The following is a 57671-nucleotide window of genomic DNA, read 5'->3' as shown; positions in this document are numbered from 1 at the left end:
CTTATGTCCATCGGCAATGAAAATAAAAAGGCTCTGACGATAGAAGATCTGCCCGATTTTACCGAACAATACCGAGAGTTGTTTATCAAGCTCGCAAAACAAACAGGCATGCATATTATTGGCGGCACACATGTTGTGCGCAAAGGTGATAAATTATACAATGTTGCCCATTTATTTTACCCAGATGGCAGAGTGGCGGAGCAAGCAAAGCTGCATATCACACCAACTGAAGTAAACGAATGGAATATGGCACCTGGAGATGGCCTCCAGGTATTTGAAACAGATAAAGGAACAATCGCAATGCTAACGTGCTACGACATCGAATTCCCGGAAATCGTACGGATGGCAAAAGCAAAAGGTGCTGATGTTATTTTCTGCCCTTCCTGCACAGATGACCGTCACGGCTTCCACCGCGTTCGTTACACAAGCCATGCGAGAACAATCGAAAATCAAGTATATGTCGTGACAACAGGTACGGTCGGTTCCCTTCCAACCGTAGACTTTATGAGAGCAAACTTCGGTCAGGCAGCCGTACTTACGCCAAATGACATCCCGTTCCCGCCGCGCGGCATTTTAGTTGAAGGGGAGCTCAACCACGATATGATTGTCACAGCAGACCTAGACTTGGAGCTTCTTTATCAGGTGAGGGAAAGCGGCTCTGTCACAACATGGCGCGACCGCCGTACCGACCTCTATACAGATTGGAAATAGTGAAGAAAACTTGCCTATGAGCAAAGACAGAGACGTAGCTGTACTTATACTTTACTCCTAACATTCTCTACTACGTCGAATTCATTGCTCGCTAAAAATTTCTTTCTTAAAATATAAAAAAAAGGAGCGTCACATATGGAGTATAAAAGAATTACAAGCATACAAGACCCGTTATTTAAACAAATGCACGAACTCATGCAAAACGTATTTCCTCCTGAGGAAGTATTAGAGTTTGACTTATGGAAGGAACCTTTAGAGGATCCGGGCATTCGCGTATTTGTAGCGGTTCATGAAGATAAAGTTGTTGGCGCGACAGAATACCGCTATTATGAGGATTTCAACGTAGCAATGACAGACTTTACCATCATTGGTCAAGCAGGGCTTGGTATTGGCCCATTTTTAGCTGAAAACCGCCGTGAAGATTTACTTGCATTAGCTGCAGGGAATGGTAAAAAGCTCTACGGCATGTTCGCTGAAATTTATGATCCATATCGGGTGGAGCATCATGAATTTGGCGGCGTGAAGCCAATGGACCCGTATGTTCGCCGTGAGGTGTTATCTCACCTGGGCTACAAACGTCTGGATTTCTCTTATATTCATCCGTCTTGGAATAATGATGGCGAGGCAGTTGAAGGATTAGACCTTTGCTTCCTGCCGATGCAAAAAGAAACAACGCACATTGCATCAGAACTCATTGTCCAATTTTTAAGACGCTATTATACCGTATTGCCAAACAAACCGCAGTCTTGGTATGAGATGGTAGAGAAGCTAGAAGCAAAGGAAACAATTGCGTTGCTGCCGTTATAATAAAAGAGATAAATGTAAGAAGAGGGGGAGCGGCAAAATCATTCGCTGCTTCCCCCTCTTCTTATAGTCCCTATAATCTTATCATCACCTGGGTACCATCTTGTAATGTTACATCAACAATCACAAGACCTCTTTGTTGCTTTAACTCTGTAATTACTACGCTCAGAAAGCGCTTTATCACCGTTGCATCCAAAGGTGCGATAGAAAAGTCTGTGCGCCCTAACTGATGCCGTATCCACATATCTACCTGCCTCCAAAGGAATTTAGAAGACAGCAAAGAGCTAAAAACATATAGAAAACTATATGGAACCGGAATCGTAAATCTGCGGCTCTGATTTGTTTTAATTTTGACTGTCATCATCGAAAAACCTATTCAATAACAACAGCTACAGTATCACCATTAGCTGATTGAATATCGACAATCTGGCCGTCTAATTCATTTTCAATTGCATCGATTAATAAATCAATATCTAAATCTTTTACATATTTCTCTGCTTGCGGCACGTTTAGCGCAATACCATGGCCCGCTTTTAACACAGCTTTCACCAGTTTAATCGGTACATTTACGTTTACGTTGTCGTGCTCCTTCGAAACGACACGTATTTTTAAGGTTTTATCTAAATACGAAGCAGACATTGCACGGGGTAATTCTTTTTCCTTCAGCACATGGATCAGCTCAGCTGCTTTATCAGAATCTATTTTTCCTTCTTGTACCATCGTTAGTACCTTTGAAATCTCTTCTTTCATTTGAACTCCCCCTATTCACTTTTTAGTAATCGAATTGCTTCTTCTGCGGTGATTTCACCATTTTCTAACATAGAAACAATTTTTTTCTCATCACGCTGATTTTTTTTCACTGTTTCTGTGTCATACCCAAGCGCAGTAATAATATCATTTAATTTCCCACGCACAGTCGGATAAGAGATGCCAAGTTCCTTTTCGACTTCTTTAATATTGCCCCTACAAATCAAAAACGTTTCGACAAATTGAAGCTGTTCTGAAGATAAAGAAGCAATCTTTGATAATTTAAACTCATTTTCAATTGTTGTATGACAACGCGAACAATGTAATTTTGTAATATGTAGCGAATTGCTACAAACAGGACAGTTGCTTAGAACAGAATATGCCATAAGAAAATCCTTTCTCTCATTTGAATTGATTATACAACCGAAAATCAATAAAGTAAATAAAACAATTAATAAAAATTAAAAATAACAACAATAAAATTAATTTTATTAATTTCAAACTTTAAGTTTTAAATAAAACATTCAATTTTATTGTTCGTGATGGAAAATGCGCTTCGTGACTCAGAGGATTTTCACTCTAAGAGCTGCAGCTTTTCAAACTGCATTACAAAAAGGGAAGAAGCATAGCGCTTCTTCCCTTTTCTATCATTATGTTATTTATTATTGTTCTAAGCTAACATCTTTAGCTCTGTTGTTAATTTCAGAAAGGCTTCTTTATCTCCATGTTCCAGTGAGTGATCGATTTTCTTTTGCAGTTGCTCTTTACGGAATTTACGAATTGATTCTTCCAAAACCATTTCAGCAAACAGCGAATACATAGCATCTAACCCAGCTTGTTTCGGTGCATTCAGCATATATTTTTTCATAGAAATCAACTCCCTGTCCTTTTTTACATTATATGCTAAAATTTCAGATTATTCAAATATTTTTTAATTTTTTATTTGAAAATATTTTCCAGTTTATTTTCTCTATATACTAAAGAGGGCAGAGGCTTAGTTGCACTTACATCTTGTTCCTAACATCTCCTCTACGTCAAGCCTACTTTCAGCTGGAAATTTACCACTTATAAAAAAAGAAAACTCGCCGATTGGCGAGCCTTTTAGCAAAGACAAAGGAGCAGTATCCCCCGTCACTTCCTTTATTCATGTATCTGTACACATAATGAAAGCACCGACTAATTTTCTAACTGCTCGCACTCGTATATGACCGAAGCGCATACCGCCAAAATCGACGTGATAACCATAAAAATACGCCGGCAATTAAAATCGATGCTGCAGCTGCGTTTATATCCCATTTCCCTAGCAGAGCCAAAGCCGGTGTGCTTGTAATAAAAGCGGCAGGCAAGACATACGTAAGTACGATGCGCAGCCAGCCGCGATACATACCGATGGGAAAACGTGTCGTTTCAAAGAAGGAATTAAAAACAAACGATAGATCGTCCATGCGAATGACCCAAAAAGCCGTTGTCATGAGAAGCATCCAGAGAGAATAGATGATTATAAACGACGAGCAAATCGTCACACAAAATATAAGTACATCCGCCAGAGATGGAATATACTGTTTTTGCACCAATGCATATAGAACAAGAGCAATGCCAAGCAGCACATCAATAAGCCTCCAAAACACTAAATGACGAAAGCTCACGTAAAACATACTATCTATAGGCTTTGTGAGAACATAATCAAATGTTCCTTTGCGAATATGCTGCAGCAGCCGCGACATATTTGGACGAAGTGCAAAATCAATCAATCCCTGCAGCGTGTTGAACACGCCAAGCAACAGCAGCACATCCTCATACACCCAGCCGCCAAGTTTATTCGTTTGATAAAAGAAGATATGAATCGTCAAAATAGCAATCCCGATACCAAACAAACTTGACAGTAAATTCCCGACAAATTCGCTGCGGTACTCCAGCTCTTCTACTAAACATGTTCGAAAAAACTCACGAAAGATACGCCAATATCTTCGCATACTATCCCCCCACTGCCTGGTTTTTCTTAAGTCCCGCCTTCCACAGCAGACTAAGTACAATCACGAAAAAGAGCAACCAGCTCATTGCCCCGACAAAGCCGTACATAATAGCGGTTCCTTGTATACTTCCCGTCACAATTTCAATCGGGAAGCCGATCATATAGCGAAAAGGCAAATACAAGCTAATTTTCTGAATGAGCGGTGGGAGCAGTGATAAAGGGGCAATACGGCCTGACACAAAGAGCGAGATCGCTTCAAACATTCCATATACAGCCGTTACCTTCGTAATCCAAAAGCCAAGAAGACCGAATGAATAGCTAAACAAAAATCGAATAGCAGCTGCGACTATAAGCGCCGCAAGAAAAAGAAGTACCTGCAATGTACTCATTTGAAAACGCAAAGCTGGAACAAAGAGAGCAAGAATGCCCCATATTGGAAGCAAAATCACAAAAAATAACGCCTTATATACAAAATTTTCAGCAATCGCCCAATGAATCGGATGCAAGGGACGAACGATTTGATAAGAGAACGTCCCTTCCCGAATTTCACGCTCAAGCTCCCAAACATCCCAAGCGCTTGTCATCCGTTCTACAAAAATAAGAACAGCAAAGTAAAAAATAAATGCTTCTTCTTGCTTTGGGTAAATATTCATCCATACGAGCATAGTAATGAGCGGCTGCACCATCGCGCCTGTCATCCAAACAATAGTAGCCAGCTGATAGGCGAACATTTCCACGTACTTCATGCGAAGAAGGACAACATATTTATGAAGCATGAGATCCCTCCTGAAACGCGAGCGTAATGACCTCCTCCATCGGCGGATCCTCAATATTTAAATCATGGACTTCAAACTGCTGCAAAAATTGCGCAGACACCTCTGGAATGCGCTCACGCGGCACACGTAGCGTTACCTTTCCTTCCTCAACCGCAACAAGCTCGCCATATGTGTTCCACGGGATATTCGGGACATCCGGCAAACGCAGTTCCAGCAACTTATATGGCGTGAGCTTTTCGGTTAACACCTTTAAATCGCCGTCATATAACAGCTTTCCATGATTAATAATTAAAACCCGGTCACAAAGCGCCGTGACGTCGCCCATATAGTGGGATGTTAATAAAATCGTTGTTTTGTGCTCACGATTGTATTTTCCGATAAACTGACGTACCTTTTCCTGCGTATGTACATCAAGTCCAATCGTCGGTTCATCCAAAAATAAAATCTTCGGTCTATGCAATAGAGCGGCCGCCAGCTCACACTTCATCCGCTGTCCAAGCGATAGACTGCGCGTCGGCTTTGTCAATAACGGTCCCAATTCTAACAGCTCAACAAGTTCATCCAATGTTTGCCGGAACGCTCGCTCCTCAATCTCATAAATAGCCTTATTGACCAAAAACGTCTCCATCGGCGGAATATCCCAAATGAGTTGACTTTTCTGTCCCATCACTAAGCTCATCATTTTTTTAAATTCTGCTTTTTGTTCAAAGGGAACGTAGCCACCGACTTGAATCTGTCCAGCTGTTGGGTGAAGAAGCCCAGCTAACATCTTAATCGTCGTTGTCTTCCCCGCCCCGTTCGGTCCTAAAAACCCGACAATTTCCCCAGATGGGATATGAAACGAGATATCCTTCACCGCTTCTACAAGCTGGTACTCCCGCTTAAACAAACTGCGCAGCGCATCGGTCCAACCAGCCTGCCGAACATGGATTTGAAATTGTTTGTTTAACTGCTGCACTTCAATCGACATACATACCTCCACTATTTTTTATTTAAAGAAAACTCACCGCGCACCCTTCTATGCACAAGGTCCTTTGTTCTAGTGCATGGACAGTTATTCTAAAGACAGAAGTGAATTACATTCACTAGCAAACACCCTACAAGATCCTTGTACTTTCCCGCAGTGTGAAAAAGCCTTTTATTTTCCACTCAGGAAAACAAGTAGATAACCTGTGTTCTATTATAATAATTCCTCGAAATTCTGCCCAATTCTTTCTATATTTTTCGGATAAAAAATTTCTATAAGATTAACATATGCTATAATGAAATCGATCACATCTTTATTCGAAGGGAGTATACAATCATGACAAGCAACAAGCAGTTTGTTGGATATATTGGTACGTATACAAAAGAAGGCAGCAAGGGCATTTATAAATTTACTCTTGATACAGAGGCACGGACAATGAGCCAAGTTGAGCTAGCTGCAACATTGGACAACCCTACATATGTAACAATTAGCCAAGATAATCAATATTTATATTCTGTTGTGAAAGACGGTGACTTAGGCGGTGCAGCTGTCTATTCCATCAACAGCGAAGCAAACACATTAGAGTTTGTAAATAAGCAGCTTTTAGAAGGCGCCTCTCCATGCCATATCAGCGTTGATTCTAACAACAGCCAAATCGTGACTGCAAATTATCATAAAGGAACAATTGAACTGTATGCAAGCAGCGAAGGCGGTGCATTAAATCCAGCTTCATCCATCGCCGAGCATCACGGCTCTGGTCCGAATGCAGCTCGACAAGAAAAGCCGCATGCGCATTACTCCGGCTTCACACCTGATGAAAAATACATTGTCGCAATCGATCTAGGAATTGATAAACTGATCACATATGCAGTAAAAGAGGGTGCTTTATCCGAAGTACATGCATTGTCTGTAAAACCTGGAAGCGGCCCAAGACATTTGGCATTCCATCCTAACGGTAAATACGCATACATCATGACTGAGCTTAGCTCAGAGGTTATCGCCCTTGCCTATAATGCAGAGGATGGCAGTTTCACTGAGCTGCAATATATCTCTACCATTCCGGCAGATTTCACGGAAAACAACCAAGGAAGCGCAATCCAACTTTCTGCGGACGGACGTTTCGTATACGCAGCAAACCGCGGCCATAACAGCATTGCCATTTTCAGCGTAAACCAAGACTCTGGAGAGCTTACTTTCGTAGAGCGTACACATACAGAAGGAAACTGGCCGCGCGACTTCCGCATCGATCCAACAGGCGCCTTCCTTGTAGCTTCCAACGAAGAATCTGGAAATCTTGTGTTATTTGCAAGAAACGAACAAACAGGAACGTTGCAGCTGCTGCAATCAGACGTACGTGTACCGAAGCCTGTATGTGTTGCATTTTTGCATACAGTCTAAGAAAAGCGGACAAGGCCCGCCTTTTATGGCAGCGTAGGGGTGGGCCGGAGTAAAAGGCGCTTTTTGCCTTTTGCGGAGGTTCAGCCCTACGCTGCCATTTTGGGCCTTGGGAGCTAGACATCACCCCGAAAAGTTATACTTTCTTATCTAATAAGAAAACTCGCCAATTGGCGCGGGCCGTTAGCTGAAGGCAGAGGTGTATAGCTGCACTTACACTGTATTCCTAAAATTTCCGACTACTTCGCATGGCTCTAGCTGGAAATGTATACTTTCCTACAGTGGAACAAAGTCCCCCTTCCATAGGATAAAAGGGGGACTTTTTCATTCTGAAATCATAAATTGCTTGATAAAAACGATTATTTAGTAAGTTGATTTCGATCTTCAACCTGCGGCGGCTCCTCCATCCATCCATTTTTAATCATAATTTTCCCGCCTTCTTGAGCAAAAGCAAAAATATCTTTTCCAATAAAGGCCATTTTTGCCGGCAAATCGCTTCGCAAACTAAATGCCCCCCCCAATGCATTACTTCCAAGTCCAAATGAGGCTAATAAACTTGTATTGTACATCATCAATTTATCGGAAAACGGCGCCGTTTTTGACGCAGTTGCTTTACCAGCGTGAGTGGCTGGTGGTTCAATAAAACTTTGCCGTAAAAATTCACCCAGGTCCATTTCAATTTTTTCGGATAATTTCATTCCTTTGACAAGATACTTTCTCACATCTTCATTCGTAGCAACTTGCGCAAAGCCAATCATTAATTGCATACCTACAAGATTTGTTTCAATGGCATGATGGATGAGGGAAACTTCAACCGTATTTAAGGATCTCTTTTCATTAAACAAATTCAATCCACCCATATACTCTTTATCCTTCACAAAACGAACCTCTGTTGGCATCGACACAAAAGGAGGACGTATCAAAACCCCCTTTTTCAGAAGAAATTGAGTTGATTGACTGTTCACCGCTTGGGACTCTGCAGTTAAACCTATAAAAAAATCTTCAATATCTTTTCGATAAGTCATACCTGTAAAAAGTGCATATAGACTCATTTCCACTTTCGTCATCAGATGCAGATACATAATATCGTACATGTAATCATACAGCTTCGGAACACCTTTATGTACGTCACCTTCTGTAAAACCCATGGGAATGACTGCCCCTTCTTGCTGGAGAATGCTTGTAATCGCCTCTACACTTAGGACAGCTCTGTCACAATGCAATTGCAGCAGTTGCTTCGCTTCATCATCAGCGTGCTCGATAAAATGTTCCAACATCCTGATGATCATCGTTTTTTCTTGATAAGTCATCCACAAATTAGCCAATTCTGACGATGTGATAGGCGCTTGACTTGATGTTGTCATTCTATATCCTCCTATGTTTTATTTTCTTACTGTAACCACAAGGACACTATTTTATAAATAAATATTCCCTACAGCACATCTATCTGGAAATTTATACTTTCCTACAGTGAAGCAAAAACGGCAAGGATTTATCCCCTGCCGTTTTGTTGAATATATACGATGTTACAATAGTTATTGCGAGTAACAGCTTAACATTTAAAGAATAGGAGCCATCGTTTCTTTTAGCACTTTAACAGAATGTGTAAACTGTTCTTTCTCTATCTCATTTAATTGAACCTCAATTACTTCTCTGACGCCTCCACGATTAATAATAGCAGGTGCTCCAATATAAACATCGCTATGTCCGTATTCACCATTTAAAAATACAGATACAGGCAGCACACTGTTTTCATTATTAAGTATCGCTTTTGTGATCCGAACGAGAGACATTCCAATACCATAGTACGTAGCACCTTTTCTTTCAATAATATGATATGCCGCATCACGTACATTCACAAAGATATTCTCCATGTGTCCCTTTGTAAACCCTCCTTTTCTTTTAAGAAAATCATCCAGCGGCTCAATTCCAATTGTAGAATGACTCCAAACAGGTAATTCAGTATCACCATGTTCTCCAATAATTAATGCATGCACGCTTCTTGGGTCTACATTGAAATAATCTCCTAGCATAAAGCGTAAGCGCGCTGAATCCAAAGTTGTTCCTGAACCGATCACACGCTCCTTCGGCAGTCCAGATTCTTTCCAGGTGACATATGTTAGTATGTCTACTGGATTTGTAGCTACTAAGAAAATGCCGTTAAAGCCGCTTTCCATTACGTTTCGTACAATCTGTTTGAAAATATTAGTATTTTTCACCACTAAGTCTAGGCGTGTTTCACCGGGCTTTTGTGCTAATCCTGCAGTAATAACGACCAAATCTGCCTGTTGGCAATCCTGGTAAGTGCCGTTCCACACTTTTGTTGGCTTAGGAGCAAACGGAATCCCATGATTGAGGTCCATTGCCTCTCCCTCTGATTTAGCTTCATTCACATCTATTAAAACCAGTTCCTCTGTAATTCCTTGATTAATCATGGAATACGCATAGCTGCATCCTACAGCCCCTGTTCCAATTAAAACAACACGATTGATTTTCTGATTCATTTTCAACATCTCCCTCGCGTAAATTTGTAAGGAAAATTCTCTTACTATTGTAGCGATAAGTTTTAATATTTGATACGTTGATTATATATTAAAACTTGTGAACTTTTTCACATAAACATTGACTTATTTGTGAACTTTTTCACATTTATAACTATAAAAACATTTTAAAGAAAACTCTCTGATCGGCAAAGACAGAAGCATAGCTGCACTTACACCTTGTTCCTAAAATGTCCTGCTGCATTAAATGGTCTCCTAGCTGGAAATTGATACTTTCCTACAGTGAAAAAAACCACCTCCCCTTAATGGGAGATGGCTTCTACTACTGGACTTATTTTCACTGCACTTGCTTTAAATCCAGGCATTCTACATGTCGGATCCAAGTCCTTTGGAATTAAAAAATTCACATTTTGTGAATCAGCCCAATGAAATGGAACAAACACTGTATCCTGCCTAATCTTATCAGACCACTGGCTTCTGACCACAATGCTTCCGCGCCGTGATTCTACTTTTACAAGGCTCTGATCCTGTATATTATATTTCATCGCTGTTGCCGGATGAATTTCCATAAACGATTCGAAGTTTCTCGCTGCAAGCGACGAGCTTTTTCTCGTTTGTACACCTGTTAAATAGTGTGACATAACGCGTCCTGTTGTTAAATAAAGCGGAAACTCTCCATCTGGTTTTTCTTTCGGAACAACTGAGTTGTTTGAAACAGCAACCATTACCGCTTTGCCATCTGGATGGGCGAACGATTCTTCAAACAACCGCTTCGTTCCCGGATGTTCCGGATCCGGACAAGGCCATAAAATGCCGTTTTCCTTACGCAGACGATCGTACGTGATGCCAGAATAATCTGCAAGCCCCCCACGGCTCGCTATCCGTAATTCATTAAAAATCTCCTCGGCAGATGAGAACGAGAAGTATTCTCCCTTACCAAGCACTTTAGCAATATCGCAAAGAATTTGCCAATCGTGTCTCGCTTCCCCAGGACAAGGCTTGCTTGCTTCCCGAAGCGTAACACGTCCTTCTACGTTCGTCATCGTTCCTTCGTCTTCTAAGTAGGAGGAAGCCGGCAAAATCAAATCTGCTAATCTCGCAGTCTCAGAAATAAATAGATCAACCGCCACGAAAAACTTTAATTTTTGTAACGCCTCCTGTACAAGATGAGCATTCGGATTGGACACAATTGGATTAGAGCACATCAGCAGCATACCAGTAATCTCACCGCTATGAACCTTTTCCATCATTTCATACGCCGAAACGCCTTTTCTTGGTAAATCTTCAGCACGGACACCCCATACATCTGCAATGTACGCACGGTGCTCTTCATTTTCAATCAAACGGTAACCTGGAAGCTGGTCTGCCTTTTGACCGTGCTCCCTTGCTCCTTGACCATTACTTTGACCGGTTACAGCTCCATAACCGCAATACGGCTTACCCATTTTACCCGTAGCAAGCAGAATATTGAGAAAATTACGAACAGCAGCGGAGCCATCTGTTTGCTGTTCAACTCCTCTTGCTGTAAAAATCATCCCTGTTTCTTCACGTCCGAAGATTCCGCCTGCCTTGCGAATTTGCTCAGCTGGTACGCCTGTTAACTCCGCAATTTCATCCATATCTAGTGCGGCAACATGCTCCGCTACCTCATCAAATCCTTTTACACGCTCACGAACAAACGCTTCATCTACTAAACCTTCCTCGATAATGACTTTTAATAACCCGTTAGCTAAAGCCGCATCTGCGCCCGGCTTTACCTTTAAATGCAGGTCTGCCATTTTCGTTGTCGCTGTTTCCCTCGGGTCAATTGCAATAATATACGCACCGTTTTCCTTCGCTCTTTCAAAGTATGGCATCATTGTTGGCTGACATTCAGCAATATTTGTCCCTGCCAAAATAATGCAGCGTACATTCGAAATCTCAGACATACTGTTGGTGAATCCTCGGTCCATACCAAACGTTTGGCTTGCAGCGGATGCAGCCGCCGACATACAAAGTCTTCCATTATAATCAATATATTTGGTTTGCAAGGCAACACGAGCAAATTTCCCTAGCAAATACGCCTCTTCATTTGTAATCGATGCGCTGCCGTACACCGCTAGCGCATCATTGCCATCTTCAGCTTGAATACTTGTAAAGTTCTCGCGTATCTTCTCAAGCGCCTGCTCCCACGAAATGCGGACAAATTCACCATTTACCTTCAGTAACGGATACGTAACCCGATCGCTGTGCAAAGCATGCTGATGTGCATTCATCCCTTTAATACATAAACGCCCCTCAGAAGTTGGATTGTCTTTTCCGATTGTTTTGTACTGCTTGCGCGATACAATCGACTGCTCAATCAACTGCATTTTGCATTGCATGCTGCAATATGGACATTGTGTATCGTACACACGCTCCGTTTCCGCTTCTTGCTGCCTAGATCGGAAATACTTTAATAACAATTCCGTCATAACTCTCCATCCTTTCTTGCTTATGAGTAGCTTTTACTTGATGTTTTTTGGTAATAAGCTGCATCTGCTTCCAGCCGCTCCAGCAATTGTCGACGAAGCTCTCTATCAAACAACACTTCCCTCACGTGTATGATGCCAACTCGGTCAAGCCATTGCCATGTGCGCTCCAAATAATTGGCTGTCTCTCGGTAATATTGAATAAAACCGCTGATAATTCCAACTGCCTCCTCATTCGTCTCCGCAACACAAAGCAATTGTCCGCTGCGCACATTACGCCCGCTGCTGCCGCCAACGTAGATTTCCCAGCCTCTGTCTATCCCCATAATGCCGATATCCTTCGTTGTCGAGCCCGCTCCATTATGCATACAGGCTGACACACCCATTTTAATTCGATAAGGTGTTGTCACAAATTCTGCTTGCTTTTCTAACAGAACAGCTAGCTCCAAAGCCTTATCCTTCTCACATTGACAGACATGTTCACCGATACACGTTTTTACATTTTGTACCATATTTCCATATGTCGCGCTTAATGGCATATCTAACTCAGCCCAAACGCTCGTTAAATCCTCTTGCTTCACACCCATCAATAGAATGCGCTGCTCACTCGTTATCGCTACATTCGCAATCTGATATCTTTCCGCTACATCAGCAATTTTCCGTAATTGATCTGCTGTTGTTAAGCCCCCGTACATTTGCGGAACAATGGAGTACGTGCCGTCACTTTGTACAATCGCATTCATCTGTTTGTTCATGTATAAAACTTCACGTTTGATTTCGTACTCTGGGTCAATCATTCCTAAATAATACTGCAAAGCAGGACGGCAAACAGAGCAGCCTTCGCTATCCTTCCAATGAAGCTCCTTCATGACCTCTTTCACAGACGCAAGACCACGCAGCTGCATCTCCTGCACAACTTCATCCTCAGTAAGCGCCGTACAAGGGCACATTGGTTTTTTCTCGATTACTTCTTCAAAGTCGTCACTTTGTATATATGCCAATAAATCAGCCACCAAAGGCTTACACCCGCCGCAAGAGCCCGAAGCCTTCGTACAGGCTTTAATCTCTTCAACCGTTGTTAATCCCTTTGTTTGAACGGCTTCAATAATGCTGCCCTTTGAAACACCATTACAATTACAAATAATGCTGCTGTGAGCCATCTGTGCAACCTCATTGCCACCGTCGCTTGATGACTGAAGAAGAGATACTTTATCCGTATCAGACACATCTCGTTGTTTCACAATAATATCAAGCAGTTTTGTACCATCCTTCGTATCGCCAAATAATACAGCACCGATCATTTTATCCTCACGGAACACGGCCTTTTTATAAATACCGTCTGCTGCATTATGAATCGTAACAGCCTTCGCCGTTTCATCCTCTATAAACTGGCCAACCGAAAACACATCAACACCGGATATTTTCAGCTGCGTCGAAAGAACAGAGCCTTCATATCCCTCTGAATCGATTCCACAAATACGCTTAGCTAATATCTTCCCTTGCTCATACAGCGGCTTTACTAGTCCATACACCATTCCTCGGTGTTCGACACATTCGCCGACTGCATATACATTTGGTACACTTGTTTCCAAATAGTCGTTAACGACAATCGCTCTGTTTACTTCTATCCCACTCTCTTGCGCCAGCCGTACATTCGGCCTTACTCCGACAGCCATGACAACCAAGTCAGCTTCTACCTCTGTTCCATCCTTAAAAACAAGCCGCTCTACCCGGTCTTCCCCAGCAATCTCTGCTGTGTGCTTTTCCAGAAGAAATTTCATCCCTTGCGCTTCCAGCTCTGCCTGCAGCATTTTCGCCGCTGTTCGATCAAGCTGCCTTTCCATCAGGTAGTCAGCAATGTGAACAACGTGCACATCCATCCCAAGGTTTAACAGTCCTCTCGCAGCCTCCAGCCCTAATAATCCGCCACCAATAACAACCGCTTTTTTATACTGTTTTGCTGTTTCCACCATCGTTTGGCAGTCTTCAATCGTTCGAAACGCAATAACTCCGTCCTTGTCAGCTCCTGGGAGCGGAAGCATAAATGGAACCGATCCTGTTGCTAAAATAAGAATATCGTACGGTACTTGTCGATCTTGATCTGTCTTAATCACTTTCTTCTCAGTATCAATCGCAGCAACTGTTTCCCCGCTAAACAACTGAATGTTGTTCTGCTCATACCAATCGCGGTCATTGATAACAATATCTGCAACCGATGTGCTGCCTTGTAGCACAGTCGATAATAAAATTCGATTATAGTTTACATGCGGTTCGCTGCCGAAAATCGTAATCTCAAAGGCATCTGGATTATGTTGTAAAATTTCCTCAATGCAACGAACACCCGCCATTCCGTTCCCTACTAATACTAGCTTTTGTTTGTGCATGTCAAAACCTCCGGCAAGTTATGAGAAATTGTCAATAAAACTTTGCATGCTTCTTATTATTTCATAAAACGCAGGGAAATGGAATCTTTAATGTTATAATTTCTAACATTAAAGTTACATAAAAACTATTTGATTTTTCTTCTCGTTCATGTATAATACCTTCCTTTCGACAAAGAACCAATCTCTTTTATAAATACATCAAGGTGAAAATTCACCTTTTCATTGTAAAACCTGTGTATCTTTCTTAATTTCGACAGAAAAAGACGAAAAATAAACGTTATGTTTTCTGACATCACACGTGACAAAAGTGAACATTTTATAGTATTCTTAACGCAACAAACAGCAGGCATACAAATTCAAACACAACCGGGGGTATCGCAATGAAACGTGTCAACTTATTCTCATTCATTATCTTACTTGGAAGAATCGCCTTCTCTAAAAAGTATAGTGTAGGTTGGTAATTACTCGTTTACACATAAAGAAAACGCGCTGATTGGCGAGCCCTGCCCTTGTGTAAGGACAGAGACGTAGCCCTACTTTATTCCTACAATTTCTCACTACATCGAATGGTCTTCTAGCTAGAAATTTATACTTCCTTAAAAGGTAAAAAAATAACAAGAGAAAAGACGGACATTGTCCGCCTTTTCTCTTGCGTATTCTCTAGCAAAACTGCGAATCTTATTTTTTAACAATTTTTTTTCCTGCACAACCTACAAGACAAAGGTTTTCATCACATAATATCCCGCATATAAAGCCTGCCCAAAAAACACTGCTCCCCACACCGCAGCTGGAATAAACGTAGCCTCCGCCAAGCTCGTCGCATCCCCTGCCTCATATCGATTGGTGACACTTAGCTTGCAAATTGTCCACGCTGATGTAATAGAGTCTACAAGCACTACAACGGAGAAGAAAATGCTCACATGAAGAATGAGTACTGTATATTGTTTATAGACAATATATCCAATTACCAGCAAGAAACTAATTGCCCAAAGAAATCCATATAAGTTCCGAACCCAAAACAAAGAAGAGACTGCTGTAATACCAAGAAAAATAAGCAAAATTGTCTGATAGTCGCCCTGTTGCAGCAAATAAAACAAGCCAACCGCTGCTGCGGAGGAACCAGTATAGCCTGCATACGCAACTAACGCTCGTATCGTGCGAGATCTTTTCGTTCTTGTGATAGCTAAACCGCTCGTATCCCGATGCAGCGTAATTTTATGCACCTTCCCGCCTGTTACAATTGCCATCAAACCATGAGATAATTCATGTATTAACGTATTAGCTAATGCTGCAAATGTTTCTGCTGTTCGCACAATCCGATACACTGTTAACAGCCCCCCTGTTCTTGCTTCAGGAAAGCTAAGCAAAATGGGCAAGGCAATAAATACAAATAGTACAAGCGCCATGTATGTATAAATCAAATAAATATTTGGCATAATTGCTCCCCTTACCTTCGTGTCATCTTCCATAGTATACCATGCTTTCTTTCCCTTTCAGCAATCTGGACAGAGCCAGCCAAATTCCACCATACATTCACCTGCGTAAAGTTTGATTCCATGCATTGAAATCTCTTACCTGACTTTGGTACAATCTGTACAGGAAAGACAGGTGATAGCATTGGTACAAACTTCCGCATTAATCAGCGAAGTTATTGATCGAATTTCAAGATTGAATATTCTTTCTGTCTATGAAAAATATATGAAACAGGATTTAGAGGATGCCATCCTCTCGATTTACGAAGAAAAATACCATGATAAAGACATCAAGGATGCGCTTCGCATTATTAAACGTAACTCCCTAAACCGGACAAAGCGGCGCTGGGTAAACAGTACAATACAGGATTACGAAAACAAGAAAAAAGGTCGCAAAGAGCTAGCAGAAGAATATGATTTGCTCGAAGCATATTATACAAAATACGGAGAAAAAGCCTTTAAGCAGCAATTCCACAGCTTTTCCTCCCCCACTGAGGTCATTGCATCTAGAATAGAAGAAATTACGCAGTGGAGTGAAGACGATTCACAGTTCTTATCAGACTATCGTTATATTCACGCAAAAACACGTTCGCAAATTGAAAAAGCATTACACGCAGACATTGCCGTCATTCTCGGGATCACGCTAACGGATAACTCCTTTTCACTTCTAGATGAGCTCATTATTGAAAGTCCGTTCAGTACAGTCGAGCACCCTTTCTTTTCGAACACACGCGGCAAGGTGCAGCTTAATCAACCGATGCTTGAACGCGAAGGCAAGCATTACTTTCAAAGCTACTACGACCTTGGCGATGGCACAGACTATCAATTTCTTATTGAAAAGGAATATGTTGAAGAGCATGGCAACAAGGTAAGCGATTTAGACCGTCTGGATTATAAAATTTTTCTTGAAGTCATGAGCAACCGTGATGAGCGCTTTGCGTCTCGTAAAATTATTGAAATTAAAATCGGTGATCTTGTCAAAAATCTATATAAAACCGATGGCACGAAAAACTATAAAATCGTAGAAGAGCGCATTACAAAAATGAAGCATTTCAGCATGACAAAGCGGCAGGATGATGATATTGTATCCTATGGCATTTTTGACTTTGTCCGCATCTACACACAGCCAAACGGTACGCGCGTGGCAGAAATCCATGTTAACGAAGTAATTTATCACGATTATATTCAAAAACAAACGATCCGCATGTATAAGAAAAAGGTTGAAAATCTAAGCCTGGATTCTTCCTATCATCTGCTGTTTGCACTGCAAAAGGAACGGCTGTATTGCTATGAGTCGAAATCATCGTATCAGGTAAAACTCAATTATATCTACTTCGCCACAAAAATCCGTTTTAAAAAGCGACGAAAATCAGAAAACTTAAAAGAAGTCGAAGAGGCACTAGAGGAGCTCATTTCCCAAAAAATTGTTGTTCAATCCTACCGCCGTATGGGCGAAGTATTTTGGGTTACCTTTATTCCGCTTGAAGAAAAGGAAGTGCGGGATCTGCTAGAAGGAAAATACGAGTATATGCCGATCGAATACTCGAATTATGATGCACTAACTTAAACGGAGGGATACATGAAGAATGAACGAGATTATTGAACTGCTGCTACAGCATCGATCCATTCGAAAATATGAAGACCGACCGCTATCTGATGAGCAAATCCGATTCATTGTGGAAAGCGCACAAGCGGCATCAACATCCAGCTATATGCAAGCGTACTCGATTATCGGCGTACGTAATAAAGAAAAAAAGCAACGGCTTGCTGAACTTTCCGGGCATCAGCCTTATGTAGAAGCAAATGGTCATTTTTTCATCTTTTGCGCAGATTTCTATCGCCACACTGTTATTGCCGAAATGGAAGAAGCAAATATGACCGATTCTCTCGAGAGCACGGAGAAATTTATGGTCGCTGTCATTGATGCAGCGCTCGCGGCACAAAATGCGGCTGTTGCTGCTGAATCGATGGGTCTTGGCATTTGCTATATTGGCGGCTTACGCAACAACCTAGAAGAAGTAGCAAAGCTGCTAAACACACCAAAGTACGTCATTCCGCTCTTTGGCATGACAGTCGGCTATCCTGTTCATGAACCAGGTAAAAAGCCTCGCCTGCCGCTAGCTCATATCTATCATGAAGATGCCTACAATCAAGATGAAGAAACATACAAAAAGCAGCTGCAGCAGTACAATCAAACCATTAAACACTACTATACAGAAAGAACAGGCGGTACACGAACAGACACGTGGACTGGACAAATGGCGCAAGCTCTTTCACAACCGACGAGAATGTATATGAAAAAGTTTGTGGAGCAGCAAGGGATGAATAAAAGGTAAAGAAAACTCGCCGATTGGCGAGCCCTGCCCTTGGGCGAAGACAGAGACGTAGCTCTACTTATACTTTATTCCTAAAATTTCTCGCTACGTCGAGTTGGCTTCCGGCTAGAAATTTATACTGTTTTAAAGTGTAATGGAAGAGCCACCTAAATAGGTGGTTTTTTTCATATCGCTTATCTTTCTGAAGCACATTTCATAAATCAATCATGCAATCCTCAAATATGCATACCTATCATACGTACCTTATTGACGAAAAGGTACGTCTTTTAGCCGTACATCGCCATTGCTTCATACACAGAATCGACATTCTCGTATGCTAATTCAACTTTTGAACCATTTCTCCGTACTAACACGTCAAAAAGTGAACCATTTCTCCGTACGATCTTGCAAAAAAAAGTGAACCATTTCTCCGTACTTGCTCTAAAAAATGAACCAGACTTCCGTACTTTTCATAAAAAGTGAACATTGCTTCCGTACCTTTTTGACATAGTGAACAATACCTCCGTACTTTTTTGACAATATGCACGAAATGGTTATATTTTCTACGTAAATCCCTGTTTTTCCTCATTTTTTCGCATTTTAATTATGAATATTTTGTGACCAAAATAGCAGCATTCTCGATAATTTGAACCATTTCTCCGTACGAATTATGCTAACTTCGACAAAACTAACAGCCGTCTTCACAAATGAACCACACCTCCGTACTATTTTGTCATTCCCCTTGCTTTTTCCCTATCAAACCCGCTTCGTGCCTACGTTTCTGTTACATAACAATGCTGCACAAAACAGGTATAATCAAAAGAAAATAGATGCAATATCATCATTTTTGAACCAAAAACCCGTACTCATTTGTACAAACCCTTTGTCACAAATAACATTGAACCATTCCTCCGTACTAGTATGACACCATTAAAAAACGTTGATATATCAGGCTTTTAAAGAGAAGTGAACCATTTCCCCGTACTGTTATGTCGTTTTACAACCATTCTCCCCCCTACTATACTGTAAAAAGGAAAATAGAAGGGAGGGCTACACATGGAGCAAGGAAAGCTTATCTTAAAGCGCCATATTCTTGTGGCAAACAAGCTTCTCGCTGTAATGAGCGGCTTGAATCGGCAAACAAAGCAGAATGGGATATATACATACGAAAAGCATAACCTTGGCATTGGCGATGCATTTCTGTCTATCAAATGGACTGCTTCCCTTATGAAGCAGCTTCTTACGTATGCATCCAAATGTACAAGCGATGGCACAATTACACTTATCTCTGAACAAGAAATGGCGTGCACAATGGGCTGCTCCGTGCGTACCATCCAAAATAACAATATCCTGCTTGCAAATGCCGGCATCATTCAATGGGACAGACTATGGGGCGGATATATCGAAGTCTCTCTTTGCAATTATTTAGAGGATTTCCTTGATTTGCATACAAAGGAATCATCACAGGAAAAAGCTGAAGATTTCCAAGAAGATGAATACTATTCCAAAGGCGGCTACACGTCTATTACTGACGAAGTAATGTACCTTCTGCTCGGCATCCGCAGCGTAAATGTACTGCGCCTCGCGTTGCGTGCACTCTATACATACGAAAAGGATGTAAATGTCAAAAAAGAAACAGAAGCCTTGCTCTCCTACAGCGAGATCAAGCATATTCTACCGCGTTATATCGGCTACAAACGGGCTATTCGCCAGCTGGCGGACAAGCTCAGCTCCATCTTCAAAATAGAACTATTTGAAAAAGAAGACTGTATTAAAACATTTATGGAAGAAAAGAATATGAAAAAATCCATCCTTGAGAAAGTAAAGGATGGGTTTATTCTGTCATGCGGCTTAATCGGCTCACGTGATAGCAAAAAGAAAAAAACAATCGAAAAAGCATATGCTGAGCACTTATTCACCCGCTTCCAGTCTTTCTTCCAAAGCTTTGGCCGCTATGAAATCGACAAGAAGCATATTCACAACCTTGCCCTTGAATTTGGAACAGACATGCTCGAAAAAGCACTGCAGCGTATTCAGCACGATCTTCATGTCTTCACACTGCAAGGCTATGAAGCTGCCATGACGATTGTCCGTGAAATCGAAGCAGATGTAGCTACCTATGTCCAAAAAATTGCCCGCGGGTACTACCAGGCAAAAATTTCCGCCTAATGTACCCTTATTTTCTTATGCCCTTTTTTAGGGCTTTTTTTATTTATCTGAAAAAAACTAGAAAGCCAACCATTGACCGTTCCCCCCTCTCATCTTCCTTTCGTAGAAAAGTATACTTAATTGAGAATAATTTTCATTCATATGAAAAAAATCAAATTCTTCTTGAAGAAATACAGTTTTCGATCATAAAAAAAAGAAAACTTCAGCAAAATACTTAATTTCTTAGCAAAATATATTGTGAACAAATGAAAAACACATTTTGGACAACTGCATAAAATTCGAGAGAAGAAACGGCTGAATTCCTTGGAGCTGTAAGAGTGAAGAAGGATAATGTTTTTACAATTTTTATAATAAGAGTAATAGAAATTCTAATGAAATAAGAATAGAAAGAAATCATTTATAAAAAAGACCTAGATAAACGAACGCTCTATTTTAAATACAGTTTTATTAGAAACCCTACCGATATTTCACAGATTTTATATACCAAAAAAATCTCAAGCTGTTTTACTTGAGATTTTGATTTTGAAATAAGTTTTGATGTAAGTTCCCTATTAACAACAATAAATAGACTTTCACTTTTTTAAACAAACAGTTTAATAATTTGGAACAAGACCACATATGTTAGTAATGAAGCGTCCGCTGTACAGCTAACCATTACATTCATAAGGGGGAACTCACATGCAATGGTATTTGAAGGTGTTAAAGAATTATGTAGGCTTTCAAGGAAGAGCAAGTCGTCAGGAATATTGGATGTTCGTCCTTGTTAATGTCATTATCTCTATTGTGCTTTCCATAATAGATACAATGGCAGATCTTTCGTCGGTGCTAACAGGAATCTATTCTTTACTCATTCTGCTGCCATCCTTAGCTGTCGGCGTTCGTAGACTGCATGATACGGGAAGAAGCGGCTGGTGGCTCCTAATCAGCCTAATCCCTCTTATCGGCAGCATCATTTTAATTGTATTTGCATGCCAGGACAGCCAAGAGGGCGATAATCAATATGGACCAAATCCTAAACGCAGTGTAAGCTATTGAACTGATAAAATATAATACTTTAGAAAAACCGCCTAGAGCGGTTTTTCTGGTTTTCTTTGGGTCTTACAGATGGATTCTAATTTATTTCGTATGCCATTTATTATAAAAAACCTTACTCACACTAATTATGGGCTGTTGAATTCGCTACGTCGAATTCACCTCTAGCTGGAAGTTTATACTTTCTTACAGTATAAAAAAAACAGATCCTTTACAGATCTGCCAGGTCATTACCATACACATACACCCTAGGTACTCGTTTTCCTATTAAACAAACCACTTCATAATGAATTGTCCCCATGATATCCGCAATCGTGTCAATCGATTGAAAAGCATAACCACTTCGTCCAAATAGCACTGCCTCCTCCCCTGGTTGGCACCCCAAAAGATGTGTTACGTCAATCATCATTTGGTCCATGCATATTCGTCCAGTTATCGGGGCAAAGGATTCCTGCACCAGCACGCCTCCCTGATTGGATAGTGAACGGGATATACCATCAGCATAGCCTATGGGAAGTGTGGCAATTTGTCGCTTCTCTTCATGTATGGATGTACATCCGTAACTGATTGGCTGCCAAGGCGGAACGGTTTTAACTGCAGCAATTTTCATTTTTAAGCTCATTGCTTGTTTAAGCTTGATAGGATGTTCTCTTAACGATACATCCGGGCATAGTCCGTACAAGGCAATACCGATGCGCACCATATCCAAATGCATTTCTGGAAATCGCATCGCGGCGGCACTGTTACAGCAATGCTTGAGCGGGATCTCGATGTTATGCTGCTTTAAGACTTCTATGATTTGTAAAAATGTATGAAACTGCTTGTATGTATACGATTTATCCATAGCATCAGCATTTGCAAAATGAGTAAAAATTCCTTCAAGCTTAATAAACGGAGCTGAAATCGCCTTTTGTGCCAGCATAAGCGCCTCAGCCGCTGAGGTAACTCCAATTCTTGACATGCCTGTATCTACTTTTAGATGAATACAGGCAGTTTGCTGCTGCATGGTGGATTGCTGAATTACTTCCTCCAGCACCTCATCATTAAAAACAGTGAGTGTGATATTCGCCGAAATTGCTGTGGCAACGGAACGAACCGGTGTATAGCCAAGCACTATAATAGGATGAGAAATACCCGCACCCCTAAGTTGCAGCGCTTCATCTAGTATAGCCACACCAAGGTAGCTGGCTCCTGCTCGGATCACCGCCTTAGCAACCTCGATTGCGCCATGGCCGTAGCCATCTGCCTTGACTACAGCCATTAGCTTTGTATGCTTTTGTACGAATTCCCGAAATTGCGTCATATTTTCTTCAATATCACAAAGCGAAATCTCTGCCCATGTATCACGATAGCTATTCATACATATCCCCCTATAGATAAACAGCCCCCTCACAGAGGGAGCTGCCATTTATGCGAATGTTACTTCCTTTTCAAACGCTCTCTCAACTGGTACATATTCATAGCCAAGATCTCTCGCCACTGCTTCATACGTAATCTCTCCATTTGCCACGTTCAAACCAAGCTTTAACGCAGGGTTTTCTGCAATAGCCTTATATACGCCTTTGTTTGCGATTTGCAGTGCATACGGGACTGTAACGTTTGTTAATGCAAGCGTTGATGTTCTTGGTACTGCTCCTGGCATATTTGCAACAGAATAGTGTACTACACCATATTTTTCGAAGGTCGGATTGTCATGCGTTGTTACATGATCACACGTTTCCACAACACCGCCCTGGTCAATCGCAACGTCGACAATCACAGATCCCGGCTTCATCGTTTGTACCATTTCTTCTGTTACAAGCTTCGGAGCCTTAGCGCCGGGAATTAATACAGCGCTAACGAGAAGATCGGCTTCCTTCACTGCTTCAGCAATATTTAACGGATTAGACATTAACGTTTTCACATTTGTTCCAAAAATATCATCCAATTGACGAAGACGATCTGCACTTACATCAACAATTGTAACATCTGCCCCAATGCCGATTGCTATTTTCGCTGCATTCGTACCAACGATGCCACCGCCAATAATCACAACTTTGCCGCGCTTTACGCCTGGTACGCCTGCAAGTAAAATACCTTGCCCGCCATTTGACTTTTGCAAAAATTGTGCCCCAATTTGAACAGACATACGGCCTGCTACTTCACTCATCGGCGTAAGAAGCGGAAGGGTGCGGTTTACTGTTACCGTTTCATATGCAATTGCGGTTACGCCGCTATCTTTTAATGCCTGCGCCAATGATGGCTCTGCCGCTAGGTGCAAATAAGTAAATAAAATCAACCCTGGACGGAAGTAGCCGTACTCACTTTGGAGCGGCTCTTTTACCTTCATAATCATTTGTGACTTCTCCCAAACATCAGCTGCGCTCTCCAGCATCGTCGCACCTGCATTTGTATAATCCTCGTTCGTAAAGCCGCTTCCTGCTCCGGCATTTTGTTCAATTAGTACGGTATGACCTGCGTTTACGAATGAAAGCACTCCTGCTGGTGTAAGTGCCACACGGTTTTCATTGTTTTTGATTTCCTTAGGTACCCCAATAATCATATAATTTTCCCCCTTAACAACTTTGTAGCCTCAGTATAAAACGTTTTCAAAGGTTTTGCCTTGTGGCGAAAGGAGAAAAAGAAAGGCTGCTTTTGGGGAAAATCACAAAAACTTCTCTAGCTTTAAATCAAGATACAGCATTAGCTTTTGATTGGGGTCCTTAAAATTAATACCTCCAATTTCAGAAATACGTTTTAAACGATAGGCAAGCGTATTCGGATGGACAGTTAACGCTTTTGCAGCATCATTCACGTTACTGTCTTTATTTAAGAACACATCCAATGTTTCAACGAGATTACTATTATGCTTTTGATCATAATCCTGCAGCTTTTTCAGTGCCTGATTGCGGTGATCCGTCCCTTTCCTGTTTTCTAACAGCAAATCAATTAATTGATAGATGCCCATGTCACCATAGCTATGAAGAGCTGCCGTCTCGATCGGAAACTTCTTCTTTATCGTCAGCACATTGAGCGCTTCCTTGTATGCCTTTTCAATTTTTGCGTAATTATCATATATATTGCCAAAGGCTGGCTGAATGCCGGAGATATGGAATCGTTTTTCTAGCCTGCAGACGAATTCCTCTACAAAACGGCTCATTTCCTGATGCTCCATGGCTGATAGAAGCAGGACGAGACGCTCGCCGTCTACCGTATGTAGCATCACCTGCACCTGCTGGCTCGTTTGCAGCAAATACATCATTTGCTTTTCCTCTTCGCGCGTAATCTCATGTTGAAACTGAAATACCGCAAGCACAAACGACGAGGCCTGCTTAATTTGCAGCAACTGAAGATGATCCGTAATTTCATCCCGCCTCTGCATATGGCCCGTCAACAGCTTCCAAAAAAACTCCTGCGAACGCTCTTCCTTCTTATTTTTTCGCGCTTGCAGCTGCAGCAGCTTGCTTTTTACAGCAGTAGCTGCTTCCTTAAGCAATAGGAAGTCACTATCGGTAAATTCCTTATCTACCTCTAATGCCCAAATAAATCCGAGCACATCCCCTTTGTTTCGAATAGAAATGGCGATGCGGTCACCGAGTCCAATACCATCAAGCGATTTTACACGAATTGCCTCATCGCTCTCAAGCAACGCGGGAATAATCCCTTCTTTCCATAAACTATTAATCACCTTTTCCGGCACACGCCGGCCAATAATTGTCGCAATGCGTGCTGGATCTGTTCGCTCATCATGCGTACTATAAGCAAGCAGCCGATGATTTGCATCCTCAATCGTAATCGGGCATGCCAGTACCTCACTAATAAGCTCTGCAAATTCTTCTAAGCTATCAAAAGCAGTTTTAAACGGATTTTTTCCTATATATGTCAATAGCGATCCATCCCCTGTTTTTTTGTGGAAATCAACAAAATGATACCATAAAATTCTCGTATTTCTACAAAAACTTTTGTTCACAAAACTGTTACAATCAAAACAAGTAAGATTCATCATGTTTTATCCGAGATTACATATATGTAAGCGTTAACAAATATCTCAGGATGGACGCTGAATTTTATTATATAAAAAAAGCATCTGCTATTTTTCAAAAAAGAAACGATGGGGGGATCAATAAAGAGGCAAGCTTGTAATCTTTCATCACAACGTTTTATAAAGGGGAGAAACGCATGAAAGAAAACCAACAGCAATTGCATCGTGGATTAGAAGAAAGACATATCACACTCATGTCCTTAGGAGCAGCGATTGGAGTCGGGCTATTTCTCGGCTCGGCATCCGCTATTAAACTTGCAGGACCGGGAATTTTGTTCGCATACGGCTTTAGCGGTCTTATTATGTTCTTTATTATGAGGGCTCTTGGAGAAATGGCGATTCAAAAACCAGTTGCCGGCTCCTTCAGCAAATATGCGCGCGACTATCTCGGTCCGCTCGCTGGCTACTTAACAGGCTGGAACTATTGGTTTCTCTGGGTTGTAACATGCATGGCGGAAATTACGGCAGTCGGCATTTATATGAAATATTGGTTCCCAAGCGTTGCAACCTGGATTTGGGCATTGGCAGCACTCGTCCTGATGACCATGGTCAACTTCCTGGCAGTAAAAGCATATGGGGAGCTTGAATTTTGGTTTGCACTTATAAAAATTGTCACTATTGTCGCCATGATCGGCCTCAGCATTTGCATGATTCTATTTGGTATTGGAAATGGCGGTGTTGCCACAGGCATCAGCAATCTATGGGAAAACGGCGGCCTTTTCCCGAACGGCATAAAAGGCGTTCTGCTATCGCTGCAAATGGTTATGTTTGCATACCTTGGCATCGAAATGATTGGGGTAACAGCAGGCGAAGTCAAAAATCCAGAAAAAACCCTTGCCAAAGCCATTGACTCCGTATTTTGGCGTATCCTTATTTTCTATGTTGGCGCGTTGTTTGTCATCATGGCTATTTACCCATGGCAAGAAATCGGAACACAAGGTAGCCCATTTGTACTAACATTTGAGAAATTTGGCATTCGAGGTGCAGCAGGCATCATTAACTTCGTTGTTCTAACAGCGGCACTCTCCTCCTGTAACAGCGGAATCTTCAGCACAGGCCGCATGCTCTTTAACCTAGCAGAGCACAACGAAGCACCAAAAGCATACAGCAAGCTAACAAAGGGCGGTGTTCCGGGAATTGCTGTACTTGCATCAGCAGGCGCACTTCTCATCGGCGTCGTGTTAAACTACGTTGTTCCAGCAAAGGTATTTACGTGGGTAACAAGCATTGCAACCTTTGGCGCAATTTGGACATGGGGCGTCATCCTGCTATCGCAAATTCGTTACCGAAAAAGCTTGAGCCCGGAAGAACGGCAGCAAGTGAAATACGCTATGCCATTTTTCCCTTACTCCTCCTACATTTCATTAGCATTTCTCGCTGCAGTCATTGGAATTATGGCATATAACCCAGACACAAGAATTGCGTTAATCATTGGGCCGCTTTGGCTCGTCAGCTTGACTGCGGTGTATTATGCGAAGGGATTTCATAAAAAGGCGCAGGTTGGAACTGCGAAGGAAGAAAAGATTGGTTAGGGATTAGAGAGAAATAGAAAAGAACCGCGGCTTGAACTGGCCCAAAAAGATAGACACGGGCGTGTCAGGCAGCCTCTTGGGCATGAGCCCGGTATTGAACCGGGTTCATGCCCTTTTGCCTTAATCCGTTTATGATTGTAATAGTAAATATACTGAGCCAGTTCCTGTTTAAGATGCTCCATACTTTCGAACTCTCTATGATAGACAAGCTCCCACCTTGTGCTTTACTACACAACCAGTTTGTAGTATGATGTTCTGAATACCTACCTTTTCTTCCCGTCCGCTTTTATATTTAGAAAGAAGGAGTGAAGGTCTATGCGTCATGTTACACTAGAACAAATTTTTCAGCATCCGATTGCGCAGAAGTATATTAACCGTTCAGGGATGGTGCATGCGATTGCAGTTGCATATCATGCGTTCCGCCTAGCAAATGAGCACGGCCTTTCTGTTGATTTGGCGGTGAAAGCTGGGTTTCTTCATGATATTGGGCATTATACGTGGTATCGTGATGGAAAATGGGATTATGAGCTATATAAAACAAATGATATACATGCGGTGAAAGGTGCAGAGAGGGCACATAAGCTGCTAATTCGACTCGGGGAAGATCCGCGGATTGCAAAGGAGATTGCGCTTGCTATTTTATTTCATACCGATTCGTTCCTACCAAGCAGACCGATTGAGCTAAATTCTTTACAAAGCATCATTAAGCAAGCAGATGAAATGGATGAAGAGCCGGGTGGTCAGCATCATTATCGCACCATTTCTTATGATAAAGCGTTAAAAGCGATTCAACGGCTAGATGAGCTTGTAGATCATACATTGAATCATCGTGAGCATGTGAAAAAATATGAGCAAGCGTAATGAGATGATGTTTGTCTCTGAGAGCGAGTTTCAATAGGAAAGCCCGGTTCTATTTTCAAGAAACCGGGCTTTGTTGTGTCTTCTCCACTTCATCATGACGGACAAGGAACATCCAAACAAAGGAGGCAAACGGGATGATATTCATCAGTAGAAGTATGACCTTTTGAAAATCTGTGCCGAGCCACACACCGTGAATTGTAACGAGGATATATAAAATTGGTGTGAACATATGAAGCACTCGCCAAAGCTTCATACCAATTTGCTTGCGAAGCTTTGTTGTAATCCATGTCAGAATTAGCAAGTACAGTGAGAAAATTCCGATCGCCATTGGCAATGGTTTATAATCAGTTACAAATGGAATGAGCAGGTCCTTCCAATCAAAGGACACATACGTATCGAAGAATAAAAGAGCAAGATGAGCGATGGTGAGGATACACGTCCAATTGGACAATACTTCATGGGCATGAAGCGTGTTTATCATTTTTTTCTTTTTTCGCTTCTGAATTTGTGAAAACAGCCCAACCATTACCGACCCATACATCAATAAATAGGCGACGAGACCGGTGGTCCGGATGAAATACCATATATATTCCTGCATATTAGCCAACCCTCCAGACTTCACCGAATTCGTTCATCCAAACGGCACGCTCACCCTTTTGTTCAATCCATGCGCCACCTTGTTCTTCTCCAAGCAATAGCACTGTTTTTGCCCACACATCTGCTTGTACCGCAGTTGGAGCTGTGACAGTAACAGTGACAATTCTACTATTTACTGATGTGCCTGTTCTTGGATCAATGAGATGATGCTTCCACTCTCCATTGCTTTTCCATCTCCGCTTTGCAGTGGAGGATGTTGCGAGCGCACCAGACGACAGAGACAATGAGGACATGCTTTCCCCAGGTATATACGGATGCTCAATACCGACAGTCAATTTGTTTGCGAGCTGGCCGAATATGCATAGGTCCCCTCCCGCATTGATAAAACCGTCAGCGTTTGCTTGAAGAAGTGCTGCTGTGTAGTCAACAGCCCATCCTTTTGCGATGCCTCCTAAATCGAGCTTTTCCTCCGCCACAATCGTTATGTTCTTATCATCTAGTGCATAAGGAAGCTTTGTTGCAACAGCAATAGGTGCGGATACGAAAGTTGTTATCTCTTGCCCGCGAATTTGCTCAATCGATTGGCGGTATCCTTCCTGTTCTAGTGCAGCTAATACACCAGGCTGAAACAATCCGTTTGTTTCTCTGTAACATTTGGCTGCTTGCTGCAAAATGGAAAAGAGGAGAGGAGATAATGCGACCTCCTGTCCAACTTGTTCATTTAGGCGTGATAGCTCACTATCTGGCAAAAATCTGCTGCAGGCATTCTCAACCATTTCAAAGATATGCTGGACTTGCTGAAGCAGCTCTTCGTCTGAGCGCTTGCTTCGCTCTATACCAAGCTGAATGTTTGTATTCATTGCGGAAAAGTTATATGTTTTCACTTTTACGACCCTCCTGTCATTGTGTCAAAGCTACGTGAGTTTTCCTGCATACTGCCCTCGCTTTGGCCATTGTCCCCGTATTGACTGGTTGTTCCCGACTGCTCCTCTGTTTCGGATTGTGTATTTCCGCTGTATTGATCATCAGATTGTTCGTTGAAGCTGTTAGAGCCTCGCTGTTCTTGTCTTCTTCCAAATTGTTGATTGCTTTCGGTCTGTCCATTTTGCGGTGCCAATGTGTCATTTTGCTGCGACGATGAGGATGCATCGTTTTGCTGTGTACCATTTACTGAAACTCCTTGCTGTCCGTCTTCCTGTGCTGACATATAGGCAGCTAAGCCGACTGCCAGTGATATACTTCCAAGGCGAATGCCCCAAGTAATTGCTTTTTTATTCATGTTCTAGATCCTCCTTTTCAAAAGCTTGTCTTCATCTTATAAGAGATTAGTTAAAATACGGTGAAAAACAAAAGAATTTTAAAGCTTTTAATAAAAAGCCTTCCCGTCGGTAGATGCATGTTTTTGCAGGGAAATGGTTAAAGTACGAACGAGGTTTTATATTAAGTAAGGAAGGGGTAGCAGCATGAATAACACAAATAACTCACTTGAGAGCATACAAGAGAAGCAAGCGAAGGATGAACAAAACAGGAAGCGTCAAGGCAAAGGTAATCCAAGCCAAAAGCTTCCTAATAAGCAGCATTAAAAGAGCTGTCTATTTCTTATAAACACCAAAAAAGCATCGGTCTTGTTGCGACCGATGCTTTTGCAGGCCATATTTTAGTTTCCGTAACGAAGTGCATGACTTGGCCGCAAGCACGCAGTCTTTTATGCTGAAGGCTGCAGCTTTGTTTTAGACTTATATTGTTTCTCGGAAATGGCGAACCCGCCTAGCAACCCAATGAACGAAAAGAAAGCAGGAATGCTAAATCCGTACCAATATCCAATATGCACCGATGCTGTCGCTTCAAAATAATCTAATACCGCACCGAATAGGATCGGCAGCAAAACCGCGCTTAAAAAGCCGCCCATATTCGCAAATCCGGACACAACACCAACCTCTTCTTCCAAAAAGGAATGGCGTACAACTGCAAATGTTAGCATACTCGCACCATTTGCGTATCCAATAAGTACATAAAGAACCATGAGCACAGGCAACGGAGGCTTTCCTCCCATAACTAAAAAAGAGGTCCAGCTTAAAAAGGTGAGTAGATGAACGATAATATACGGAAGTCTTCTCATATGAAGACGAGTCGAAATCCAACCTGTAATCGGTCCGCCGATGAGCGCACCCAATAATCCTAGCATGATAAGCTGACTCGCTTCTGCCCGCGTCATGTGATACACAGTCATGCCATACGGAACGGCCCATGAGCCGATAAAACCAACATATGTACCAACAAGACCAAAATGGCAGAAAAAAGCTGCCCATGCCTGTCGGCTCTGAAACACGCGACGGATGATGGATAGCACGCTTTTTTGCTGTTTGCTTTGTTGGCTGGCGTATGGAGGAGCCAGTTTGAGTTGCTTCGGCCTTTTAACGAGAACGAAATATAAGAGTGCAGTCCACGCACAAAGAGCCAACCCTAACGTCAAAAACGGCGCTCTCCATCCAGCTGCCGCAATCCAATATGAAAACGGCAGTGTTGCCATAATGGAACCGAGACTTCCGCACATTCCAGCCCACCCTAGCAGAGCTGCAAATTCCTTTTTGCTAAACCATTGACTTAAAATCAACACGATGTTAATCCAAATCATCGCATCACCAACGCCTACAAGAAGCCGCGCAGTCATTAGAATTGCTTCATGTGAGGCACTGCTATACAAAACGGTGCCAAGCCCATCTAGCAAAGTACCGATAATAAGAAAATAAGCGGGACCAAATCGATCTGCCAACACTCCAAATGGAACCTGCAGACCGGCATACGAAACAAATTGAATACCCGCTAGTACACCAAGAGTAGAAGCGGAAATATGAAATTCGTCCATCAATTGATCGGTAATTAACCCCGGCGCTGTTCTTTGACTGACAATGAGGAAGTATGCGAATAGAACTGTTGTAAAAACAATCCATTTATATCCGCCTTTTTGTTCTGTTTCTGTTTCCAACTGTAATCGTCTCCTAATCTGTATTAAATTACTCTTTCTATCTTATAACCTCTATTCCCATCTTTCCACATATATGCAAGGCCTACAAGCGGAAAAAACAGGTATAGTCTATGTTTTCGCTTACAATAAGAAGTCGCCATACTCCTATTAGAAAGAATCTGTAAAAAAAGTTAAAGTATGAAAAAAATCCCTTGGTTTCACATCAAACCAAGGGACTTTTTTCTACTACAGCTCTAAAGATTAGCTTTGCAGAATATCTTCAATTCTAGCTAGTTCTTCCTGTGTAAAATCAAGATTGTTTAACGCAGCAACATTTTCTTCAATTTGGCTTACCCTACTTGCGCCAATTAATGCAGATGTTACACGGTCTTCACGCAACACCCAAGCAAGAGCCATTTGTGCCAAGCTTTGTCCGCGTTCTGCGGCAATCTCGTTCAATTTTCGGACTTGATTTACCGCTTGCTCCGTCACTTGATCCTCCTGCAGAAACCCAGTTGCTTTTGCAGCTCTTGAATCAGTTGGTACGCCTGACAAATATTTATTCGTCAGTAAACCTTGTGCCAATGGACAAAATGCGATTGATCCAACACCATTTTCCTGCAGCACATCTTGTAAGCCATCTTCAATCCAGCGGTTCATCATCGAGTAAGATGGTTGATGAATGACTAACGGTGTGCCAAGCTTATTTAAAATGCGAATCGCTTCATCTGTTTGCTCTGCGCTGTAGCTTGAGATTCCTACATACAGCGCCTTTCCTTGACGGACAATTAAATCGAGAGCACCCATCGTTTCTTCGAGCGGTGTATTTGGATCAGGGCGATGTGAATAAAAAATATCGACATAATCTAATCCCATGCGCTTTAGGCTTTGGTCTAAGCTAGATATGAGATATTTTTTTGAACCCCATTCTCCATAGGGACCCGGCCACATCCGATAGCCTGCTTTCGTTGAAATAATCAATTCATCGCGGTACGGTGCGAAGTCTGTTTTTAGCAGCGATCCAAACATTTCCTCCGCAGATCCAGGCGGCGGACCGTAGTTGTTTGCTAGGTCAAAATGCGTAATTCCTAAATCAAACGCTCGTCTTAGCATCGCCCGTCCGTTTTCAAAGGAATCTACACCGCCAAAGTTATGCCAAAGCCCCAGTGAAATAGCTGGCAGCAAGAGTCCCGAGCGTCCGCTTCGGTTATATTTCATCGTTTCATAGCGAGTTTGTTCAGCTTGATATACCATAATTATTGCCCTCCATTATGTAAAAGGTTTAGGGGAAGCACTATATCTGTCTTTCTTATAGAGACGCGCGGTAGATTTCGACTACATCTTCCTTGCTTAGCTTTTTAAAGTTTCCGAGGCTGCCGCGCGTCATTGCTTTGTCAGCCATGACCTCAAGCTTGTCCTCGCCAATCCCGTAGTCTGCCAGGCGGGCTGGGGCACCGATGGAATTCCAAAATTGGCGGAGTGCCTCAATTCCTTCTAATGCAATGTCACGGTCTGTTTTTCCTTCTGCTGCAATATCAAATACACGTACCGCAAATTGCTTAAAGCGCTCAATGTTTTCATTCATAACATGCTTCATCCAGTTTGGAAACAGGATAGCAAGACCGCCGCCATGCGGGATATCGTATACGGCTGAAACCGCATGCTCAATTTCATGGGTCGACCATTCACCGCGCGTACCCATTCCGAGTGTTTTATTTAAAGCCATTGTACCAGCATATAAAATTGTTGCCCGGTGGTCGTAATTTTCTAAATCGTTAATAAGCTTTGGTGCTGTTTCAATCACTGTTTTTAGCAAGGATTCACAATAGCGATCCTGCAATAGTGTGTTTGGTACATGATGAAAATATTGTTCAAACACATGCGACATAATATCTACCATGCCGTATACCGTTTGGTCACGAGGAACTGTATATGTATATACCGGATCTAGTATAGAAAATTGTGGATATGTAGCAGGACTGCTCCAGCCGTATTTTTCATTTGTCTCCCAGTTTGTAATAACAGAGTTGTTATTCATTTCTGAGCCTGTTGCTGCAAGCGTTAGCACAGAACCGATTGGCAGGGCCTCTGTCGCAGTTATCTTGCTTGTGATAATGTCCCAAACATCCCCTTCATATTTTACACCCGCTGCAATCGCTTTCGCACAGTCGAGCACACTGCCGCCCCCAACTGCCAAAATAAACTGAACGCCATTTTCCTGTGATAAACGAATTCCCTTTTGTACCGATGTTAACCGAGGATTTGGCTCTACACCCCCAAGCTCTGTTACATCTGCGCCGAGCTCGCTTAAAATTGATTGCACTTGGGCATACAAACCGTTTCGCTTAATGCTGCCGCCGCCGTATACAAGCAGTACTTTTGTCCCATATTGCGGAACCTCCTTTTTAAGCGCTTCCAGCTGTCCTTCTCCAAAAATAAGCTTGGTTGGATTTTGATAAGAAAAATTCTCCATAAGCAGTATCCTCCGTTCAGTTTCCTTTTGCTACTCATACTCTATTATCCGGGAATAACCTCATTACACAAGAAAAGTATATTCTTTATAAAAGTAGACTACAAGTACTGAAATATTTTTGCTATAGTTAAGAGCAGATTACATAGTATAATTTTTATAGTTACTATCCTTTATATTCCTGCTGGAGGTATGTATGGAGAAAGAATTAGAAGCTCAAATTGAATGTTCAATCGAAAAGGCGCTTATTATTATAGGAGGAAAATGGTCATTTCTTGTGTTGCGCGAATTGTTTGACGGAACAAAGCGCTTCGGGGAATTACAAAAAGCAATCCAAAAAATTAGTCCAAAGGCTTTGACCGATACGCTGCGTCACTTAGAAGAGCACCAAATTGTCACTCGTACCGTCTATGCTACCGTTCCTGTTACGGTGGAATATGCGCTAACAGAAAAGGGTCTGGCCTTTCATAAAATTCTCAAGGAAATGAAGCTTTGGGGTGCACAGTGGGGGTAAGTTAAATTACATCACACAACTTGTTTTTCTTATATATTAAATAAGCAAGTTTTCTTTATCCGAGGCAGGAGAAGCCGCATTAACCTAGACAGACTTTGAAAAGTTTACTCAAAACGAAAAAAAGAGGCTGTTGTCTGGGCAGCCTCTTTGGATAAAATCTAGTTATTAATATAACGCTCAAACACAAAACCAAAGTCCTTAACAGTATATTGCTTTCTCGTATCTGTCAGCCAAGAGAAAGCGGCGGTGTTGAGTTCTTTAAATTGGTCAACTAGCTTACTTTCCGTGCTTGTAACGCGACTTAATGTTGTAGAAGCCACTTCTAGGCTTTTTGCTGCATATGCTAATGAAACCTCGTTTTCATGTGAAATTTCTGCGATTTTAAGAAGAGCTTTATACAAGTCCTTTAGCTCCTCTAAATGCTTTTTATGTACGTCGATGGAGTAATGTTCAACGCCTAAGTTAAATTTGATTTCAACATCTAAATCTACGGTTCCAGCTGTCTCGAGTGTTACATTTGAAATTTTACTCGTGCTGTAATTATAACGGCGGAGTGTGCGCTTTTTACTGACAGCGCTTGTTCCATCAAGATGGATTAAGGCTTTGTTTGTGAAACAGTACTCATCCGATTTTGATTTGATAAGGAAGAAAATCTTCTCATCGTCTTCATGCATAATATAGTCATCTGCATCCACCTTGTCGTAATCTTTCGGTTTAATTACAGAGCCTACATCACTTAACCCTAGTGCATCAGCCGCTAGTTTTCCAAACATGAGATTCATCCTTTCTGTTTTCAATGTAAACCTCAAATATTGCACTCTCATTGTAGCATAGGCATAGTTGATTTTGTAAAATATTTAAAATTTTCTAAAGAAAACTCGCCGATTGGCAAGCCCTGCTTTTGGGCGCAGACAGAGGCGTAGTTGCCCTTATACTTTATTCCTAAAATTTCTCGTTACGTCGAATGATCTCCCAGCTAGAAATTTATCCATCTTAAAGTGTAATGAATATATACATTCCTATAATCCCGATAGGTTTCAAAAACGATGAAACGGCCTTAGCCCTATTGAATATAGAGCTAAAGCCGCATTGATCACTTTTATTATTTCCACTATCTTTTTTTCTGTTTCAATACAAAATAATTAATACATGCAACGACTTTTTTGCAGCAATGACTCTTTAGACTCTTCTATAAACCTTCAATCCAAAAATATCACTATTTAATAACCCAGTCCCAGTTACAATTCTTAATAAAGTACTTTTCCCCGCTCCATTCGCTCCTAATAAGGCATATATGGAACCTGTTTTCACAGTGATATTTACATTTTTTAAAACCTCATTCTCTTTAAAACTCTTTTTCACATTTTTGATGTTAAGGACTGTTGAATTCATGGAGCTCTCCCCTCTACTCAATAGAATCCCTTAATTTTTTTCTCATTTTATCCATCCATGTTTCTTCTGGAAATTCTGCTAGTAATGAGTCAGCAAATTCGGCAATATCATCTCCGACTACATCTCGTACACTTAAACCCTCACTTGCACTATTTTCGAACATCTCTAAAATATTTTTTAAAAGCTCCAACATTCCTGATCCTTTAGCATAGTTCCACATGTAATTTTCAATTGCTTTCATTGCCTTTCTGTATTCTTCTGGTAATTCATTCACCCTTTTTTGATAGGCACGATATTCCCGTTTTTCTTGAATCATCTTTTTAATCATTTCTTTGCCCCTTTATCTGATTCATTTTCTCTTCTAAAAATGTCCATTTACTCCAAAAAGTTTCCAATTCCTGTTCACCTTTAGTATTTAGAGTATAGAATTTTCTCGCAGGTCCGAGCTCTGACTTTTTCTTCTCAATCTCGACGAGCCCTTTTTTCTCGATTCGAACAAGAATGGTATAGACCGTTCCTTCTACAATATCATCAAAGCCTAAATCGTTTAGGTACTTAGTTATTTCATAACCGTAGGTTTCTCCAGCATGGATCTTTTGAAGCACCACCCCTTCAAGAACACCTTTAAGCATTTCAGTTAAATCCTTCATATATCCTCCTAATAACCTACTTAGTAATACTTAGTACCACTATATAGTATTACTAAGTAGGTGTTATGTCAAACCCATTTTTATTTTTATTTACTTCTTTATATTTATGTAAAAAACAGAATAGCCATTATCCCCTTCAACCTTAAATAACCAATCTAATGAGTCTCCTTCTGTTGCAATATACCGACTTTGAGAAATAAACAATACTTACTATATTCCGTTGATTCTTCATAACACGCCTATTTGAGGGAGCATCTTTTATATAACAGAGCAGCACCTGTTCAAGGTGCAACATACAAGAAAAGCAGCTGATTGGCGATCCGTTAGGCGAAGATGGAAGTTTCTTCTTTGATGCGTAACAAAAACCACTGTGCAGATTCAAGACCGCATTCCTTGAATCTGTACAGTGGCTGTATTGTTTTATTGCATGCTTATGCCCACCACATTTGGGAAGGCTGTTCTTTAATAAGTACAGCTGACAAGTTGGTTACCGCGCGCTGGAAACCTTCTTCAATTGACATAAGAGCGTCTTCATGCTCGATGCTCACAACATAATCGTAGCCATATGTCCGAAGGGCGCTCATCATATCAGACCATTCTGCAAGGCTATGGCCGCAGCCCACCGAACGGAACGTCCATGCTCTCGTTTGTACATTTCCATATGGCTGCATATCGGTTAAGCCGTACATATTGACGTTATCGCGGTCGATATATGTATCCTTTGCATGGAAATGATGAATTGCATTTTCCTTACCTAAAATTTTAATTGCAGCTACCGGATCGATCCCTTGCCACCATAAATGACTCGGATCAAGGTTTGCACCGATTGCGTCGCACGTTTCCTCACGAAGCTTCAATAGTGTATACGGCGTATGAACTAGAAAGCCGCCATGAAGTTCTAAACCGATTTTTACATTATGATCTTTTGCAAATTGTCCAGTGGTTTTCCAATATGGAATGAGCTTTTGCTCCCATTGCCATTGCAGCACATCGTTAAATTCATTCGGCCAAGCTGTTACAGGCCAGTTCGGATATTTCGCTCCTTCGTGGTCTCCTGCTGTTCCGGAAAAGCAGTTTACAACAGGTACTTCCAGCAGTGATGCCAATTGAATGGTTTTCGTCAGTGTCTCATGCGATTCCTGCGCAAACTCTTTATCTGGAGAAATTGGGTTGCCGTGACAGCTAAATGCACTAATCGTTAAGCCTCGATCACGTATCTTTGCAAGATACTCGTGGCGAAGCTCCTCGCTTGCAAGCAATGCGTCTAAATCACAATGCTGATTACCAGGATAACAGCCTGTCCCAATTTCTACTGCTTGTAATCCTGCTTTTTGTACTGTATCGAGCATTTCCTCAAACGATTGATTTGCGAATAATACAGTGAATACTCCTAGCTTCATCCCTCATTCTCCTCCCTTTTCTTCGTGCTGCCTGCATAAATGGCATCGATAATTTGCGATACTTGCAGTGCCTCCTCCGGCTGTACAACAAGCTCTTCTAATCCAAGACAAGCGCTCAGAAAGTTTCGAGCCTGAGGCAAACCTGGATCATCTTCACCTGGAAGCCATGCCGCCTCACTGTTTAACAGCATACCGTTTTTTGTCGTGTACAGCTCTAGCGGAAATACGTTTAGACCGCCTTCAATACCTGAAATGCTAACATGTTCCTTGTCATCCTTCACATTGGCGGACCATGATGTTTCAAACAGAAGCGAAGCACCATTTTCAAATGTCACATATGCTGTTACATGGTCGTCCACCCCAAATGTTTCATGGTTAAAAGAACCCCATTGATTTACTTGGTTTGGTATTGTACTTAAGGCATTGTAGGTGCTGCCGTTTACTGTAATTTGCTTCGGATTCCCCATAAGCCACAGCACCAAATCAAGAAGATGGCAGCCGTAGTCAATCAAACTTCCTCCGCCCTGCAGCTCTTTATTCGTAAAGACGCCCCAGCCGGGTACTTTTCGGCGGCGCATTGCTTCTACTCTTGCCACGAGCGGCGTACCGACCTCCGCCATTAGCTTCTTCGCCGCCTGTGCTTCTTTCATAAAACGGTAATGATATGCAATGGCTAATACCTTATCCGCCTGCTTTGCAGCAGCAATCATCTGTTCACATTCTGCAGCGCTCATCGCCATCGGTTTCTCGCACATAACATGAACGCCTGCTTCTAACGCCGCAATAGAAATTTCCGCGTGGAACTTGTTCGGTGTACAAATACATACAGCATCAACCTTTGTGAACAGATCATGATAGTTGTCAGTTGCATACGGAATGGTATATTGCTCTGCGACTTCCTTCGCCCGCTCTCTATTTACATCGCTTACCGCCGTAATTTCACATAAATCCCCTAGCTTTAAAAGGGCTGGGATGTGACGTCCTTGCGCAATACCGCCAACGCCAATCACCCCGATCCGAAGCTTTTTCATCATGTCACCTCTTTTCTTTACTCACACCCGCGTAATTGTTTTTGTTTCGTTCGACTCAAGAGCAGCTAAGATAACAGCTAATGATTTCATTCCTTCCTCTCCTGTAATGAGAGGCTGCTTATCTTCTACTACGCACTCCACAAAGTGGTCAACCACATGGGAGCTGCTTTGGCCGCCGGATTCGTTGGATTGAATTTTGCCAAGTTCATACTTTACAACCTGACCGTTTGCATATTGTGCAACGAGAGAATACGTTGGATCATCCTCTAGACGAAGAATCGCCTTTTCCCCGTAAATAATTGTGGAATTATCCTCCTTGCCAACGTAAGACCAGCTCGCTGCAAGCGTTCCGATAATTCCGCTTTCTGTTTTCAACACACAAACAGCTGTATCATCCACATCCGCAAAACTCTTTGCACTCGTTTCAATAAACGCGCCAACCTCAGTAATTTCCTCTCCTAATACATAACGAAGCAAGTCTGTTTTATGAACGCCTAGGTCGCCCATCGCACCGATAAATGCTTTTTCTTTTTGGAAGAACCAGCTTTCTTTCCCATCCGCGCTCCATCCTTCAGGCCCCGGATGGCCGAATGCTGTACGGAAGCTATAGATTTTACCGATTTCTCCGCTTTCAATAAGCTGCCTTGCTTTTTGGTGTGAAGCAACAAAGCGTTGGTTATGAGCAATCATCAGTTTTTTGTCGCTTGCATTCGCTGCTGCAATCATATCTTCAGCTTCTTTTTGAGAAATTGCCATTGGTTTTTCGCATAATACATGCAGTCCTGCTTCAAGCGCTGCGATGGAAATTGGCGCATGTAAATAGTTTGGTGTACAAACGCTGACTGCATCTACTGTACCGCTTTTTACTAACTCCTCATAGCTTGTATAAGCTGTTGCACCATACTTTTCTGCGGTTTTCTTTGCGCGTTCCTCATTGATATCGCATACAGCTACAATTTCAACATGTGCATTCGCCGCATACTCCAGTAAATGACGGTGCTGTGCAATACTTCCGCATCCGATTACGCCAATTTTTAATTGTGTCATGTGTGGCTCCCCCTTAAATATAATAAATTAATTTGTTTTTTCGGTAATTGTTTCTAGCGGTTTTGCATTGCCGTATACGGGACGATTGCGCTGAACTGGCTTCGCCCATTCTACCGCATTCATGATGACGCGTTGAATTTCTTTATTGTGATATGTTGGATATGTTTCATGTCCTGGTCTGAAATAGAATATTTTTCCGTTTCCACGCTTGTATGTGCAGCCGCTGCGGAATACCTCTCCACCCTCAAACCAGCTCATGAAAATAAGCTCATCTGGAGCTGGAATGTCGAAGTGTTCGCCATACATTTCTTCTTTTTCAAGCTGAATGTACTCTCCAATGCCGTTTGTAATCGGATGGCTCGGATCAATAACCCAAAGACGTTCTCTGTCATCAGCCTCACGCCATTTTAAGTCACAGCTTGTCCCCATAAGCACTTTGAAAATTTTAGAAAAATGTCCAGAGTGAAGAACGATAAGTCCCATTCCATCTAGAACACGCTGCTGCACCTTTTGTACAACCTCATCGGAAACCTCTCCATGGGCAAGATGTCCCCACCAAATTAAAACATCTGTATTTTGAAGCACCTCGTCTGTTAGTCCATGCTCAGGTTCATCTAGTACGGCTGTGCGTGCTTGAAATCCTGCTTCTTCTAGAAATCCTGCGATTGCTCCATGAATGCCGTTTGGATAAATATCCCGTACAACAGGATTCTTCTTTTCATGACGATTTTCATTCCATACTGTAACTTGTACCAATGTGAACACCTAGCTTTCTTTTAAAGTAAGAATTAAGTTAACCGGTTAACCGAGCAAATAAAAATTTGGCTGCTTTTTCCTTTTACTGACGGGTCACAGACTTATTTTCTATAACTGCTCTTCTCTGCTTATATGCAGAGAAGATGCTGTTATAGAAAATGAGTGGAGTCTCTCACAGCCAGTTCAACAGGCAGTGTTACTGTTTGTGCCTGAGGTTGCTTCGATTCAACCGTATCGATTAGAGTCTGCGCGGCAATTGCCCCTTTGTTAAATACATCCTGCCTAACTGTTGTTAAGCTTGGAGATGAGTATTGGCTAATAATCAGGTCATCAAATCCGACAATAGAATAGTCATGAGGTACTTCTTTATTGTGTTCATGAATCGCTTTGATCATCCCGAGAGCCAAAATGTCTGAAGTAGCAAACGCAGCAGTCGCTTCGGATTGCATCAAACGCATTCCAACGTTATAGCCACTCTGAAACGCTCCATCACCACTTAGAAAAATCCATTCCGGATTTACAGAAATATGATGTTCTTTGAGCGCGTTCTCAAATCCAAGAAAACGACGTCGATCAATTGGATTATTTATGCCTGGCGCAACAAAAGCAATGCGGCTATGCCCTCTTTCAGCAAGGTGATGTGCTGCGAGATATCCTCCTAGCTCATCATCCATTCGGATATTATGGTACAATCTTGAATACTCTTCATACGCATCTACAAGTACGATTTTTGTATGAAGCGTTTTCATTTCCTCGTATAGTTTCTCCGGAAATGAGCCTAAAAAAAGGAGTCCGTCAAGGTTCCGCTTGGTCACCCAATTCCGGCACTCGTTCGGGTTGCTTGCACCAGAAATGAGGAAATCATAGCCACTCTTACGTGACACATACTCAATACCGCTAATTAATTCGCTATAGTATTGGTTGCCTGCAAAGACCGGAGCAAGCGTATCTTCCACGAGCGGAATCAGAATACCAAACATATTTGATTTATTCGTAGATAAGCTTACAGCCGTAAAGTTTGGCTGGTATTGCAAATCTTGAATAGCCTGCAGCACTCGTTGCTTTGTTTCATCAGAAACCTTATTGACACCATTGATTACATAAGAAACTGTCGCGACCGATACACCGGCATATTTCGCAACGTCGCGAATTGTAGTTTTTTGAGTCATAACCCCTCCGGTTAAACGGTTAACTTATTTCATGTTTTGATTATATACGATTCCCATAATCCATACAAGTCTATTTACAAAATCTTTTTTAGCTAATTTATGAACTCAACATTCACTACACATAACAATGCACAGTGGCCTTATAGATCTAAATTTTTAGCTTTCTATATTTCTACGAAAAAGTTGCAATGATTTCCTATATAATATGCATAGTGTTATATAAAGAAAGAAGGTGTTTCTATGAGCTTGTTTGTCAATTTTCTTATGTATGCAGCAGTGGGAGTGGTTTTGTTATTTGTAGGTCTGCTTTTGTTTGAGGTTACTACAAAAACAAAAGAGTTTCATTTAATTGGAAAAGGGAATCAAGCAGCTGCAATGTCTATTGGTGGAAAGTTGCTTGGACTTTCTTTTGTACTCGGGTCAGCCATTGCCAACTCTGTCTCTATTACAGATATGCTTCTTTGGGGAAGCATTGGCATTGTCGCACAAATTGTATGTTTTTACTTAGCGGAGCTTGTCACCATTCGTTTTAGCATTCATCAGGCGGTGGAAGAAGATAACCGTGCTGTCGGTCTTATGCTGCTGCTTTTATCTTTATCCGTCGGTTGGTTGCTGGCGCAATGCTTAACCTATTAATCTTTCTGGTCTAATATGGCCAAACTTGGGGAGGTAATATTGAAACTCCCCCTCTCTACAACATACAGATTGGTATACGTTAAAGAAAACTTGTAAGACAGAGACATCGTTGTCCTTACACTGTATTCCTAAAATTTTCGATTACGTCGAATCATTTCTAGCTGGAAATTTATCCTTTCTTAAAGTGCAAAAAAAGCCCGACTTTAAGCAGTCGGACTTCCTCCTTTTTGCAGCTGCATAGCTGTCTGAAGAAACATCTTCACCCCTATGCTTAGGGCGTCTTCATCTATATCAAATTTCGGATGATGATGCGGATACGCTGTTCCCTTCTGTTTATTTCCTGAACCTACCTTAAAAAAGCACCCTGGCGCCTTTTGTAAAAAGGCAGAAAAGTCTTCTCCGCCCATAGAAGGAGAAACTGTAACAACCGCTTCTTTTCCGAACAGCTCGATCGCGCTTTGCTCGGTAACTTTTGTTACATATTCTTCATTTACAACTGGTCGGTAGCCGTATCGATAACTGTAGGAATAAGTAGCTCCATGCGCTGCCGTAAGACCTTTTACAATTTGTTCAATTTTCCGCTCTGCTTCTCGGCGCAGCTCCTCACGGAAGCAGCGCACTGTTCCCATCAAGGAAGCTGTATCTGGAATAATATTATCGGCTGTTCCTGCATGAAATTGCGTCACAGACAGTACGCGTTGCTCAAAGGCCCCGGTACCTCGTGATACAACGTGCTGCAAGTTTGTAGTAATTTGTGCGCCAATCGCAAGGGGATCAATCGTTTCTTCGGGACGTGCAGCATGTCCGCCCTTCCCTTGGATTTCGATGGTAAAAACGTCTGGAGCTGCCGCCATCGGACCGTAGGCGATGCCGATGTTCCCCGTTTCCAGTCCGGACATGAGATGCAATCCAATTACGTAGTCCACTCCATCCATCACACCTGCCTGCACCATCTCTTCTGCTCCGCCTGGATATTGCTCCTCCGCATGTTGAAAGAAGAAACGGATTTCTCCGCACAGTTCCGTGACATGCTGTGATACGATATATGCCGCTTCCAGCAAAATGGCTGTATGTCCGTCGTGTCCGCATGCGTGCATCACTCCCGGGACACATGATGCGTAATCCGCACCGGTTTCCTCCTGAATGGGCAGCGCATCCATATCGGCCCGAATGCCGATTGTAACACCAGGCTTTGGTCCAATGGCTCTGGCCATTACACTGTTACCAGTTGGTCTTGTAACCGTTAGTGTTTGAAATGAACAAAGTGTATCATATATAAACTGTGCTGTACGTTCCTCCTGAAATGACAGCTCTGGATGTTGGTGTAAATAACGACGCCACGTAACGAGCCTCTCCTTCGAAATTTCGGGTATCCACGGCTGTATCATATCTTTACTCCTTTCCTTGACTTGCTAAGAATGTATAATTACTGAACATAAGCTTGCACTTTAAGAAAGTATAAATCTCCAGCTAGGCGCGAATTCGACGTAGTCGAAGACAGTATAAGGGCAACTATGCCTCTGTCTCCGCTCAGGGGACAGGGCTCGCCAATCTGCGAGTTTTCTTTAATCATCAGCAAAAAAAGGCTGTTACGCTTTTTTATGCTGGATTTATAAAAATATACCTGTTCCTCTATTCCATTTCTAATCTCACCCTTTCTTTTCCTGCATGATGCATATGTTTAGGGATAGATAGATTGTTTCATTCAATTGTATACTTACTCTTGGCATGCATAACTTGTTTATGAAAAGAATGGATTTCCTTTTCCTTGTTTTAATGCTACTATACAAACAAAGAGTGTTGCGTTTACAACCTTTTTCACCCATTTGGGTGGAATTTTTATTTTAAAATTAACAAGTGTATAGAGACCGATAATAAGTAAAGGGAGACAACCATGAATATTATAAAGGAATTGTGGTCCCGGCCAATGACGCAATGGGTTCTTAAAACAATATACTACCTCGCGATCCTCATTGCCCTTTTATGGCTGTATGGATTTACAGATACGAATACGAGTACGTTCATTTACAATGAATTTTAGGGTGGGAAAAAAATGAATTTATTAGAACAAATTGAGAAGTGGAGTATCGAAACACCAGATCGCCTAGCATTTGTTTGGAGAGATGAGAGGCTCACTTTCGGACAACTAAAACAATATTCAGATGCACTTGCGGCGTGGATTATAAGAGAATATGAACAAGATGCTTCACCCATTATGGTCTATGGTCATATGCAGCCGGAAATGGTTGCATGTTTCTTGGCGTGCGTAAAAGCAGGACATGCCTATATACCAGTCGACGCATCCATTCCAGCAGAACGCGTGCTTCGCATCGCAGAAAATTCTGGCGCTAAGCTGCTTCTTTCTCCAACAACGGATGCATTGGAGTATTTGCCGGTTCGCGTCGTGGGAAAAAACTGGTTAGACGATGTATTTGAGACATATAAAGACGAAGCACCTGCTCCAGCAAACGCAGTAAAAGAATCAGACAATTTTTACATTATTTACACATCTGGAAGTACGGGAAATCCAAAAGGCGTACAAATCACGTCAAGCTGTCTCGAAAGCTTCGTGTCTTGGATGCTAGAGGATTTTAACCTGCAAACAGGACAAGTATTTCTAAATCAAGCGCCATTCTCCTTCGACTTATCCGTGATGGACTTATATCCCTCACTTGTCACAGGTGGAACTTTGTGGGCCGTTGATAAAGATATGATTGCAAAACCAAAAGATTTATTCGCCTCTTTAGCAAAATCTAATATTGACGTATGGACTTCAACACCGTCATTTGCAGAAATGTGTTTAATGGAACCGTCCTTCTCAGAGAGCATGCTTCCGAATGTACGAACATTCTTATTCTGCGGTGAAGTGTTATCAAATAATGCGGCGCGTCACTTGCTTGAGCGCTTCCCAAAAGCAGCCATTATGAACACATATGGGCCAACTGAGGCAACCGTTGCAATTACGGGTATTCAGATTGATCAGAATGTGCTAGAGCAATATAAATCCCTTCCAGTCGGCTATTGTAAGTCAGATTGCCGCGTTCTTATTCAGAAGGAAGATGGTACACTTGCTGCAGACGGTGAGAAAGGCGAAATCGTAATCGTCGGTCCAAGCGTAAGCACAGGCTATTTAGGAAGTCCAGAGTTAACGGCAAAAGCATTTACGACAGTTGATGGCGAACGTGCCTACAAAACAGGAGATGCGGGTTACTTACAGGACGGTCTGCTGTTTTATAATGGCCGTTTGGATTTCCAAATCAAGCTGCACGGCTACCGGATGGAGCTTGAGGAAATTGAGCATCATCTACGTTCCAGCCAATATGTGCAAAACGCTGTTATTTTGCCAATCAAAAAGGATGAAAAATATGACTATCTGCTCGCGGTCATTATTCCAGCTGAGCATTCGTTTGAAAAAGAGTTTCACTTAACATCAGCTATTCGGAAAGAGCTGAGTACTATATTGCCAAACTATATGATCCCAAGAAAGTTTATGTATCAGGATTCAATTCCGATGACAGCTAACGGAAAGGCTGATCGAAAAAAATTACTGAGTGAGGTTACAGAATGACGCCTTACGCAACGTTTTACTTTTTCATTATCGTGGCAGTTTTGCTTACGCCGACGATTATCGCGGGGCTAAAAGGCAAAGCGCTGCATACGTATAATGCGTTCGCAACTATCGTAATTTTGGCAATTGTGTTCGGGAACAAACCGGTGCAGGCAGGCACCTTAATCTTATTTACAATTTGGCAAGCAGTTCTTGTAAAAGGTTATCTAGCTCTCAGAAAGCGTGATAACAAGGCTAGTACATTTTATGCGGCAGTATTCTTGTCCATTTTGCCGCTCATTCTTGTGAAGGTAATTCCATTTGTACAGCCGATGAGTACAGTAGGGTTTCTCGGTATTTCGTATTTAACATTTAAAGCAGTGCAAATGACAATGGAAATTCGAGATGGACAGATTAAAGAAATTACAGTGTTTAACTTTTTGAGATTTCTGTTATTTTTTCCAACGATTACGTCCGGGCCCATTGACCGATACCGGAGATTCCAAAAGGATATAGAACAGCCGCCGACGGCTGAGCAATACAAAAACATGCTTTTTATAGGAATCAATCGTATTTTTCAAGGTTTTTTATATAAGTTCATTATTGGCTTTCTCATTCATACGTACATTTTGCAATGGACCTTTGTGAAGCAGGATACGTTCGCTTCTATCCTGCTTTATATGTACGCGTACAGTCTATATTTATTTTTTGACTTCGCAGGCTACAGTTCATTTGCGATCGGTGTAAGCTATATGATGGGGGTTAAAACGCCTGAGAACTTTAACAAGCCGTTTCTAAGCCGGAATATTAAGGACTTTTGGAATCGTTGGCATATGAGTCTATCCTTTTGGTTCCGCGATTATGTTTACATGCGTTTTGTATTTTTGATGACAAAAAAGAAGATTTTAAAAAACCGTTATGCGATTTCCAACATTGGTTTTTTCTTAAACTTCTTCATTATGGGAGTTTGGCATGGCCTGCATATCAATTACATTATTTACGGTTTGTACCATGCACTGCTTTTCATATTGTTTGATATATTTGAAAGGAAAAACAAACAGCATAAATTTTGGCCTAACAATACACTTACACATGTTCTGGCTGTTATCATTACGTTCCACCTTGTTTGCTTTGGTTTTTTAATCTTCTCTGGCCGTATTATCTAGCCTTGCTTTTTGCCAGAGATGGGGTAATATTATGTATGAAATCATAGAAGAGGAGAACTAAACATGGCTGATTTAAGAGAGCAAGTATTAGATATTTTGGAAGAAGTATGTCAAAATGACATCGTAAAAGAAAATCCGGATATACAGCTTTTTGAAGAAGGAGTTCTAGACTCATTCGGTACAGTGTCCTTACTAGTTGAAATCCAAGAACGCCTGGGAATGGAAGTTTCTATTTCTGATTTTGACCGCGATGAGTGGGCAACACCGAATATGATTATTAATAAATTGGCGGAGATGCGATGAAACAACCAACCTTTGGTCCAATCTTCCTGGCATTCGCCCTTTTTTGCACAATGCTCTTCATACCCGTACAATGGCTGTACCCGTTGATCAGCGATAAAAAGGTGGAAGATGCAGCTGCCTCCTTGAGTACAAATGTATTTCAAGGACTGGCTTTGCAAAAGCAAATGCTAGAGGATGATAAATATTTACCGATGTACGGTTCATCTGAGCTGTCTCGCTTAGATGTGTATCATCCGTATAATTATTTTAAAGTGAATCCAGAGGGCTTTACGCCATTTTTAATTGGCCGTGGCGGTACACAAAGCTTTGTGCATTTCTTAAGCTTTGCTGCGCTGGGGGATGACTTAAAAAATCGTGAGCTTGTATTTATTTTATCACCGCAGTGGTTTACGAAAGAAGGGCTGAATGAGGTGCATTTTGCACCTAACTACTCTTCCCTGCAGGCATATGAGCTTGTGTTTAATGATGAGCTTTCGGCTAGGCTAAAGAAAAAAGCAGCCAAACGGCTTCTCATGTTTGATATTGTCAGAAATGATAAGCTGTTAACAACGATGCTAGAAGGCATTGTATACCACGATATAAAGCATAAATATAAAGCAGCGGCAGTAAAACCGTTCGGTTATGTGTATCGGAATATTCTAGAACGCAAGGATATTGTCATGTCTCTATTCGCAGTAAATTCACGTAATCCTAAAATAGATCATCGTTTGCGGTCATTGCCTCTTAATGCTCTAAATAAACGTGCGGAGCGAACTGGAGAAGCAGACTCAAAAACGAATCCATATTGGATTAATGACCGGTATTATCGTAAGCATATTGCAGATAAGATTAGTAAGCTTAAAGGCTATAAAGCAAATGAATCTTATACCGAGTCCCCGGAATACGACGATTTACAATTGATTTTGGACTTGCTTAAGCAAGAAAAGACAAAAGCATTGTTTATTTCCATTCCAGTTAATGGTCCTTGGTATGACTTTGCTGGGTTCCCAAAGGAACGTCGTCAAGCATATTATGAAAAGGTGCGTACCGAAATTGAAAAATCCGGCTTTCCTGTCGCTGATTTATCAAGCCAAGAATATAATCCATTCTTTCTAAAAGATACCCTTCACATCGGCTGGAAGGGTTGGGTGTATGTAGACGAAGCATTAGCAGAATTTCATCGTAAGCAGTAAGAAAACCGTCTGGCATAAGCCAGACGGTTTTTTACACTGTAGGAAAGTATAAATTTCCAGCTAGAAGTGAATTCGGCGTAGTCGGAAATTTTAGGAATACAGTATAAGTAGGGCTACGCCTCTGTCTTCGCTCAAGAGCAGGGCTCGCCAGTCGGCGAGTTTTCTTTATCCCTATAAGATTAAGCGGTTATAGTATCTTTCTACGCACTCCGTCTTCTTGCCATAGGAGCAAATGAAGCTATATGATCCAGCTCTTCTTCAATATTTTTCTCGTGAAAAATTATTTAATAATTGAATAGACTGAAGAGAAGGGAATTTTCCCCTTTTACAAAATGACAGATTTCAGGAGGGGATTTCTTGAGAAAACCGTCAGCTTTACAGTACGGTGATACTGTAATGATTATTGCCCCAGCTAGCCCAGCCGATAGAGGCTTTATAAACCGTATGGTAATGAAATTAGAGAAACTTGGCCTTTCTGTTCGCGTTGGAAAAAGCGTGCAAAAAAAACGTGGTTATTTAGCAGGTACCGATTCTATGAGACTTCAGGATGTACATGAGGCATTTTGTGACCCGAGGGTAAAAGCTGTGTTTGCGGCTCGTGGCGGCTACGGGAGTGCCCGGTTTCTTCCAGGTTTAGACTTCTCTATTATCCGGCAAAATCCGAAAATCTTTTGGGGGTATAGCGATATTACAGCGCTTCATACAGCTTTTATCCAATATGCGCAGCTTGTAACGTTTCATGGACCGATGATGGAGGAAGGTGGCCGAGATGAAGAGGAAAGCGTATTTCCCTCCCTGCATCAGCTTTTTTCACCCACTACCATACAGTTTCAAGCAGCAGAAACAAATACGTACCCATCATTTTCTTACTCGTTTACGGCACCTATAATTGGGGGAAATGTAACTGTTTTGACAAGTACAATGGGTACACCCTACGAAATTGATACAACCGGAAAAATTCTTTTATTGGAGGATGTCGGAGAAGAACCCTATCGTCTTGACCGGATGTTTAATCAACTTCGGCTCGCAGGGAAGTTTGAACGGTGTGCTGGTGTGATCGCAGCAGATTTCCATAATTGCAATCCAAGCGCACGTGCTAGCTCACTTACGATTGCTGAGATTATCCATGATCATATTGTACCGTACAATATTCCGATTTTAAGCGGCTTTCCAATTGGACATTGCAAACCAAACGAGGGAATTCCGCTTGGGGTACAGGTCACAATGGATGGTATAGGGAAAACGATTTCATTTGAGTCCGGTGTACAATAAATATGTTCCAATCGATAAAGAAAACTCGCCGATTGGCAAGCCCTGCTCTTGGGCGAAGACAGAGGCGTAGTTGCCCTTATACTGTATTCCTAAAATTTCTCGCTACGTCGAATTATCTTCTAGCTAGAAATTTATACTTTCTTACAGTGTAAAGAAAACTCGCCGATTGGCGAGCTCTGCTCTTGGGCGAAGACAGAGGCGTAGTTGCCCTTATACTGTATTCCTAAATTTTCTGCTACGTTACATTCGCTTTTATCTGGAAACTTATCCTCACAGCGTAAAAAAAGAAAATTTCCTTCATTATTAAAATAAAAGCGTCGGATGAACCCGACGCTTTTGCATGTATGTTTCTTAAAAAGAATCTCAGATGTAAGCCCTTTTACTTCATCTCGTGTAGATTATTATCAAGCTCTATTCCGACTAGCTAAAGCATTTCAAAACAACTTTAGCTTTTCCTTATCTTAGTATCAATCACTTTTATTGATTATGAGTCCTAATGTAAGTAAAAGAATGAGCGCAGGGGTGATGATAAACGACACATACACGAAATGTTTGAGCCAAGCCCAGAAGGGGCAGTCTCCAAGCTTTTCCTCGATCTTCTTTTCCCATTCTGTAACCTTTTTATATAAAAGCTTTAGCTCATCCCATATGTCACAATCAATCTGTACTGTCATTGAGCTCTCCTTTCTGCTTCTCACATCTCCTAATACTATCATAATACAAGCTTCCATGTTTTGATATGAGAAAAGAAAGATTTCTGAAAGTGCACAGCTTAGAGCAAGATTAAGAGCTATTACATTTTTCCAATAAAAGCAAAAAGAAAAAATATTTAGAATATACACAATCAAGAATAAATATGTTATATTATGAATAAAAATGTACCCAAGGTTTTCGAAAGGAGAACACATATGAAAATTTGGTTTTATGAAAAGGATAAAAAAGAGGCAGATTTACTTGGCTTTTGGGATAATGTACCGGTTGTTCCACGCATTGGAGAAAAGGTGGAAATTGTCAATCAAGTTCGAACTGTTGCCGATATTAAATATGTAAAAAAGGGCGGAAACTTTAAAGTAGAAGTCATTATTAACTAATAAAAGAGACCGAGATGGTCTCTTTTTGTTAGTTTGCTAAGAGCTTTTCTATTGTATGATGCATAAGCTGAGGCAGCGGTCCCTCTGCATAGGCAATGTTTAGTCGTTCTGTCCATTTGTGCGCATCTTTTCCGACTGGCCCGATGTTGATTACAGGAATCTGCAGTTGTGCCATTTCACGAAGAGGCAGTTCATAGACTCGTTCCCAAAGCGGCATGTTTTCGGTAAGTGCAGCTATCGAAGAAATGGACGTCTGCGGCCCAATGTAGCTTAAGTCGCATAAGCCGGTAAAATATTCAAGCTGCTGCAAGTCAATGCCATGCTGCTCTGAGGCATGGTTAATTACGTCTTTTACAGCAGTGTGGACCGCTGTATTTCGTTTTGAACTGACAGCCGGATAATAAGGAGGGGCAAAGAACAATACAATCATTGGCCCTTTTTCGTTGCATAACGATGTGAGATCATGGATAAATCGAATAACAACATCCCGCTCATCTTCCCCTGCTTGTCTCGTTTGAAGTACGTTGCGCTCGATCTGCTCAACCGCTTGGGTTCCATGGTGCTCCTTAGCGTATGCAAGCAATTCTTCGAATGTTAGCACCTCTATATGAATATCGAGCGGATTGGACTGCTGCAGCGCTGCGAATCTTGCTGCCTGCGTTCGGTATGTTTGCTCAATATTGGCCGCAGCCGATTTGGCTGTTTGCAACAGCAAGGCTACAACCTCTTCAAGTGGCCTTTCCATTAAAAATAAATTAAAAAGTGCAACTGCTTTATGCGGCGTTTGCACGGAATAACCTTGTTTTAAATCATATTGCTGCAGGCTTGTCGGTGGATGTGTTATTTCATCTCCATATTGCTCGCAAAAGCCTACATTTAACTCCATCTCGCATGTCACATGCGATACCATTAAATTAGCATTTAATCCCGCCAGCGGTTCTCCGACATGAGACTCCTTTCCACAGCAAAAAAGGCCTGGTAATACCTTCCCTAACGACCCCGTATAGATATATTTTGCATTGTCTCCTGGATAACGAGCAAACATCGGTTCAGCATTCACGCAGGCTGTATAGGTTAAGCCGTGCTCCTCTGCCAATTGCAGTAAGATAGGCACAGCTGCAATCATTCCTGCTGAGTTTACTTCTTCATCGCAAACAGAGAGCATGAGCACATTGCCATCGAAGGCTCCTCGGGTCGCACGCTCTAGCATCATCATTCCAACAGCGATTCCGCACTTCATATCCATCGTTCCTCTTCCAAACAGCCATTCACCACTTTCCATATCCTTTACTGCATCGGCCGGAAGAAGATGTTTATTTTCATAAAACTGCTTTGTTAGTTCATCAGGCTGAAAAGCAAGGTGCTTCCATCTGCCATAATCATCGATATTCACTACATCAAAATGATTTAATAAAATAACAGTCTGTGTTGCTCCCTCTTTTTTAGCAAGAGCTGTGACCACAAGGCGATTATCTGCCGTTGGATGAAGCCGCACAGCATCTGGATGCTGCTCGAAATAAGGAAGCGTCCGCAGAGTGTCCGCAATATAATGTGCGATTTGTACCTCTTGCTCTGACCCGGTAATACTCCCGCAGCGAATAAGCTCTTTTACAAGACTCCAAAAGCCCTCTCTTGACTGCCATTTCTCTGTTGTATGCTGCATATAAATCTCTCCAATCAAAATATCGTTATATGTGTTGATCATCCCTATGTATTATACAAGAGCTTCCGTTTCTGTATAAAGGAACTGATTTCGTAGTATGATAGAATGCCGCAGCCAATATACAAAGATATATGCAAAAAACTCGCCAGTCGGCGAGTTTTCTTTACGATATTGTTCTATTTTTCCATTCCCGTGATGAGAGCATTTCCTGCAGCTGCTCATCGAGGTTCATAAAGCCGTATGTACGAGCAGCCTTCCCGGTCCGTTCCCCTAAGTAAGCATAGCGCAACGCTAATATATCCTCACTAACGCCTAAACGGCCCATTTCCCCCATAAAGGCTGCGATAGCCGCTTGGTTTGGAAATAATACTGTATCCCATGAAAACTCAGTCCATAGCCGCTCTGTGACCTCATGAAAGCGCACATCCTGCTTAATCTCATGCGTATATAGCATCTTGCCGCAGCCATACGCTGCAAATAAGGCTTCGCGTTCTGTGTCAGACAGGACACGCCCGATATAAATTGTACGGCATGAAGATAATATTGCCTCCTGCGCTTGAACTCCAAATTGATTAAGCTCTGCTCTTGACTTTTCGGAAACACCTTGGATCTGGCGCGGAAGGTCACGTACATCATAACCAGCCTGGACAATGGCTTCCATAAATAGGGCTGCACTTTCATTCGCAGTAAACACAAGACGCTCCGCCTGAAATGCCGCTGCTAGCTCTTCTTTAGAAAATGGCAAGGTTTCTTTCTTAAAATGTGGAATTTCCCAAACCTCGGCCCCGCTTTCTGCTAAATACCCGGCAATGCCGCTCTGCTGAGCCGATGATTTCGCAATCAACACACGTTTTCCGTAATAGGGCTTTCGTTCAAACCAGGCAAGCCGCCCTCGAAGCTGCACAGCTTCTCCTACAACGGTCATCGCAGGATTGGCGATTTCACTTTCCTGCACCGCTTGTACGATTGTCCGCAGCGTCCCTGTTGCCGTCTTTTGTCTGCCTGTCGTTCCCCATTCAATTACCGCAACAGGTGTGCTTTCACCTCTTCCGTTTGCGATGAGCTGTTCGCAAATAAACGGCAAGTTTTGAATTCCCATATAAAATGCACATGTTTTACTTTTGGCAAGCGCTGTAAAATCGAGCTCCAGCTCCCCTTTTGAATGACCTGTCGCAATTGTGAAGGTATTGCTATACTCGCGGTGCGTCACCGGAATCCCCGCGTAGGCCGCTGCTGCGATGCTTGAGGTGACGCCTGGGATCATTTCATATAAAATACCATGCTCAGCCAATTCTGCTGCTTCTTCGCCGACACGTCCAAACACGGAAGGGTCGCCGCCTTTTAGGCGAACGACCGTCTTTCCTTCTAGTGCATGCTGCACAAGCGCTTGATTAATTTGTTCCTGCCTCATAATATGTCTTTTTGGCAATTTGCCGCAATATACAAATTCGCAATCGCTGCTTGCATACTCCAGCAGGCGCGGGTTGACGAGGCGATCGTATAAAATGACATCCGCCTTTTGCAGACATTCCTTCCCTCTTTCTGTGATAAGCTTCGCATCTCCTGGTCCCGCTCCTATTAAATACACCTTTCCAACAAGCTTTGTCATGTTAGCCTCCTTACACTGTAATATATACGTACCCGTCTTTTACTTCTGTTTCGTATGTTTGTATACAGCCGTCATCTGGCTTCTGCACTTCTCCGGTAACGAGAGAGATTTTCCAGTTATGCAGCGCGCAAAACACGTACTCTCCTGACACAACACCTTCTGTCAATGGTCCATTTTTATGAGGGCATACATTGCTCACTGCCCTTACATCTCCACTGCTCAGGCGAAACAATGCAATCGATTTGCCTTCAATGTTTACCTCTTGACCAATTTGCATTGGCAAATGTTCAAGCTCTATCACTTTTACTTTCTTTGGCGTCTGTGTGGTCATGTTCTTCCTCTCCCTCTCCCTATCTATTAGCGGGGGAATCTCCCCCGCCTTTTTGATAACTAAAAATTCTAGTGTTTCCCCATTTCCTTTATACGTGCTTTACTTCGTACATTGCGCGCAGTTGAGGTGTTTGCAGCACTTCTTCCCATGGCTCACGATACTTTGCGATGGCCGTTTCAAAGCGCTCATTCAGCTCGTTCACTTTCACTTCGTCCATCATAGTTTCTTTAACATGTTCAAAGCCCATACGCTCGACCCAAGGAGCTGTACGTTCTAAGTACACACCTGTTTCACGATAATATTGAACAAAAGCTGCCGCTAAACGAAGCACTTCCTCATCTGTTTTTACTGTGCATAATAGCTGTGCTTCCTTAACTTCTGTTCCGCCATTTCCGCCAATGTAAATTTGGAAGCCATTCTCAACGCCAATTACCCCAAAGTCTTTTACGCCAGATTCAACGCAGCTGCGCGGACAAGCGGATACGCCCATTTTTACTTTATGCGGTGTATCAATGCGCTCAAATTTCTTTTCAAGTGCGATACCGAGGGACATGGAATCTTGTGTACCGAATCGGCAAAATGCTGCACCTACACAAGTTTTCACTGTACGAAGGGTCTTGCCGTACGCATATCCAGATGGCATTTCAAGATCCTCCCAGACGCTTGGTAAATCCTCCTTCTTAATGCCATATAAGCCGATGCGCTGACCGCCTGTCAATTTAATTAAAGGTACTTCATACTTCTCAGCCACTTCTACAAGTTTTTTCAATTGCTGTACGTCTGTAACACCGCCATACATACGCGGGATAACTGAGTATGTTCCGTCTTTTTGAATATTTGCATGCATCCGCTCGTTTACAAGACGAGATTGTTTTTCGTCTGCATATTCCTTTGGCCAAATCATACCTAAATAGTAGTTTAACGCAGGACGGCATTTTACGCAGCCTTCTTCATGCTTCCAGCCAAGTACATAACGCACCTCTTTTGCTGTTTTTAAGCCTTTTGTGCGAATTTCCTCAGTAAGCTCATCGCGAGATAATGTGGTACATTCACAAATGCCCGCCTTTTCCTCCTGAATTGCGCCACCTAGTGTATGCTCTAGTACTCCGACAACAAGAGGCTTACATTTTCCGCAGGAACCGCCTGCTTTTGTGCATGTTTTCACTTCTTCGAATGTTTTTAAGTCTTGCTCTAAAATAGCCTGTACAATTGCTCCTTTTGTTACACCGTTACAGCCGCAAATTGTCTCCTCTGGTCCCATGGAAGCAACAAGATTTTCATCGCCTTCGTCTGCTCCCTTATGAAGAATAGAGGCAGGTGTATATTCGCTAACATCTGCTTTCTGCTTTAGTAAGCGGAACAAACGGTTGCTATCTGATACATCACCGTACAAGACAATACCAACGATTTTGTTGTCACGAATCAGTACCTTTTTATAGGTCCCTGCTACACCGTCATGCGCCGTAATCGCTTTTGTTGCCTCGTCCTCATGAATTTGTCCGGCAGAAAACAAGTCACAGCCTGATACCTTTAATTGTGTAGAGAGCAAGCTTCCTGTATAGCCTTCCGTTGCCAGATCGCATATATGTTCAGCAAGCACAGCTCCTTGTTCATACAATGGAGCAACAAGACCATACACATTTCCATTATGCTCTGCACATTCTCCCACCGCATATATGGAAAGATCCGCTGTTTGCATAAAGTCATTTACAACAATACCGCGATTTACTTCTAATCCTGCTTCCTTCGCAAGCAATACATTCGGGCGAATACCGACCGCCATTACAACTAGATCGCAGGCTGTTTCAGAACCGTCCTTAAAGCGAATGCCTTGTACACGATTCTCGCCAATAATTTCCGCCGTTTGCTGTTCCATCAAAAACCGCATGCCCTGCGCTTCTAAATCGCGCTTTAATAACGCTCCCGCAGGCGCATCAAGCTGCTGTTCCATCAAATTCGGCATAAGATGAACAACCTCTACCTCCATACCCATGTTCAATAGACCGCGTGCCGCTTCCAATCCAAGTAAGCCGCCGCCAATTACAACTGCTTTTTTATATTCTTTCGCGGTTTCCATCATCATATTGCAATCATCAATCGTACGGAATCCTGTTACACCTAAAAGAGCATGCCCTGGAACAGGTAAAATGAATGCAGAAGACCCTGTTGCAATGAGGAGCTTGTCATACTCGACCGTGCGATGATTTTCTGTACGAACAAATTTGGCTCCCCTATCGATATGGGTTACTTTTTCGTTTGTGTATAAAGTAATATTATTTTCTTTATACCAGCTCCAGTCATTCATCACTATTTCAGCTTGTGTTGTTTTGCCCTGCAGCACATTGGATAAAGCAATACGATTATAGTTAGGATATGGCTCATCACCAAATACCGTAATTTCAAATTTCTCTGGATTTCGTTTTAAAATTTCTTCGATACAGCGGATACCGGCCATTCCGTTGCCGATCATAACGAGACGTTGTTTACTCATTTTGAAATCCTTCTTTCTTTGTGAATTTTTGAGCATTCATCTTGGCTTCATTGTAGCAAAGGGGATTAGAAAAGAATATAAGTCCGAGGCAGTTGTAAAAAAATCGCCAAAAATGCCTTTATTTTGGGCCAAAACTATGATGAACATCACAGTTTTCGGTTAATATTTTGTGAACATTTAGAAAGAAGATAAGAATTTCTTATCGAGTTTTCATGAAAAAACGAAATATTCTTATGATTCCTTTTGCGTTATGCTAGTAGAAAAGAAGGGAGATGGTATAGATGGATAAC

At 42.0% G+C, this 57671-nt stretch carries 56 protein-coding genes and 1 pseudogene (2 of these 57 running past the window's edge); 20 read left to right on the top strand and 37 right to left on the bottom strand.

Features of this window, described 5'->3' with window-relative positions; all coding sequences use genetic code 11:
* Positions 1-711: the 3' portion of a carbon-nitrogen hydrolase family protein gene (locus EP737_RS11220; protein WP_129728057.1), read on the top strand. The gene continues 147 nt to the left of window position 1, outside the view; 711 of the gene's 858 nt are visible here — the last part of the coding sequence; the start codon falls outside the window, past its left edge; it ends in the stop codon at positions 709-711.
* A 135-nt stretch (positions 712-846) separates the two neighbouring features.
* Positions 847-1518, top strand: a complete 672-nt coding sequence (locus EP737_RS11215; protein ID WP_129728056.1) for a GNAT family N-acetyltransferase — start codon at positions 847-849, stop codon at positions 1516-1518.
* A gap of 70 nt (positions 1519-1588) precedes the next feature.
* Here the strand turns inward: EP737_RS11215 and EP737_RS26010 are convergent, their stop codons facing one another.
* From EP737_RS26010 to EP737_RS11185, 7 genes are all read right to left on the bottom strand, one after another.
* Entirely contained in the window at positions 1589-1876 is a 288-nt protein-coding gene (locus tag EP737_RS26010) for a hypothetical protein (protein ID WP_205650924.1), read from the bottom strand.
* Positions 1877-1887: 11 nt separating this feature from the next.
* The gene (locus EP737_RS11210; protein WP_129728055.1) at positions 1888-2265 is read right to left on the bottom strand and encodes an SHOCT-like domain-containing protein; all 378 of its coding nucleotides are present in this window, start codon (positions 2263-2265) and stop codon (positions 1888-1890) included.
* Positions 2266-2276: 11 nt separating this feature from the next.
* Positions 2277-2648: a DUF2089 domain-containing protein gene (locus tag EP737_RS11205; RefSeq protein WP_129728054.1), complete on the bottom strand. Its 372-nt coding sequence runs from the start codon at positions 2646-2648 to the stop codon at positions 2277-2279.
* Positions 2649-2932: 284 nt separating this feature from the next.
* Complete coding sequence (locus EP737_RS11200; RefSeq protein WP_129728053.1) at positions 2933-3130, bottom strand: IDEAL domain-containing protein; 198 nt, start codon at positions 3128-3130, stop codon at positions 2933-2935.
* Between the two features lie 316 nt (positions 3131-3446).
* Positions 3447-4235 (bottom strand): ABC transporter permease, encoded by a 789-nt coding sequence (locus EP737_RS11195; protein WP_129728052.1) that lies wholly within the window; start codon positions 4233-4235, stop codon positions 3447-3449.
* 1 nt (position 4236) lies between these two features.
* Positions 4237-5010: an ABC transporter permease gene (locus tag EP737_RS11190; protein WP_129728051.1), complete on the bottom strand. Its 774-nt coding sequence runs from the start codon at positions 5008-5010 to the stop codon at positions 4237-4239.
* A complete protein-coding gene (locus EP737_RS11185; RefSeq protein ID WP_129728050.1) occupies positions 5000-5980 on the bottom strand; it encodes an ABC transporter ATP-binding protein in 981 nt (326 codons plus the stop codon). Before EP737_RS11185 ends, EP737_RS11190 begins: the two co-directional genes overlap by 11 nt.
* A 333-nt stretch (positions 5981-6313) precedes the next feature.
* On the opposite strand from EP737_RS11185, the gene EP737_RS11180 reads away from it, so the two are divergent.
* On the top strand, positions 6314-7375 hold the full coding sequence (locus EP737_RS11180) for a lactonase family protein (RefSeq protein ID WP_129728049.1): 1062 nt from the start codon (positions 6314-6316) through the stop codon (positions 7373-7375).
* Positions 7376-7731: 356 nt separating this feature from the next.
* Here EP737_RS11180 and EP737_RS11175 read toward each other — a convergent pair whose 3' ends face one another.
* The 5 genes from EP737_RS11175 to EP737_RS11155 all read right to left on the bottom strand — a co-directional run bounded on the left by EP737_RS11175 (position 7732) and on the right by EP737_RS11155 (position 16176).
* Positions 7732-8736: a DUF3231 family protein gene (locus EP737_RS11175; RefSeq protein WP_129728048.1), complete on the bottom strand. Its 1005-nt coding sequence runs from the start codon at positions 8734-8736 to the stop codon at positions 7732-7734.
* A gap of 195 nt (positions 8737-8931) precedes the next feature.
* Positions 8932-9876: an L-lactate dehydrogenase gene (locus EP737_RS11170; RefSeq protein WP_129728047.1), complete on the bottom strand. Its 945-nt coding sequence runs from the start codon at positions 9874-9876 to the stop codon at positions 8932-8934.
* 299 nt (positions 9877-10175) lie between these two features.
* A complete protein-coding gene (gene nasC, locus EP737_RS11165) occupies positions 10176-12326 on the bottom strand; it encodes an assimilatory nitrate reductase catalytic subunit NasC (protein WP_129728046.1) in 2151 nt (716 codons plus the stop codon).
* Between the two features lie 20 nt (positions 12327-12346).
* Entirely contained in the window at positions 12347-14707 is a 2361-nt protein-coding gene (gene nirB, locus EP737_RS11160) for a nitrite reductase large subunit NirB (protein ID WP_129728045.1), read from the bottom strand.
* A 710-nt stretch (positions 14708-15417) separates the two neighbouring features.
* Entirely contained in the window at positions 15418-16176 is a 759-nt protein-coding gene (locus EP737_RS11155; protein ID WP_129728044.1) for a M50 family metallopeptidase, read from the bottom strand.
* A gap of 139 nt (positions 16177-16315) precedes the next feature.
* Between EP737_RS11155 and EP737_RS11150 the strand changes: the two genes are divergently transcribed.
* The 4 genes from EP737_RS11150 to EP737_RS11135 all read left to right on the top strand — a co-directional run bounded on the left by EP737_RS11150 (position 16316) and on the right by EP737_RS11135 (position 21698).
* Positions 16316-17746 (top strand): hypothetical protein, encoded by a 1431-nt coding sequence (locus EP737_RS11150; RefSeq protein ID WP_246040230.1) that lies wholly within the window; start codon positions 16316-16318, stop codon positions 17744-17746.
* A 19-nt stretch (positions 17747-17765) separates the two neighbouring features.
* Positions 17766-18515: an oxygen-insensitive NADPH nitroreductase gene (nfsA, locus tag EP737_RS11145; RefSeq protein ID WP_129728043.1), complete on the top strand. Its 750-nt coding sequence runs from the start codon at positions 17766-17768 to the stop codon at positions 18513-18515.
* A gap of 1035 nt (positions 18516-19550) precedes the next feature.
* Positions 19551-20663, top strand: coding sequence for a hypothetical protein (locus tag EP737_RS11140; RefSeq protein ID WP_129728042.1), 1113 nt, complete (start codon positions 19551-19553; stop codon positions 20661-20663).
* Positions 20664-21341: 678 nt separating this feature from the next.
* The gene (locus EP737_RS11135; protein ID WP_129728041.1) at positions 21342-21698 is read left to right on the top strand and encodes a DUF805 domain-containing protein; all 357 of its coding nucleotides are present in this window, start codon (positions 21342-21344) and stop codon (positions 21696-21698) included.
* Positions 21699-21906: 208 nt separating this feature from the next.
* Here EP737_RS11135 and alr read toward each other — a convergent pair whose 3' ends face one another.
* The 3 genes from alr to EP737_RS11120 all read right to left on the bottom strand — a co-directional run bounded on the left by alr (position 21907) and on the right by EP737_RS11120 (position 25551).
* Positions 21907-23055, bottom strand: a complete 1149-nt coding sequence (gene alr, locus EP737_RS11130) for an alanine racemase (protein ID WP_129728040.1) — start codon at positions 23053-23055, stop codon at positions 21907-21909.
* Between the two features lie 48 nt (positions 23056-23103).
* Entirely contained in the window at positions 23104-24237 is a 1134-nt protein-coding gene (gene ald, locus EP737_RS11125) for an alanine dehydrogenase (protein WP_129728039.1), read from the bottom strand.
* 102 nt (positions 24238-24339) lie between these two features.
* On the bottom strand, positions 24340-25551 hold the full coding sequence (locus EP737_RS11120) for a helix-turn-helix domain-containing protein (protein ID WP_425455884.1): 1212 nt from the start codon (positions 25549-25551) through the stop codon (positions 24340-24342).
* A gap of 302 nt (positions 25552-25853) precedes the next feature.
* On the opposite strand from EP737_RS11120, the gene alaP reads away from it, so the two are divergent.
* The gene (gene alaP, locus EP737_RS11115; RefSeq protein ID WP_129728038.1) at positions 25854-27248 is read left to right on the top strand and encodes an alanine permease AlaP; all 1395 of its coding nucleotides are present in this window, start codon (positions 25854-25856) and stop codon (positions 27246-27248) included.
* A gap of 64 nt (positions 27249-27312) precedes the next feature.
* Here the strand turns inward: alaP and EP737_RS11110 are convergent.
* Positions 27313-27460: pseudogene (locus tag EP737_RS11110) on the bottom strand (IS3 family transposase); the annotation flags it as partial.
* A gap of 103 nt (positions 27461-27563) precedes the next feature.
* On the opposite strand from EP737_RS11110, the gene EP737_RS11105 reads away from it, so the two are divergent.
* The gene (locus EP737_RS11105) at positions 27564-28109 is read left to right on the top strand and encodes an HD domain-containing protein (protein WP_129728037.1); all 546 of its coding nucleotides are present in this window, start codon (positions 27564-27566) and stop codon (positions 28107-28109) included.
* 55 nt (positions 28110-28164) lie between these two features.
* Here EP737_RS11105 and EP737_RS11100 read toward each other — a convergent pair whose 3' ends face one another.
* Genes EP737_RS11100 through EP737_RS11090 form a run of 3 tightly spaced genes read right to left on the bottom strand, consistent with a single transcriptional unit; the run spans position 28165 to position 29985 of the window.
* Positions 28165-28707 carry a ferric reductase-like transmembrane domain-containing protein gene (locus tag EP737_RS11100; protein ID WP_129728036.1) on the bottom strand — a complete coding sequence of 181 codons (543 nt, stop codon included), beginning with the start codon at positions 28705-28707 and terminating at the stop codon, positions 28165-28167.
* Position 28708: 1 nt separating this feature from the next.
* Positions 28709-29590: an FAD:protein FMN transferase gene (locus EP737_RS11095; RefSeq protein ID WP_129728035.1), complete on the bottom strand. Its 882-nt coding sequence runs from the start codon at positions 29588-29590 to the stop codon at positions 28709-28711.
* A gap of 2 nt (positions 29591-29592) precedes the next feature.
* A complete protein-coding gene (locus EP737_RS11090) occupies positions 29593-29985 on the bottom strand; it encodes a hypothetical protein (RefSeq protein WP_129728034.1) in 393 nt (130 codons plus the stop codon).
* A gap of 184 nt (positions 29986-30169) precedes the next feature.
* Between EP737_RS11090 and EP737_RS11085 the strand changes: the two genes are divergently transcribed.
* Positions 30170-30289: a DUF4023 domain-containing protein gene (locus tag EP737_RS11085; protein ID WP_129728033.1), complete on the top strand. Its 120-nt coding sequence runs from the start codon at positions 30170-30172 to the stop codon at positions 30287-30289.
* A gap of 122 nt (positions 30290-30411) precedes the next feature.
* Here EP737_RS11085 and EP737_RS11080 read toward each other — a convergent pair whose 3' ends face one another.
* From EP737_RS11080 to EP737_RS11070, 3 genes are all read right to left on the bottom strand, one after another.
* Positions 30412-31692 carry an MFS transporter gene (locus tag EP737_RS11080; protein WP_129728032.1) on the bottom strand — a complete coding sequence of 427 codons (1281 nt, stop codon included), beginning with the start codon at positions 31690-31692 and terminating at the stop codon, positions 30412-30414.
* A 240-nt stretch (positions 31693-31932) separates the two neighbouring features.
* On the bottom strand, positions 31933-32925 hold the full coding sequence (gene mgrA / locus EP737_RS11075) for an L-glyceraldehyde 3-phosphate reductase (RefSeq protein WP_129728031.1): 993 nt from the start codon (positions 32923-32925) through the stop codon (positions 31933-31935).
* Between the two features lie 55 nt (positions 32926-32980).
* On the bottom strand, positions 32981-34144 hold the full coding sequence (locus tag EP737_RS11070) for an iron-containing alcohol dehydrogenase (RefSeq protein ID WP_129728030.1): 1164 nt from the start codon (positions 34142-34144) through the stop codon (positions 32981-32983).
* A gap of 193 nt (positions 34145-34337) precedes the next feature.
* Between EP737_RS11070 and EP737_RS11065 the strand changes: the two genes are divergently transcribed.
* Entirely contained in the window at positions 34338-34655 is a 318-nt protein-coding gene (locus tag EP737_RS11065) for a winged helix-turn-helix transcriptional regulator (RefSeq protein WP_129728029.1), read from the top strand.
* 158 nt (positions 34656-34813) lie between these two features.
* Here EP737_RS11065 and EP737_RS11060 read toward each other — a convergent pair whose 3' ends face one another.
* The 9 genes from EP737_RS11060 to EP737_RS11015 form a co-directional block, all read right to left on the bottom strand.
* Positions 34814-35428 carry a PH domain-containing protein gene (locus EP737_RS11060; RefSeq protein WP_129728028.1) on the bottom strand — a complete coding sequence of 205 codons (615 nt, stop codon included), beginning with the start codon at positions 35426-35428 and terminating at the stop codon, positions 34814-34816.
* Between the two features lie 406 nt (positions 35429-35834).
* Positions 35835-36047 carry an ATP-binding cassette domain-containing protein gene (locus EP737_RS11055; RefSeq protein ID WP_129728027.1) on the bottom strand — a complete coding sequence of 71 codons (213 nt, stop codon included), beginning with the start codon at positions 36045-36047 and terminating at the stop codon, positions 35835-35837.
* Positions 36048-36060: 13 nt separating this feature from the next.
* A complete protein-coding gene (locus tag EP737_RS11050; protein ID WP_129728026.1) occupies positions 36061-36375 on the bottom strand; it encodes a DUF1048 domain-containing protein in 315 nt (104 codons plus the stop codon).
* Positions 36368-36697, bottom strand: coding sequence for a PadR family transcriptional regulator (locus EP737_RS11045; protein WP_129728025.1), 330 nt, complete (start codon positions 36695-36697; stop codon positions 36368-36370). Before EP737_RS11045 ends, EP737_RS11050 begins: the two co-directional genes overlap by 8 nt.
* A gap of 431 nt (positions 36698-37128) precedes the next feature.
* Positions 37129-38097 carry a sugar phosphate isomerase/epimerase family protein gene (locus EP737_RS11035; RefSeq protein WP_129728024.1) on the bottom strand — a complete coding sequence of 323 codons (969 nt, stop codon included), beginning with the start codon at positions 38095-38097 and terminating at the stop codon, positions 37129-37131.
* Complete coding sequence (locus EP737_RS11030; RefSeq protein WP_129728023.1) at positions 38094-39128, bottom strand: Gfo/Idh/MocA family protein; 1035 nt, start codon at positions 39126-39128, stop codon at positions 38094-38096. Before EP737_RS11030 ends, EP737_RS11035 begins: the two co-directional genes overlap by 4 nt.
* 21 nt (positions 39129-39149) lie before the next feature.
* Positions 39150-40175, bottom strand: coding sequence for a Gfo/Idh/MocA family protein (locus EP737_RS11025; RefSeq protein ID WP_129728022.1), 1026 nt, complete (start codon positions 40173-40175; stop codon positions 39150-39152).
* A gap of 27 nt (positions 40176-40202) precedes the next feature.
* The gene (locus EP737_RS11020; RefSeq protein WP_129728021.1) at positions 40203-40931 is read right to left on the bottom strand and encodes a ThuA domain-containing protein; all 729 of its coding nucleotides are present in this window, start codon (positions 40929-40931) and stop codon (positions 40203-40205) included.
* A 149-nt stretch (positions 40932-41080) separates the two neighbouring features.
* The gene (locus tag EP737_RS11015; RefSeq protein ID WP_129728020.1) at positions 41081-42100 is read right to left on the bottom strand and encodes a LacI family DNA-binding transcriptional regulator; all 1020 of its coding nucleotides are present in this window, start codon (positions 42098-42100) and stop codon (positions 41081-41083) included.
* Between the two features lie 240 nt (positions 42101-42340).
* Between EP737_RS11015 and EP737_RS11010 the strand changes: the two genes are divergently transcribed.
* On the top strand, positions 42341-42736 hold the full coding sequence (locus EP737_RS11010; RefSeq protein WP_129728019.1) for a DUF350 domain-containing protein: 396 nt from the start codon (positions 42341-42343) through the stop codon (positions 42734-42736).
* Between the two features lie 203 nt (positions 42737-42939).
* Here the strand turns inward: EP737_RS11010 and EP737_RS11005 are convergent, their stop codons facing one another.
* A complete protein-coding gene (locus EP737_RS11005; protein WP_129728018.1) occupies positions 42940-44124 on the bottom strand; it encodes an amidohydrolase in 1185 nt (394 codons plus the stop codon).
* Positions 44125-44630: 506 nt separating this feature from the next.
* On the opposite strand from EP737_RS11005, the gene EP737_RS11000 reads away from it, so the two are divergent.
* The 6 genes from EP737_RS11000 to EP737_RS10975 all read left to right on the top strand — a co-directional run bounded on the left by EP737_RS11000 (position 44631) and on the right by EP737_RS10975 (position 50196).
* Positions 44631-44777, top strand: a complete 147-nt coding sequence (locus EP737_RS11000; RefSeq protein ID WP_129728017.1) for a teichoic acid D-Ala incorporation-associated protein DltX — start codon at positions 44631-44633, stop codon at positions 44775-44777.
* 12 nt (positions 44778-44789) lie between these two features.
* Positions 44790-46304, top strand: coding sequence for a D-alanine--poly(phosphoribitol) ligase subunit DltA (gene dltA / locus EP737_RS10995; RefSeq protein ID WP_129728016.1), 1515 nt, complete (start codon positions 44790-44792; stop codon positions 46302-46304).
* On the top strand, positions 46301-47449 hold the full coding sequence (dltB, locus tag EP737_RS10990; protein ID WP_129728015.1) for a D-alanyl-lipoteichoic acid biosynthesis protein DltB: 1149 nt from the start codon (positions 46301-46303) through the stop codon (positions 47447-47449). The genes dltA and dltB overlap by 4 nt, the downstream gene beginning before the upstream one ends.
* Positions 47450-47512: 63 nt before the next feature.
* Positions 47513-47752, top strand: coding sequence for a D-alanine--poly(phosphoribitol) ligase subunit DltC (gene dltC, locus EP737_RS10985; RefSeq protein ID WP_129728014.1), 240 nt, complete (start codon positions 47513-47515; stop codon positions 47750-47752).
* Positions 47749-48924, top strand: coding sequence for a D-alanyl-lipoteichoic acid biosynthesis protein DltD (dltD, locus tag EP737_RS10980; protein ID WP_129728013.1), 1176 nt, complete (start codon positions 47749-47751; stop codon positions 48922-48924). Before dltC ends, dltD begins: the two co-directional genes overlap by 4 nt.
* A 396-nt stretch (positions 48925-49320) precedes the next feature.
* Positions 49321-50196, top strand: coding sequence for a S66 peptidase family protein (locus EP737_RS10975; RefSeq protein WP_425455883.1), 876 nt, complete (start codon positions 49321-49323; stop codon positions 50194-50196).
* A 467-nt stretch (positions 50197-50663) separates the two neighbouring features.
* Here the strand turns inward: EP737_RS10975 and EP737_RS10970 are convergent, their stop codons facing one another.
* A complete protein-coding gene (locus EP737_RS10970) occupies positions 50664-50912 on the bottom strand; it encodes a hypothetical protein (protein ID WP_205650923.1) in 249 nt (82 codons plus the stop codon).
* Between the two features lie 192 nt (positions 50913-51104).
* Between EP737_RS10970 and EP737_RS10965 the strand changes: the two genes are divergently transcribed.
* Positions 51105-51287, top strand: coding sequence for a DUF3913 family protein (locus tag EP737_RS10965; RefSeq protein WP_129728010.1), 183 nt, complete (start codon positions 51105-51107; stop codon positions 51285-51287).
* Between the two features lie 28 nt (positions 51288-51315).
* On the opposite strand, the gene EP737_RS10960 is transcribed toward EP737_RS10965, so the two are convergent.
* The 4 genes from EP737_RS10960 to nirB (EP737_RS10945) form a co-directional block, all read right to left on the bottom strand.
* Positions 51316-52992 carry a M20/M25/M40 family metallo-hydrolase gene (locus EP737_RS10960; RefSeq protein WP_246040228.1) on the bottom strand — a complete coding sequence of 559 codons (1677 nt, stop codon included), beginning with the start codon at positions 52990-52992 and terminating at the stop codon, positions 51316-51318.
* Between the two features lie 121 nt (positions 52993-53113).
* Complete coding sequence (gene cobA / locus EP737_RS10955) at positions 53114-54559, bottom strand: uroporphyrinogen-III C-methyltransferase (RefSeq protein ID WP_129728008.1); 1446 nt, start codon at positions 54557-54559, stop codon at positions 53114-53116.
* A 10-nt stretch (positions 54560-54569) separates the two neighbouring features.
* Positions 54570-54890, bottom strand: coding sequence for a nitrite reductase small subunit NirD (gene nirD, locus EP737_RS10950; protein ID WP_129728007.1), 321 nt, complete (start codon positions 54888-54890; stop codon positions 54570-54572).
* Between the two features lie 88 nt (positions 54891-54978).
* Positions 54979-57381: a nitrite reductase large subunit NirB gene (nirB, locus tag EP737_RS10945; protein ID WP_165350758.1), complete on the bottom strand. Its 2403-nt coding sequence runs from the start codon at positions 57379-57381 to the stop codon at positions 54979-54981.
* 281 nt (positions 57382-57662) lie between these two features.
* Between nirB (EP737_RS10945) and EP737_RS10940 the strand changes: the two genes are divergently transcribed.
* On the top strand, positions 57663-57671 hold the beginning of the coding sequence (locus EP737_RS10940) for a class I SAM-dependent methyltransferase (RefSeq protein WP_129728005.1). The gene runs 759 nt beyond the window's last position; only the first 9 of its 768 coding nucleotides appear in the window; it begins with the start codon at positions 57663-57665; the stop codon falls past the right edge of the window.

The sequence above is a fragment of the Ectobacillus funiculus genome (assembly GCF_004138295.1).
Taxonomy (GTDB): Bacteria; Bacillota; Bacilli; order Bacillales; family Bacillaceae_G; genus Ectobacillus; species Ectobacillus funiculus.
This window is presented reverse-complemented; position numbering and strand designations above follow the sequence as displayed.

What these genes read in the sequence shown, in the direction of transcription:
- nirB (WP_165350758.1), bottom strand. Translation starts at nt 57,381, where the DNA reads ATGAGTAAACAACGTCTCGTTATGATCGGCAACGGAATGGCCGGTATC.
- EP737_RS11205 (WP_129728054.1), bottom strand. Translation starts at nt 2,648, where the DNA reads ATGGCATATTCTGTTCTAAGCAACTGTCCTGTTTGTAGCAATTCGCTA.
- EP737_RS11035 (WP_129728024.1), bottom strand. Translation starts at nt 38,097, where the DNA reads ATGAAGCTAGGAGTATTCACTGTATTATTCGCAAATCAATCGTTTGAG.
- dltC (WP_129728014.1), top strand. Translation starts at nt 47,513, where the DNA reads ATGGCTGATTTAAGAGAGCAAGTATTAGATATTTTGGAAGAAGTATGT.
- EP737_RS11200 (WP_129728053.1), bottom strand. Translation starts at nt 3,130, where the DNA reads ATGAAAAAATATATGCTGAATGCACCGAAACAAGCTGGGTTAGATGCT.
- EP737_RS11185 (WP_129728050.1), bottom strand. Translation starts at nt 5,980, where the DNA reads ATGTCGATTGAAGTGCAGCAGTTAAACAAACAATTTCAAATCCATGTT.
- EP737_RS11175 (WP_129728048.1), bottom strand. Translation starts at nt 8,736, where the DNA reads ATGACAACATCAAGTCAAGCGCCTATCACATCGTCAGAATTGGCTAAT.
- EP737_RS11105 (WP_129728037.1), top strand. Translation starts at nt 27,564, where the DNA reads ATGCGTCATGTTACACTAGAACAAATTTTTCAGCATCCGATTGCGCAG.
- EP737_RS10960 (WP_246040228.1), bottom strand. Translation starts at nt 52,992, where the DNA reads ATGATCAACACATATAACGATATTTTGATTGGAGAGATTTATATGCAG.
- ald (WP_129728039.1), bottom strand. Translation starts at nt 24,237, where the DNA reads ATGATTATTGGGGTACCTAAGGAAATCAAAAACAATGAAAACCGTGTG.
- EP737_RS11155 (WP_129728044.1), bottom strand. Translation starts at nt 16,176, where the DNA reads ATGGAAGATGACACGAAGGTAAGGGGAGCAATTATGCCAAATATTTAT.
- EP737_RS11065 (WP_129728029.1), top strand. Translation starts at nt 34,338, where the DNA reads ATGGAGAAAGAATTAGAAGCTCAAATTGAATGTTCAATCGAAAAGGCG.
- EP737_RS11050 (WP_129728026.1), bottom strand. Translation starts at nt 36,375, where the DNA reads ATGATTAAAAAGATGATTCAAGAAAAACGGGAATATCGTGCCTATCAA.
- EP737_RS11030 (WP_129728023.1), bottom strand. Translation starts at nt 39,128, where the DNA reads ATGAAAAAGCTTCGGATCGGGGTGATTGGCGTTGGCGGTATTGCGCAA.
- EP737_RS11055 (WP_129728027.1), bottom strand. Translation starts at nt 36,047, where the DNA reads ATGAATTCAACAGTCCTTAACATCAAAAATGTGAAAAAGAGTTTTAAA.
- EP737_RS11100 (WP_129728036.1), bottom strand. Translation starts at nt 28,707, where the DNA reads ATGCAGGAATATATATGGTATTTCATCCGGACCACCGGTCTCGTCGCC.
- nfsA (WP_129728043.1), top strand. Translation starts at nt 17,766, where the DNA reads ATGAACGAGATTATTGAACTGCTGCTACAGCATCGATCCATTCGAAAA.
- mgrA (WP_129728031.1), bottom strand. Translation starts at nt 32,925, where the DNA reads ATGGTATATCAAGCTGAACAAACTCGCTATGAAACGATGAAATATAAC.
- alaP (WP_129728038.1), top strand. Translation starts at nt 25,854, where the DNA reads ATGAAAGAAAACCAACAGCAATTGCATCGTGGATTAGAAGAAAGACAT.
- EP737_RS11215 (WP_129728056.1), top strand. Translation starts at nt 847, where the DNA reads ATGGAGTATAAAAGAATTACAAGCATACAAGACCCGTTATTTAAACAA.
- EP737_RS11070 (WP_129728030.1), bottom strand. Translation starts at nt 34,144, where the DNA reads ATGGAGAATTTTTCTTATCAAAATCCAACCAAGCTTATTTTTGGAGAA.
- EP737_RS11180 (WP_129728049.1), top strand. Translation starts at nt 6,314, where the DNA reads ATGACAAGCAACAAGCAGTTTGTTGGATATATTGGTACGTATACAAAA.
- EP737_RS11170 (WP_129728047.1), bottom strand. Translation starts at nt 9,876, where the DNA reads ATGAATCAGAAAATCAATCGTGTTGTTTTAATTGGAACAGGGGCTGTA.
- EP737_RS10965 (WP_129728010.1), top strand. Translation starts at nt 51,105, where the DNA reads ATGAAAATTTGGTTTTATGAAAAGGATAAAAAAGAGGCAGATTTACTT.
- EP737_RS11015 (WP_129728020.1), bottom strand. Translation starts at nt 42,100, where the DNA reads ATGACTCAAAAAACTACAATTCGCGACGTTGCGAAATATGCCGGTGTA.
- cobA (WP_129728008.1), bottom strand. Translation starts at nt 54,559, where the DNA reads ATGACAAAGCTTGTTGGAAAGGTGTATTTAATAGGAGCGGGACCAGGA.
- EP737_RS11195 (WP_129728052.1), bottom strand. Translation starts at nt 4,235, where the DNA reads ATGCGAAGATATTGGCGTATCTTTCGTGAGTTTTTTCGAACATGTTTA.
- EP737_RS11045 (WP_129728025.1), bottom strand. Translation starts at nt 36,697, where the DNA reads ATGAAGGATTTAACTGAAATGCTTAAAGGTGTTCTTGAAGGGGTGGTG.
- EP737_RS10970 (WP_205650923.1), bottom strand. Translation starts at nt 50,912, where the DNA reads ATGATAGTATTAGGAGATGTGAGAAGCAGAAAGGAGAGCTCAATGACA.
- EP737_RS26010 (WP_205650924.1), bottom strand. Translation starts at nt 1,876, where the DNA reads ATGACAGTCAAAATTAAAACAAATCAGAGCCGCAGATTTACGATTCCG.
- EP737_RS11025 (WP_129728022.1), bottom strand. Translation starts at nt 40,175, where the DNA reads ATGACACAATTAAAAATTGGCGTAATCGGATGCGGAAGTATTGCACAG.
- EP737_RS11135 (WP_129728041.1), top strand. Translation starts at nt 21,342, where the DNA reads ATGCAATGGTATTTGAAGGTGTTAAAGAATTATGTAGGCTTTCAAGGA.
- dltD (WP_129728013.1), top strand. Translation starts at nt 47,749, where the DNA reads ATGAAACAACCAACCTTTGGTCCAATCTTCCTGGCATTCGCCCTTTTT.
- nasC (WP_129728046.1), bottom strand. Translation starts at nt 12,326, where the DNA reads ATGACGGAATTGTTATTAAAGTATTTCCGATCTAGGCAGCAAGAAGCG.
- EP737_RS11210 (WP_129728055.1), bottom strand. Translation starts at nt 2,265, where the DNA reads ATGAAAGAAGAGATTTCAAAGGTACTAACGATGGTACAAGAAGGAAAA.
- EP737_RS10975 (WP_425455883.1), top strand. Translation starts at nt 49,321, where the DNA reads ATGATTATTGCCCCAGCTAGCCCAGCCGATAGAGGCTTTATAAACCGT.
- nirB (WP_129728045.1), bottom strand. Translation starts at nt 14,707, where the DNA reads ATGCACAAACAAAAGCTAGTATTAGTAGGGAACGGAATGGCGGGTGTT.
- EP737_RS11005 (WP_129728018.1), bottom strand. Translation starts at nt 44,124, where the DNA reads ATGATACAGCCGTGGATACCCGAAATTTCGAAGGAGAGGCTCGTTACG.
- alr (WP_129728040.1), bottom strand. Translation starts at nt 23,055, where the DNA reads ATGAATAGCTATCGTGATACATGGGCAGAGATTTCGCTTTGTGATATT.
- EP737_RS11140 (WP_129728042.1), top strand. Translation starts at nt 19,551, where the DNA reads ATGGAGCAAGGAAAGCTTATCTTAAAGCGCCATATTCTTGTGGCAAAC.
- dltA (WP_129728016.1), top strand. Translation starts at nt 44,790, where the DNA reads ATGAATTTATTAGAACAAATTGAGAAGTGGAGTATCGAAACACCAGAT.
- EP737_RS11090 (WP_129728034.1), bottom strand. Translation starts at nt 29,985, where the DNA reads ATGAATAAAAAAGCAATTACTTGGGGCATTCGCCTTGGAAGTATATCA.
- EP737_RS11190 (WP_129728051.1), bottom strand. Translation starts at nt 5,010, where the DNA reads ATGCTTCATAAATATGTTGTCCTTCTTCGCATGAAGTACGTGGAAATG.
- dltB (WP_129728015.1), top strand. Translation starts at nt 46,301, where the DNA reads ATGACGCCTTACGCAACGTTTTACTTTTTCATTATCGTGGCAGTTTTG.
- EP737_RS11000 (WP_129728017.1), top strand. Translation starts at nt 44,631, where the DNA reads ATGAATATTATAAAGGAATTGTGGTCCCGGCCAATGACGCAATGGGTT.
- EP737_RS11060 (WP_129728028.1), bottom strand. Translation starts at nt 35,428, where the DNA reads ATGTTTGGAAAACTAGCGGCTGATGCACTAGGGTTAAGTGATGTAGGC.
- EP737_RS11010 (WP_129728019.1), top strand. Translation starts at nt 42,341, where the DNA reads ATGAGCTTGTTTGTCAATTTTCTTATGTATGCAGCAGTGGGAGTGGTT.
- EP737_RS11085 (WP_129728033.1), top strand. Translation starts at nt 30,170, where the DNA reads ATGAATAACACAAATAACTCACTTGAGAGCATACAAGAGAAGCAAGCG.
- nirD (WP_129728007.1), bottom strand. Translation starts at nt 54,890, where the DNA reads ATGACCACACAGACGCCAAAGAAAGTAAAAGTGATAGAGCTTGAACAT.